The organism is Actinacidiphila sp. bgisy160 (assembly GCF_965342435.1).
Classification (GTDB): domain Bacteria; phylum Actinomycetota; class Actinomycetes; order Streptomycetales; family Streptomycetaceae; genus Actinacidiphila.
Genome location: NZ_CBDRCM010000024.1, coordinates 1 through 54,324 on the forward strand (window position 1 = coordinate 1; position 54,324 = coordinate 54,324).

General features: G+C 73.2%; 52 protein-coding genes, 2 tRNA genes and 1 pseudogene (1 of these 55 only partly in view). 31 read left to right on the forward strand and 24 right to left on the reverse strand.

Features of this window, described 5'->3' with window-relative positions; all coding sequences use genetic code 11:
* Positions 1–197 precede the first annotated feature (197 nt).
* From ACRWNP_RS19765 to metH, 3 genes are all read right to left on the reverse strand, one after another.
* Positions 198–1,793 (reverse strand): ABC transporter substrate-binding protein, encoded by a 1,596-nt coding sequence (locus tag ACRWNP_RS19765; protein ID WP_431963113.1) that lies wholly within the window; start codon positions 1,791–1,793, stop codon positions 198–200.
* Between the two features lie 384 nt (positions 1,794–2,177).
* Positions 2,178–2,879, reverse strand: coding sequence for an HAD family hydrolase (locus ACRWNP_RS19770; protein ID WP_431963115.1), 702 nt, complete (start codon positions 2,877–2,879; stop codon positions 2,178–2,180).
* Positions 2,880–2,996: 117 nt separating this feature from the next.
* The gene (metH, locus tag ACRWNP_RS19775; protein WP_431963117.1) at positions 2,997–6,503 is read right to left on the reverse strand and encodes a methionine synthase; all 3,507 of its coding nucleotides are present in this window, start codon (positions 6,501–6,503) and stop codon (positions 2,997–2,999) included.
* 231 nt (positions 6,504–6,734) lie between these two features.
* Between metH and ACRWNP_RS19780 the strand changes: the two genes are divergently transcribed.
* The 4 genes from ACRWNP_RS19780 to ACRWNP_RS19795 all read left to right on the forward strand — a co-directional run bounded on the left by ACRWNP_RS19780 (position 6,735) and on the right by ACRWNP_RS19795 (position 11,698).
* Positions 6,735–7,499, forward strand: coding sequence for an IclR family transcriptional regulator (locus ACRWNP_RS19780; RefSeq protein ID WP_431963119.1), 765 nt, complete (start codon positions 6,735–6,737; stop codon positions 7,497–7,499).
* 231 nt (positions 7,500–7,730) lie between these two features.
* A complete protein-coding gene (locus ACRWNP_RS19785) occupies positions 7,731–8,513 on the forward strand; it encodes an MIP/aquaporin family protein (protein ID WP_431963121.1) in 783 nt (260 codons plus the stop codon).
* 40 nt (positions 8,514–8,553) lie between these two features.
* The gene (gene glpK / locus ACRWNP_RS19790; protein ID WP_431963123.1) at positions 8,554–10,080 is read left to right on the forward strand and encodes a glycerol kinase GlpK; all 1,527 of its coding nucleotides are present in this window, start codon (positions 8,554–8,556) and stop codon (positions 10,078–10,080) included.
* 7 nt (positions 10,081–10,087) lie between these two features.
* The gene (locus tag ACRWNP_RS19795) at positions 10,088–11,698 is read left to right on the forward strand and encodes an FAD-dependent oxidoreductase (RefSeq protein ID WP_431963125.1); all 1,611 of its coding nucleotides are present in this window, start codon (positions 10,088–10,090) and stop codon (positions 11,696–11,698) included.
* 54 nt (positions 11,699–11,752) lie between these two features.
* Here ACRWNP_RS19795 and ACRWNP_RS19800 read toward each other — a convergent pair whose 3' ends face one another.
* A complete protein-coding gene (locus ACRWNP_RS19800; RefSeq protein ID WP_431963127.1) occupies positions 11,753–12,595 on the reverse strand; it encodes an isocitrate lyase/PEP mutase family protein in 843 nt (280 codons plus the stop codon).
* Positions 12,592–13,317 (reverse strand): ArsR/SmtB family transcription factor, encoded by a 726-nt coding sequence (locus ACRWNP_RS19805; protein WP_431963129.1) that lies wholly within the window; start codon positions 13,315–13,317, stop codon positions 12,592–12,594. Before ACRWNP_RS19805 ends, ACRWNP_RS19800 begins: the two co-directional genes overlap by 4 nt.
* 136 nt (positions 13,318–13,453) lie before the next feature.
* Between ACRWNP_RS19805 and ACRWNP_RS19810 the strand changes: the two genes are divergently transcribed.
* The 11 genes from ACRWNP_RS19810 (at position 13,454) to ACRWNP_RS19860 (ending at position 22,340) form a co-directional block, all read left to right on the forward strand.
* The gene (locus tag ACRWNP_RS19810) at positions 13,454–13,840 is read left to right on the forward strand and encodes a GntR family transcriptional regulator (RefSeq protein WP_431963131.1); all 387 of its coding nucleotides are present in this window, start codon (positions 13,454–13,456) and stop codon (positions 13,838–13,840) included.
* Complete coding sequence (locus ACRWNP_RS19815; RefSeq protein ID WP_431963133.1) at positions 13,837–14,748, forward strand: ABC transporter ATP-binding protein; 912 nt, start codon at positions 13,837–13,839, stop codon at positions 14,746–14,748. The genes ACRWNP_RS19810 and ACRWNP_RS19815 overlap by 4 nt, the downstream gene beginning before the upstream one ends.
* Positions 14,745–15,620: a hypothetical protein gene (locus tag ACRWNP_RS19820; RefSeq protein ID WP_431963135.1), complete on the forward strand. Its 876-nt coding sequence runs from the start codon at positions 14,745–14,747 to the stop codon at positions 15,618–15,620. Before ACRWNP_RS19815 ends, ACRWNP_RS19820 begins: the two co-directional genes overlap by 4 nt.
* A 54-nt stretch (positions 15,621–15,674) precedes the next feature.
* The gene (locus tag ACRWNP_RS19825; protein ID WP_431963137.1) at positions 15,675–16,442 is read left to right on the forward strand and encodes a purine-nucleoside phosphorylase; all 768 of its coding nucleotides are present in this window, start codon (positions 15,675–15,677) and stop codon (positions 16,440–16,442) included.
* Positions 16,439–17,758, forward strand: a complete 1,320-nt coding sequence (locus tag ACRWNP_RS19830; protein WP_431963139.1) for an amidohydrolase — start codon at positions 16,439–16,441, stop codon at positions 17,756–17,758. Before ACRWNP_RS19825 ends, ACRWNP_RS19830 begins: the two co-directional genes overlap by 4 nt.
* Positions 17,755–18,378 (forward strand): sulfite oxidase-like oxidoreductase, encoded by a 624-nt coding sequence (locus tag ACRWNP_RS19835; RefSeq protein WP_431963141.1) that lies wholly within the window; start codon positions 17,755–17,757, stop codon positions 18,376–18,378. Before ACRWNP_RS19830 ends, ACRWNP_RS19835 begins: the two co-directional genes overlap by 4 nt.
* Complete coding sequence (locus ACRWNP_RS19840) at positions 18,371–19,132, forward strand: ferredoxin reductase (protein WP_431963143.1); 762 nt, start codon at positions 18,371–18,373, stop codon at positions 19,130–19,132. Before ACRWNP_RS19835 ends, ACRWNP_RS19840 begins: the two co-directional genes overlap by 8 nt.
* A 65-nt stretch (positions 19,133–19,197) precedes the next feature.
* Positions 19,198–19,271: transfer RNA gene (locus tag ACRWNP_RS19845), tRNA-Pro, on the forward strand.
* Positions 19,272–19,441: 170 nt separating this feature from the next.
* Positions 19,442–20,113, forward strand: coding sequence for a FadR/GntR family transcriptional regulator (locus tag ACRWNP_RS19850; RefSeq protein ID WP_431963145.1), 672 nt, complete (start codon positions 19,442–19,444; stop codon positions 20,111–20,113).
* A 97-nt stretch (positions 20,114–20,210) separates the two neighbouring features.
* Positions 20,211–21,251 (forward strand): hypothetical protein, encoded by a 1,041-nt coding sequence (locus tag ACRWNP_RS19855; RefSeq protein ID WP_431963147.1) that lies wholly within the window; start codon positions 20,211–20,213, stop codon positions 21,249–21,251.
* A gap of 150 nt (positions 21,252–21,401) precedes the next feature.
* Positions 21,402–22,340: a PAC2 family protein gene (locus tag ACRWNP_RS19860; protein WP_431963149.1), complete on the forward strand. Its 939-nt coding sequence runs from the start codon at positions 21,402–21,404 to the stop codon at positions 22,338–22,340.
* A gap of 124 nt (positions 22,341–22,464) precedes the next feature.
* Here the strand turns inward: ACRWNP_RS19860 and mshC are convergent, their stop codons facing one another.
* The 4 genes from mshC to ACRWNP_RS19880 form a co-directional block, all read right to left on the reverse strand.
* Complete coding sequence (mshC, locus tag ACRWNP_RS19865; protein WP_431963151.1) at positions 22,465–23,694, reverse strand: cysteine--1-D-myo-inosityl 2-amino-2-deoxy-alpha-D-glucopyranoside ligase; 1,230 nt, start codon at positions 23,692–23,694, stop codon at positions 22,465–22,467.
* Between the two features lie 71 nt (positions 23,695–23,765).
* The gene (locus ACRWNP_RS19870) at positions 23,766–24,602 is read right to left on the reverse strand and encodes an SCO1664 family protein (RefSeq protein WP_431963153.1); all 837 of its coding nucleotides are present in this window, start codon (positions 24,600–24,602) and stop codon (positions 23,766–23,768) included.
* Positions 24,560–25,156 (reverse strand): DUF3090 domain-containing protein, encoded by a 597-nt coding sequence (locus ACRWNP_RS19875; protein ID WP_431963155.1) that lies wholly within the window; start codon positions 25,154–25,156, stop codon positions 24,560–24,562. Before ACRWNP_RS19875 ends, ACRWNP_RS19870 begins: the two co-directional genes overlap by 43 nt.
* A gap of 58 nt (positions 25,157–25,214) precedes the next feature.
* Positions 25,215–25,913 carry a histidine phosphatase family protein gene (locus ACRWNP_RS19880; protein WP_431963157.1) on the reverse strand — a complete coding sequence of 233 codons (699 nt, stop codon included), beginning with the start codon at positions 25,911–25,913 and terminating at the stop codon, positions 25,215–25,217.
* Positions 25,914–25,977: 64 nt separating this feature from the next.
* Between ACRWNP_RS19880 and ACRWNP_RS19885 the strand changes: the two genes are divergently transcribed.
* Positions 25,978–27,099, forward strand: coding sequence for a magnesium and cobalt transport protein CorA (locus tag ACRWNP_RS19885; protein WP_431963159.1), 1,122 nt, complete (start codon positions 25,978–25,980; stop codon positions 27,097–27,099).
* Here ACRWNP_RS19885 and ACRWNP_RS19890 read toward each other — a convergent pair.
* Entirely contained in the window at positions 27,029–27,817 is a 789-nt protein-coding gene (locus ACRWNP_RS19890; RefSeq protein WP_431963161.1) for a ferritin-like domain-containing protein, read from the reverse strand. The genes ACRWNP_RS19885 and ACRWNP_RS19890 overlap by 71 nt on opposite strands.
* A 273-nt stretch (positions 27,818–28,090) precedes the next feature.
* On the opposite strand from ACRWNP_RS19890, the gene ACRWNP_RS19895 reads away from it, so the two are divergent.
* Complete coding sequence (locus ACRWNP_RS19895; protein WP_431963163.1) at positions 28,091–28,696, forward strand: hypothetical protein; 606 nt, start codon at positions 28,091–28,093, stop codon at positions 28,694–28,696.
* Between the two features lie 30 nt (positions 28,697–28,726).
* On the opposite strand, the gene ACRWNP_RS19900 is transcribed toward ACRWNP_RS19895, so the two are convergent.
* Positions 28,727–29,779 (reverse strand): LLM class F420-dependent oxidoreductase, encoded by a 1,053-nt coding sequence (locus ACRWNP_RS19900; protein WP_431963165.1) that lies wholly within the window; start codon positions 29,777–29,779, stop codon positions 28,727–28,729.
* 126 nt (positions 29,780–29,905) lie between these two features.
* On the opposite strand from ACRWNP_RS19900, the gene ACRWNP_RS19905 reads away from it, so the two are divergent.
* Both ACRWNP_RS19905 and ACRWNP_RS19910 read left to right on the forward strand, forming a co-directional pair.
* Positions 29,906–30,886 (forward strand): aldo/keto reductase, encoded by a 981-nt coding sequence (locus ACRWNP_RS19905; RefSeq protein WP_431963167.1) that lies wholly within the window; start codon positions 29,906–29,908, stop codon positions 30,884–30,886.
* Positions 30,810–32,954: a helix-hairpin-helix domain-containing protein gene (locus ACRWNP_RS19910; protein WP_431963169.1), complete on the forward strand. Its 2,145-nt coding sequence runs from the start codon at positions 30,810–30,812 to the stop codon at positions 32,952–32,954. The genes ACRWNP_RS19905 and ACRWNP_RS19910 overlap by 77 nt, the downstream gene beginning before the upstream one ends.
* A gap of 59 nt (positions 32,955–33,013) precedes the next feature.
* On the opposite strand, the gene ACRWNP_RS19915 is transcribed toward ACRWNP_RS19910, so the two are convergent.
* A complete protein-coding gene (locus ACRWNP_RS19915) occupies positions 33,014–33,631 on the reverse strand; it encodes a hypothetical protein (RefSeq protein ID WP_431963171.1) in 618 nt (205 codons plus the stop codon).
* 47 nt (positions 33,632–33,678) lie between these two features.
* Between ACRWNP_RS19915 and ACRWNP_RS19920 the strand changes: the two genes are divergently transcribed.
* On the forward strand, positions 33,679–33,867 hold the full coding sequence (locus ACRWNP_RS19920) for a DUF5703 family protein (protein ID WP_319133625.1): 189 nt from the start codon (positions 33,679–33,681) through the stop codon (positions 33,865–33,867).
* Between the two features lie 69 nt (positions 33,868–33,936).
* On the opposite strand, the gene ACRWNP_RS19925 is transcribed toward ACRWNP_RS19920, so the two are convergent.
* The 3 genes from ACRWNP_RS19925 to ACRWNP_RS19935 all read right to left on the reverse strand — a co-directional run bounded on the left by ACRWNP_RS19925 (position 33,937) and on the right by ACRWNP_RS19935 (position 36,730).
* Complete coding sequence (locus ACRWNP_RS19925) at positions 33,937–34,836, reverse strand: chaplin (RefSeq protein ID WP_431963173.1); 900 nt, start codon at positions 34,834–34,836, stop codon at positions 33,937–33,939.
* 190 nt (positions 34,837–35,026) lie between these two features.
* Positions 35,027–35,260 carry a chaplin gene (locus ACRWNP_RS19930; RefSeq protein ID WP_431963175.1) on the reverse strand — a complete coding sequence of 78 codons (234 nt, stop codon included), beginning with the start codon at positions 35,258–35,260 and terminating at the stop codon, positions 35,027–35,029.
* 141 nt (positions 35,261–35,401) lie between these two features.
* Positions 35,402–36,730: a M20/M25/M40 family metallo-hydrolase gene (locus tag ACRWNP_RS19935; RefSeq protein WP_431963177.1), complete on the reverse strand. Its 1,329-nt coding sequence runs from the start codon at positions 36,728–36,730 to the stop codon at positions 35,402–35,404.
* A gap of 173 nt (positions 36,731–36,903) precedes the next feature.
* Here ACRWNP_RS19935 and ACRWNP_RS19940 point away from each other — a divergent pair.
* The 3 genes from ACRWNP_RS19940 (at position 36,904) to ACRWNP_RS19950 (ending at position 37,914) form a co-directional block, all read left to right on the forward strand.
* A tRNA-Leu gene (locus tag ACRWNP_RS19940) sits at positions 36,904–36,991 on the forward strand.
* Between the two features lie 269 nt (positions 36,992–37,260).
* Positions 37,261–37,404 carry a hypothetical protein gene (locus ACRWNP_RS19945; protein WP_431963179.1) on the forward strand — a complete coding sequence of 48 codons (144 nt, stop codon included), beginning with the start codon at positions 37,261–37,263 and terminating at the stop codon, positions 37,402–37,404.
* 156 nt (positions 37,405–37,560) lie between these two features.
* Entirely contained in the window at positions 37,561–37,914 is a 354-nt protein-coding gene (locus ACRWNP_RS19950; protein ID WP_431963181.1) for a hypothetical protein, read from the forward strand.
* Between the two features lie 351 nt (positions 37,915–38,265).
* On the opposite strand, the gene ACRWNP_RS19955 is transcribed toward ACRWNP_RS19950, so the two are convergent.
* A complete protein-coding gene (locus ACRWNP_RS19955; RefSeq protein ID WP_431963183.1) occupies positions 38,266–39,555 on the reverse strand; it encodes a chloride channel protein in 1,290 nt (429 codons plus the stop codon).
* 229 nt (positions 39,556–39,784) lie between these two features.
* On the opposite strand from ACRWNP_RS19955, the gene fahA reads away from it, so the two are divergent.
* The 3 genes from fahA (at position 39,785) to ACRWNP_RS19970 (ending at position 44,086) form a co-directional block, all read left to right on the forward strand.
* Complete coding sequence (gene fahA, locus ACRWNP_RS19960; RefSeq protein WP_431963185.1) at positions 39,785–41,038, forward strand: fumarylacetoacetase; 1,254 nt, start codon at positions 39,785–39,787, stop codon at positions 41,036–41,038.
* Between the two features lie 146 nt (positions 41,039–41,184).
* Positions 41,185–42,618: an MFS transporter gene (locus ACRWNP_RS19965; protein WP_431963187.1), complete on the forward strand. Its 1,434-nt coding sequence runs from the start codon at positions 41,185–41,187 to the stop codon at positions 42,616–42,618.
* On the forward strand, positions 42,608–44,086 hold the full coding sequence (locus ACRWNP_RS19970) for a pyridoxal phosphate-dependent decarboxylase family protein (RefSeq protein ID WP_431963189.1): 1,479 nt from the start codon (positions 42,608–42,610) through the stop codon (positions 44,084–44,086). The genes ACRWNP_RS19965 and ACRWNP_RS19970 overlap by 11 nt, the downstream gene beginning before the upstream one ends.
* Here the strand turns inward: ACRWNP_RS19970 and ACRWNP_RS19975 are convergent.
* The 4 genes from ACRWNP_RS19975 to ACRWNP_RS19990 form a co-directional block, all read right to left on the reverse strand.
* Positions 44,037–44,885, reverse strand: a complete 849-nt coding sequence (locus tag ACRWNP_RS19975; RefSeq protein ID WP_431963191.1) for a pirin family protein — start codon at positions 44,883–44,885, stop codon at positions 44,037–44,039. The genes ACRWNP_RS19970 and ACRWNP_RS19975 overlap by 50 nt on opposite strands.
* A gap of 7 nt (positions 44,886–44,892) precedes the next feature.
* The gene (locus tag ACRWNP_RS19980) at positions 44,893–46,650 is read right to left on the reverse strand and encodes an acyclic terpene utilization AtuA family protein (RefSeq protein ID WP_431963193.1); all 1,758 of its coding nucleotides are present in this window, start codon (positions 46,648–46,650) and stop codon (positions 44,893–44,895) included.
* A 57-nt stretch (positions 46,651–46,707) separates the two neighbouring features.
* Entirely contained in the window at positions 46,708–48,069 is a 1,362-nt protein-coding gene (locus tag ACRWNP_RS19985) for an NAD(P)/FAD-dependent oxidoreductase (RefSeq protein WP_431963195.1), read from the reverse strand.
* Between the two features lie 193 nt (positions 48,070–48,262).
* Positions 48,263–48,409: a hypothetical protein gene (locus ACRWNP_RS19990; RefSeq protein WP_431963197.1), complete on the reverse strand. Its 147-nt coding sequence runs from the start codon at positions 48,407–48,409 to the stop codon at positions 48,263–48,265.
* Positions 48,410–48,723: 314 nt separating this feature from the next.
* Here ACRWNP_RS19990 and ACRWNP_RS19995 point away from each other — a divergent pair, with 314 nt between their 5' ends.
* A complete protein-coding gene (locus ACRWNP_RS19995) occupies positions 48,724–49,260 on the forward strand; it encodes an NUDIX hydrolase (protein WP_431963199.1) in 537 nt (178 codons plus the stop codon).
* 52 nt (positions 49,261–49,312) lie between these two features.
* Here the strand turns inward: ACRWNP_RS19995 and ACRWNP_RS20000 are convergent.
* Together ACRWNP_RS20000 and ACRWNP_RS20005 are read right to left on the reverse strand one after the other, a co-directional pair.
* Positions 49,313–49,981 (reverse strand): annotated as a pseudogene (locus ACRWNP_RS20000) (DUF817 domain-containing protein); the annotation flags it as partial.
* A gap of 74 nt (positions 49,982–50,055) precedes the next feature.
* Positions 50,056–50,631, reverse strand: coding sequence for a TetR/AcrR family transcriptional regulator (locus tag ACRWNP_RS20005; RefSeq protein ID WP_431963201.1), 576 nt, complete (start codon positions 50,629–50,631; stop codon positions 50,056–50,058).
* Positions 50,632–50,742: 111 nt separating this feature from the next.
* On the opposite strand from ACRWNP_RS20005, the gene ACRWNP_RS20010 reads away from it, so the two are divergent.
* From ACRWNP_RS20010 to ACRWNP_RS20020, 3 genes are all read left to right on the forward strand, one after another.
* A complete protein-coding gene (locus ACRWNP_RS20010; protein WP_431963294.1) occupies positions 50,743–51,135 on the forward strand; it encodes a YidH family protein in 393 nt (130 codons plus the stop codon).
* Positions 51,135–51,470: a DUF202 domain-containing protein gene (locus ACRWNP_RS20015; RefSeq protein WP_431963203.1), complete on the forward strand. Its 336-nt coding sequence runs from the start codon at positions 51,135–51,137 to the stop codon at positions 51,468–51,470. The genes ACRWNP_RS20010 and ACRWNP_RS20015 overlap by 1 nt, the downstream gene beginning before the upstream one ends.
* Positions 51,471–51,576: 106 nt before the next feature.
* The gene (locus ACRWNP_RS20020; RefSeq protein WP_431963205.1) at positions 51,577–52,035 is read left to right on the forward strand and encodes a MarR family winged helix-turn-helix transcriptional regulator; all 459 of its coding nucleotides are present in this window, start codon (positions 51,577–51,579) and stop codon (positions 52,033–52,035) included.
* Here the strand turns inward: ACRWNP_RS20020 and ACRWNP_RS20025 are convergent.
* The gene (locus tag ACRWNP_RS20025; protein ID WP_431963207.1) at positions 52,032–52,991 is read right to left on the reverse strand and encodes a hypothetical protein; all 960 of its coding nucleotides are present in this window, start codon (positions 52,989–52,991) and stop codon (positions 52,032–52,034) included. The genes ACRWNP_RS20020 and ACRWNP_RS20025 overlap by 4 nt on opposite strands.
* Positions 52,992–53,146: 155 nt before the next feature.
* On the opposite strand from ACRWNP_RS20025, the gene ACRWNP_RS20030 reads away from it, so the two are divergent.
* Positions 53,147–53,683 (forward strand): AAA family ATPase, encoded by a 537-nt coding sequence (locus ACRWNP_RS20030; RefSeq protein ID WP_431963209.1) that lies wholly within the window; start codon positions 53,147–53,149, stop codon positions 53,681–53,683.
* Between the two features lie 53 nt (positions 53,684–53,736).
* Here ACRWNP_RS20030 and ACRWNP_RS20035 read toward each other — a convergent pair whose 3' ends face one another.
* Positions 53,737–54,324, reverse strand: the 3' portion of a protein-coding gene (locus ACRWNP_RS20035) for a FadR/GntR family transcriptional regulator (protein WP_431963211.1). The gene runs 120 nt beyond the window's last position; the window shows 588 of its 708 coding nt (coding positions 121–708); its start codon lies beyond the right edge, outside the window — the gene reads right to left on this strand; the stop codon is at positions 53,737–53,739.

The window sequence follows — 54,324 nt, forward strand, 5'->3', positions numbered from 1 at the left end:
TGGGCTCTCCGGTGGATTCGCCGTCGGTCCCTCCCGTACCGCAGCCGGCGACCACGACCGCCGTCACGGTCGCGGAGAGCGGGAGCGCCAGTCGCTGGACTCGGTTCCTCACGAGACTTCCCTCACAGCTTCGTCGTACGGGCGGGCCGGGCTGGCCGGGCCCCGGGGTGATGTCCCGGGTTCGGCCGGCCGGCGGCTCATCCTGTCACACCGCGGCCAATCTCCCAGAACTGAGCGGTTGAAGAGGAATTGAGGAACCATTCGGCTCCCGTGATGCCGTCGCGGCTGGCGACGAACTGCTTGTCCTGGTACAGCGGGATCATCGGGAGCTCACGCGACAGGATCTCCTGCATCTGCCCGAAGTCCTTGTCCGTCTTGCTGCGGTTCGCGGACTGGCGGGTGGCCGGCAGGAGCTGGTTCTTGATGGCAGACCCCTTGTAGTTGAGGTCGAGGAATCCGTCGTCCGCGAAGAACGGCGCGATGTAGGTCTCGGCGTCCGGGAAGTCGGGGAGCCAGCTGAGCGAGTAGGCGGCGAACTGGCCCTTGGCGGCGCCCTTCAGGAACTTCTTCCAGGTGATCGGCTGAAGGTCCAGCTTGAACAGCCCGGTGGCCTCGAGCTGCTTCTTCAGCAGCTCCGCCTCCTCCTTGTCCGGGGTGGAGGGGTGCTCGGTCGGGTAGGTCCAAGTGAACTTGACCGGGGTGCTGATGCCGGCGGAGGACAGGACCTGGGCGGCCTTGTCGCGGTCGGGCTCGCCATAGGCGTTGAAGTACGAGTTGGCGTGGCCGGTGATGCCGGTCGGGACGGCGCCGAACAGCGGGGAAGCGGTGCGGCCGGTCACGTCGCGGGTGAGACTGTCGCGGTCGATGACGCGGGCGATGGCCTCACGGACGGCCTCGGGCTTCACCGACGGGTCGTCGACGTTGAAGAACATGAAGCGGACCGAGGCACCCTGGGTCTCGGTCAGCTTGACGTCCTGGACCGTTCCCTGCTCGAGCTCGTTGATCTGGTCCGCCGTGAGCGTGCGGTTCACCAGGTCGACCTCGCCGGCCTTGAGCGCCTTCAGCATCTCGGGGGCCGCGGGGTAGAAGCGGACCTCGACCTTGTCGTTGGCACGCTTGCCGATCAGGCCCTTGTAGTTCGGGTTGGCGCTGAGGACCGCCTTCCCGTCCTCCCACGAGTCCAGCTTGTACGGGCCGGAGCCCTCCATCTTCAGGCCCTTGAGCGGCTCGGTGGCGCTGTAGACCTCGCTGTCGACGATGGCCGCGGCCGGGGTCGCCAGCTTGGAGGGGAAGGTGGCGTCGGAGGCCTTGAGGTGGAAGACGACGGTCTTCGGGTCCGGGGCTTCGACACTGTCGATGCCCACCAGGAGGCTCGCCGGGCCGATGTCGCTGTTGATCTTCAGCACGCGGTCGACCGAGAACTTGACGTCCTCGGAGGTGAGCTCGTGGCCGTTGGCGAACTTCAGGCCGTCGCGCAGCGTGCAGCGGTACGTCTCCGACTTGGTGTCGGAGAACCCGCAGGACTTGGCGGCGTCGGGCTCGGGGGTGGTGGAGCTGCGCGAGTAACCGAGCAGCATCTGGAAGGTGTTGTTGAAGAAGCTGTACGTGCCGCCGTCGTAGGCCGTGGCCGGGTCAAGGGGGGAAGGCTGGTCCGCGGACACCTCGATGAGGTCCGTGGTGCCGATGACGACCGCGTCACCGCCACCGCCACCGCCGGTCGAGTCACCGCACCCGGCGAGTACGGGCGCGGCGAGACCCAGCAGGGCCGGCAGCACCAGTAGCTTGCGATTCATCCTCGTTGTTCTCCCTCTTCCGGCCCTCGGCCGTGCAGTGTTGAGCGGGGCGACGATACCCGTAATTGCCGGGGACCGGCATTCGGCTGGACCGCCCCCGAACACGGAGAAGTTGAGCCCGCGTCACAGGCGCATAACAGGGAGTGCCGTACCGATATCCGGACAGCGGAACGAACAGCCCGGGGCTCCCCAATCCGGACACAACCACCTGACCGCACCGCGTTTTGACGGGCTGAGGCACGCCCTGCGCGCGCTGTCGACACCGGCGGATGTGAAAAGTATCACGTCCCGCGGTACTGGCCGGTAAACAATTCGGCGCTCCGAATCGTCACGGAAAATAGCCGGGCAAGCGCCCAGAGTTTCCGCCTCAATTCACGACGACGCTCAGTGAACGGCTGTAATCAGAGAGCTCAGAAAAGGCACGTCGACCCGCTCCAGGGAGGCCACCACGGTCCGTCCCGGGGCCGGCGCGATGGCGGCGATGGACGGTACGGCCACCACCCGGCAGCCGGCCGCCTCGGCGGCCGCGACACCGGTGGGGGTGTCCTCCACGACCACGCACCGTGCCGGGTCCGCGCCGAGCCGCGCGGCGGCCGTCAGGTAGGGGTCGGGGTGTGGCTTGGTCCGCTCGATCTCGTCCCCGCCAAGGGAGAAGGCGAAGTGGTGGGAGCCGAGGGAGAGCATGACGGCGTCGATGATGCGCCGGTGGGAGGCGGAGACCAGGGCGGTGGGCACCCCGTGCGCGGCCAGTTCGGTGAGCAGCCGCTGGGCGCCCGGCATCAGCGGCACACCGCGGCCGATGAGCTCGACGAATCGCAGGTTGATCAGCGTGGACAGCTCGGCGAGCGTGGCGTCCGTCCCGGTGACCGAGATGAGGTGGCCCAGGCTGCGGGTCATGGGGCCGCCGACGACGACTTCGCGGTGGGTGTCGTCCAGGACGTGGCCGAGCTCGGCGAAGACCTCGACCTCCGCGTTCCACCAGAAGCCCTCGGTGTCGACCAGCGTGCCGTCCATGTCCAGGAGCACGGCCTGCAGGCCTGCCCCCCGGGCCGGCCGGATCTCGGTAGCGGGAATACCGCTCGTCATGCGCCCCACTCCTCTGCGTCCAGGGGGCACAAAGGCCGGTCGCCTCGCGCCCGGGTGGTGGGGCGTGCGACCGGCCAGGTGCCGTATCGGACCGTCCAGTGTACGACGTATGTCCGACTACCGCGCGTTGAAGTACTTGGCCTCCGGGTGATGGACGACGATCGCGTCGGTGGACTGCTCCGGATGGAGCTGGAACTCCTCCGAGAGCAGGACCCCGATCCGCCCGGGCTCCAGCAGCTCCGCGATCTTGGCGCGGTCCTCCAGGTCGGGGCAGGCGCCGTAGCCCAGCGAGAAGCGGGCGCCCCGGTACTTCAGGGCGAACATGTCCTCCATGGCGGCCGGGTCCTCCCCGGCGAAGCCGAGCTCGGCGCGGACCCGGGCGTGCCAGTACTCGGCCAGGGCCTCGGCGAGTTGGACGGACAGGCCGTGCAGCTCGAGGTAGTCGCGGTAGGCGTCGGCGGCGAAGAGCTCGTTGGCCGCCTCGGAGATCCGGTTGCCGACGGTGACGACCTGCAGGCCGACCACGTCGGTCTCACCGGACTCCTCGGGGCGGAAGAAGTCCGCCAGGCACAGCCGGCGGCCGCGGCGCTGGCGCGGGAAGGTGAAGCGGGTCCGCTCGGTGCCGTCCTCGTGGAGGATGATCAGATCGTCGCCCTTGGAGACGCAGGGGAAGTAGCCCTGGACGACGGCGGCCTCCAGCAGCCCCTCGCTCTGCAGGCGGTCCAGCAGCCCGCGCAGCCGCGGACGGCCCTCTGCCTCCACCAGTTCCTCGTACGTGGGGCCGCCGGTCCTGGACTGCCTCAGTCCCCACTGGCCCTTGAAGAGGGCGCCCTCGTCCAGCCAGGACGCGTAGTCCTTGAGCGGGATGCCCTTGACGACGCGGGAGCCCCAGAACGGCGGCGTGGGCACCGGGTTGTCGACGGCGACGTCGGAGCGGATCTGGCCCCGGTTCTCCTCGGGCTCGGGCACGACGCTCTGACGGGCGGCCACTCGGCGCTGCTTCAGCTCGGGGAGCGTGGCGCCGGGCACGCCGCGCTTGACGGCGATGAGGGCGTCCATCAGGCGCAGTCCCTCGAAGGCGTCGCGGGCGTAGCGGACCTCGCCCTCGTAGAGCTCGTGGAGGTCCTGCTCGACGTAGGCCCGGGTGAGCGCGGCGCCGCCGAGAATAACCGGGTAGCGGGCGGCGAGGCCGCGCTGGTTCAGCTCCTCCAGGTTCTCCTTCATGATCACCGTGGACTTCACCAGCAGGCCGGACATGCCGATGACGTCCGCCGCGTGCTCGTGCGCGGCGTCCAGGATCGCCGAGACGGGCTGCTTGATGCCGAGGTTGACGACGTTGTAGCCGTTGTTGGACAGGATGATGTCCACGAGGTTCTTGCCGATGTCGTGGACGTCGCCGCGGACGGTGGCCAGCACGATGGTGCCCTTGCCGGAGGCGTCGGACTTCTCCATGTGCGGTTCGAGGTGGGCGACGGCGGACTTCATCACCTCGGCCGACTGCAGGACGAACGGCAGCTGCATCTGGCCCGAGCCGAACAGCTCGCCGACGACCTTCATGCCCTCCAGGAGGGTGTCGTTGACGATGTCGAGGGCGCGACGGGCCTTCAGGGCCTCGTCCAGGTCCGCCTCCAGGCCGTTCTTCTCGCCGTCGATGATGCGCCGCCGCAGGCGCTCCTCCAGCGGCAGCGCGGCCAGTTCCTCGGCGCGGCTCGCCCTGACGGACTTGGTGTCGACGCCTTCGAAGAGCTCCAGGAAGCGCTGCAGCGGGTCGTATCCCTCGCGGCGCCGGTCGTACACGAGGTCGAGGGCGACCGCGCGCTGCTCCTCGGGGATGCGGGCGATCGGCAGGATCTTGGAGGCGTGCACGATCGCCGAGTCCAGGCCGGCCTCGACGCACTCGTGGAGGAAGACCGAGTTGAGCACCATGCGGGCGGCCGGGTTGAGGCCGAAGGAGATGTTGGACAGGCCGAGCGTGGTCTGCACGTCCGGATGTCGGCGCTTGAGCTCGCGGATCGCCTCGATGGTGGCGAGGCCGTCCTTGCGGGACTCCTCCTGCCCGGTGGCGATGGTGAAGGTCAGGCAGTCGACGATGATGTCGGTCTCGGCGACGCCCCAGTTGCCGGTCAGGTCCGCGATGAGCCGCTCGGCCACGGCCACCTTGGCCTCGGGGGTGCGGGCCTGGCCCTCCTCGTCGATGGTGAGGGCGATCAGTGCGGCGCCGTGCTCCGCCGCGAGGCGGGTGGTGCGGGCGAAGCGGGAGTCGGGGCCGTCGCCGTCCTCGTAGTTGACGGAGTTGATCACGGCGCGGCCACCGAGCTTCTCCAGGCCGGCGCGGAGCACCTCGGGCTCGGTGGAGTCGAGCACGATCGGCAGGGTGGAGGCGGTGGCCAGGCGTCCGGCGATCTCGTTCATGTCGGCGACGCCGTCGCGGCCGACGTAGTCGACGCACAGGTCGAGCAGGTGGGCGCCCTCGCGGATCTGCTCGCGGGCCATCTCCACGCAGTCGTCCCAGCGGCCGTCCAGCATCGCCTCGCGGAACTTCTTGGAGCCGTTGGCGTTGGTGCGCTCGCCGATGGCGAGGTACGAGGTGTCCTGGCGGAAGGGGACGGTCTGGTAGAGCGAGGAGGCGCCCGGTTCGGGGCGCGGCGTCCTGGCGGTGACCTCCTGGCCGCGGACGCGCTCGACGACCTGGCGCAGGTGCTCGGGGGTGGTGCCGCAGCAGCCGCCGACCAGGGACAGCCCGTACTCGCGGACGAAGGCCTCCTGGGCGTCGGCGAGTTCGCCGGGGGTCAGCGGGTAGTGCGCACCGTCCTTGCCGAGGACGGGAAGGCCCGCGTTGGGCATGCACGAGAGCTGGATGCCGGCGTGCCGGGCCAGGTAGCGCAGGTGTTCGCTCATCTCGGCGGGGCCGGTGGCGCAGTTGAGGCCGATCATGTCGATGCCCAGCGGTTCCAGCGCGGTGAGGGCGGCGCCGATCTCGGAGCCCAGCAGCATGGTGCCGGTGGTCTCCACGGTGACCGAGCAGATCAGGGGCGCGTCGAGACCGGCCGCTTCCAGGGCCCGGCGGGCGCCGATGACCGCGGCCTTGGTCTGCAGCAGGTCCTGGGTGGTCTCCACGACCAGCGCGTCGGCGCCGCCGGTGAGGAGCCCGGTGGCGTTCTGCTCGTACGCGTCGCGCAGCGCGCCGTAGCCGATGTGGCCGAGGGTGGGCAGCTTGGTACCGGGGCCCATGGAACCCAGGACCCAGCGCGTGCGGCCGTCGCGGGCGGTGAACTCGTCGGCGACCTCGCGGGCGATGCCGGCGCCGGACTCGGACAGCTCGAGGATGCGGTCGGCGATGTCGTACTCGCCGAGGGCGGAGAAGTTGGCGCCGAAGGTGTTGGTCTCCACGCAGTCCACGCCGACGGCGAAGTACTCGCGGTGCACGGAGGCGACGATGTCGGGGCGGGAGAGGTTGAGGACCTCGTTGCAGCCCTCGTGTCCCTGGAAGTCGTCCAGGGTGGGATTCTGCGCCTGGAGCATCGTGCCCATCGCCCCGTCTGCGACGACCACCCGGGTCGCCAGGGCCTCTCGCAGTGCTGCGGCTCGGGCACTGCTCGTGGACGGAAGGGACGACTGGGCCATGGGTGTGCTCCCTGGAGTGCGACGGCTGTCGGCTTGGTGTGTGCCGGTCCTGCTGGTACACACCAGGCCAGCGTAGCCAAGACCCCGGATTCCGCCGCGGGGCATTCCGAGGGGCGGACGGCGGTGCCACACTCTTCTCTGGGATGATGACGGTCGGCATCGTCTGACATCGTTCAGCATTGTCGAATCAGTTGTATCGGAGCGTGGTCGTTCCTAACGGAGGGGTTGTTCATGCCAGGTCCCATCCAGTCGCTCGCCAGGGCGGCCGCGATCCTGCGCCTGCTGGCCGGCGGCGAGCGCAGGCTCGGCCTGTCGGACGTGGCCTCGTCCCTGGGCCTGGCGAAGGGCACCGCGCACGGCATCCTGCGCACGCTGCAGCAGGAGGGCTTCGTCGAGCAGGACCCGGTCTCCGGCCGCTACCAGCTGGGGGCGGAGCTGCTGCGGCTGGGCAACAGCTACCTGGACGTGCACGAGCTGCGGGCCCGCGCCCTGGTGTGGACCGACGACCTGGCCCGCTCCAGTGGCGAGGCCGTCTACCTGGGCGTGCTGCACCAGCAGGGGGTGCTCATCGTCCACCACGTCTTCCGCCCCGACGACAGCCGGCAGGTGCTGGAGGTCGGCGCCATGCACCCGCTCCACAGCAGCGCGCTGGGCAAGGTGCTGTCGGCCTACGACCCGGTCGCGCACAGCGAGGCGGTCGAGATGAAGCGCGAGCCGCTGACCGCGCGCACCGTCACCGAGGACGCGGCCTTCGAGGGTGTGCTGGACCTCACACGCGCCCGCGGCTGGAGCTCCGACCTGGAGGAGACCTGGGACGGCGTGGCCTCCATCGCCGCCCCCGTCCACGACCGGCACCGGATGACCGTGGGGGCGGTGGCCGTCACCGGCGCGGTCGAACGGGTCTGCGCGGACGGCGACATCCGGCCGCAACTGGTCGCGGCGGTTCGGGACTGCGCCAGGGCGGTCTCCCGAGACCTGGGCGCCGGCCGCTTCTGACGCCTGGCCCGGACTCGGCTCGGAGACCGTTCCGCAACCTGACGAACCCTTGACGCGCGTGGTTGCGCAGGAGAACACTCTCGTTCGACGGTCGACATTGTCGAACACCAGCCGACGAATTCGGTAAGGTGTACGTAACCGTGGGACCGCCGAAGGGCCTGGTGACAGGCCCACGGACTCCGGAACGGGACCGGGGTCCGCCTTCCCCTGGACGAAGGACAAAGGAGTCGCATGTCCAGCGACCACATCTTCATCGGCGAGACCATCGGTACCGCTGTTCTGATCCTCCTCGGCGGCGGCGTCTGCGCGGCTGTCACCCTCAAGAGCTCCAAGGCCCGTAACGCCGGCTGGGTGGCCATCACCTTCGGTTGGGGCTTCGCGGTCCTGGCCGGCGCCTACATCTCCGGTTCCCTCTCCGGCGCCCACCTGAACCCCGCCGTCACGATCGGTCTCGCGATCGACAGCGGCGAGTGGAGCAAGGTCCCGGTCTACCTGGCCGGCCAGATGCTCGGCGCGATGATCGGCGCCACCTTGGTGTGGATCACCTACTACGGCCAGTTCCAGGCCCACCTGACCGACGCCGAGATCACCGGCGGCCCCGGGGCGCAGGCCACCGCGGCGGCCGAGAAGCAGACCACGGGCCCCGGCCCGGTGCTGGGCGTATTCTCCACCGGCCCCGAGATCCGCAACGTGGCGCAGAACCTCGCCACGGAGATCATCGGCACCTTCGTCCTGGTGCTCTTCATCCTGACCCTCGGCCTCACCAAGGGTCTCGCGGTCTCCGGTACCGGCACCCTGATGGTCGCACTGGTCGTCGTCGGCATCGGCCTCTCGCTGGGCGGGCCGACCGGCTACGCCATCAACCCCGCACGCGACCTCGGTCCGCGCATCGTGCACGCCTTGCTGCCGCTGCCGAACAAGGGCGGCTCCGACTGGCGCTACGCCTGGATACCCGTCGTCGGCCCGATCGTCGGTTCGGCCCTCGCGGCCGGTCTCTACAAGATCGCATTCTGAGAAGCAGCCCCCGACACCCCAAGGACCTGAGGAGCACACCGTGACCGACGCCCACACCACAGGCCCGTTCATCGCGGCCATCGACCAGGGCACCACGTCCTCGCGCTGCATCATCTTCGACAAGGACGGCCGGATCGTCTCGGTCGGCCAGAAGGAGCACGAGCAGATCTTCCCCAAGCCGGGGTGGGTCGAGCACGACGCGGCCGAGATCTGGACCAACGTGCAGGAGGTCATCGAGGAGGCGGTCAGCAAGGCCGGCATCACCTCCGCCGACGTCAAGGCGATCGGCATCACCAACCAGCGCGAGACCACCGTCCTGTGGGACAAGAACACCGGCGAGCCGGTGCACAACGCCCTGGTCTGGCAGGACACCCGTACCGACGCCCTGTGCAAGGAGCTCGGCCGCAACGTCGGGCAGGACCGTTTCCGCCGGGAGACCGGCCTGCCGCTGGCCTCGTACTTCGCCGGACCGAAGATCCGCTGGCTGCTCGACAACGTCGAGGGCCTGCGCGAGCGCGCCGAGGCCGGCGAGATCCTCTTCGGCACCATGGACAGCTGGGTGATCTGGAACCTCACCGGCGGTGCCGAGGGCGGGCACCACGTCACCGACGTGACCAACGCCTCCCGCACGCTGCTGATGAACCTGCACACCCTGGACTGGGACCAGAAGATCCTGGAGTCGATCGGCGTCCCCGCCGCGGTGCTGCCGGAGATCCGCTCCTCCGCCGAGGTGTACGGCACCGCCGCCTCCGGGGCCCTGGCCGGAGTGCCGGTCGCCTCCGCGCTCGGCGACCAGCAGGCGGCCCTGTTCGGCCAGACCTGCTTCTCCGAGGGCGAGGCCAAGTCCACCTACGGCACCGGCACCTTCCTGCTGATGAACACCGGCGAGAAGCCGATCAACAGCTACAACGGCCTGATCACCACCGTCGGCTACCGCATCGGCGACCAGAAGCCGGTGTACGCCCTGGAGGGCTCGATCGCGGTCACCGGTTCGCTGGTGCAGTGGATGCGCGACCAGATGGGCCTGATCAAGACCGCGGCCGAGATCGAGACCCTCGCCCTGTCGGTGGAGGACAACGGCGGCGCGTACTTCGTGCCCGCCTTCTCCGGCCTGTTCGCCCCGTACTGGCGCTCCGACGCCCGCGGTGTGATCGCCGGCCTCACCCGGTACGTCACCAAGGCCCACATCGCCCGCGCCGTGCTGGAGGCGACCGCCTGGCAGACCCGGGAGATCGTCGACGCCATGACCAAGGACTCGGGCGTGGAGCTCACCGCGCTCAAGGTCGACGGCGGCATGACCGCGAACAACCTGCTGATGCAGACCCTCGCCGACTTCCTGGACGCCCCGGTCGTGCGCCCGCTGGTCGCCGAGACCACCTGCCTGGGCGCCGCCTACGCGGCCGGCCTCGCGGTGGGCTTCTGGCAGGACACCGACGAGCTGCGCGCCAACTGGCGCCGTGCCGCCGAATGGACCCCCCGCATGGACGCCGAGGTCCGCGACCGCGAGTACAAGGACTGGCTGAAGGCCGTCGAGCGGACCATGGGCTGGATCGAAGAGGAGAAGTGAACCGATCATGAGCACCCCGCAGCACGTCCCGGCTCTCGGGACGCATCCGACCGCCGGCCGCAACCCGGGCCGCGCGCAGACCAGGGAACTGCTGAGCCGCGCCACCTACGACCTGCTGGTCATCGGCGGCGGCATCCTGGGCACCTCCGTGGCATGGCACGCCGCGCAGTCGGGGCTGCGGGTCGCGATGGTGGACGCCGGCGACTTCGCCGGCGCCACCAGCTCCGCCTCCTCCAAGCTCGTCCACGGCGGTCTGCGCTACCTGCAGACCGGCGCGGTCAAGCTGGTGGCGGAGAACCACATGGAACGGCGGGTCCTGGCCAGGGACGTGGCTCCGCACCTGGTCAACCCGCTCACCTTCCACCTGCCGGTCTACCGGGGCGGCCCGGTCGGCGCCGCCAAGCTCGGGGCGGGCGTCTTCGCCTACTCGGCGCTGTCGGCCTTCGGCGACGGGGTCGGCCGGATCATCTCCCCGGCCAGGGCGGCGGCGGCCAACCCCGCCCTGCGCACGGAGAACCTCAAGGCCGTCGCCGTCTACTACGACCACCAGATGAACGACTCGCGGATGGCGGTCATGACGGTCCGCGCCGCCGTCGAGGCGGGCGCCGTCGTCCTCAACCACGCCGAGGTCACCGGTCTGCGCTTCACTCACGGCCGGGTCACCGGAGCCGAGCTCAAGGACCGGCTGGACGGCGCCGAGTTCGGCGTCGACGCGCGGCTGGTGCTCAACGCCACCGGCCCGTGGGTCGACCATCTGCGGCGGATGGAGGACAAGGGCGCCGCCCCCAGCATCCGGCTGTCCAAGGGCGCCCACATCGTCCTCAAGCGCAAGGCCCCGTGGCGGGCGGCCATGGCGACCCCGATCGACAAGTACCGCATCACCTTCGCCCTGCCGTGGGAGGACCAGCTGCTGCTGGGCACCACCGACGAGGAGTACACCGGCGACCCGGCCGACGTGCGGGCCACCGAGGCCGACATAGCCCAGATCCTGGACGAGGCCGCCCACTCGGTGCGGGACGAGCACCTGTCCCGCGACCTGATCACCTACGCCTTCGCGGGCCTGCGGGTGCTGCCCGGCGGCCCCGGCGGCGTGGAGAAGGCCAGGCGCGAGACCGTCGTCACCGAGGGCAGCGGCGGCATGCTGTCGGTCGCGGGCGGCAAGTGGACGACGTACCGGCACATCGGGCGCACGGTCATGGCCAAGCTCGCCAAGCTGCCCGGCGGCCCGCTGAACGAGGACATGGAGCCGCTGGACCACCTGCCCAGGCGGGTCCCGCTGCCCGGCGTCGCCAACCCCAACGCGGTCGCCCACCGGCTGCTGGTGGACCGCGAGCCGGGCCGGCGCCTCGACCCGCTGACGGCCCGTCATCTCGCCACCCACTACGGCGCGCTGTCCTTCGACATCGCCCGGCTGGTCAACGAGGACCCGGCGCTCGGTGAGCGGATCCACCCGGACGGCCCGGAGATCTGGGCCCAGGTCGTGTACGCCCGCGACCACGAGTGGGCGCAGACGGCGGACGACGTGCTGCGTCGCCGCACCACCTTGACGGTGCGCGGCCTGGACACCTTGGACGTCCGGGAGCGGGTCGAGTCGCTGCTGGCGGGCCGGCGCGACTGACACCCCGACCCGTGGGCCCGGGCGCCCCGGCGTGAGCGCAACCGGCCTCCCCGCTCACCCCGGACGCCCGGGCCGCCGTGTTTCCCCGGGGGCGTAGGCGGCCGCGAGGCGCTGGGCGTCGGCGTACGAGGGCAGGCCGGCCGGGAGCGGTGTGCCGCGCAGGGCGCGCCCGGCGGTGTCCAGGGCGGCGTGGAGCGCGGCGCGGAAGAGCAGCGAACCGGTGCTGACCCGGCTCACCCCGAGTGCGGCGAGGCGGGAGAGCCCCGGGCCGTCCGGCGGCAGCAGGACGTTGAGCGGGGCGTCGAGGCCGGCCGCGAGCGCGGCTGTGGCGCTCGCGTCCGCGAGGCCCGGCACGAAGATCCCGTCGGCGCCCGCGGCGAGGTAGGCGGCGGCACGGCGGCGGGTCTCCTCCGCCCGGTCCGCCGCCCGGTTGTCCTCGGCGGTGCCGAGCCAGTAGGTGTCGGTGCGGGCGTTGACGAAGAGCCCCGGGGCGGTGCGCTTCATCGCGCTGATCAGCTCGCACTGCAGCGCGGCGTCGGTCAGACCCGCTCCCCCGGGGCGGCCGTCCTCGATGTTGACCCCGGCGACACCCAGCCGTTCGAGGTCGGTGGCGAGTTCGGCGACGTCCTCGGGCGTGGCGCCGAAGCCCCCCTCGATGTCGACGCTGACCAGGACGGGCAGCGCGGCCAGGTCGCGGGCCAGCCACAGGGTCGTCTCGCGGGTGGCACCGGCCGCGTCCGGCAGGCCCGCCGCGGCGGCGACACCCAGGCTGGTGGTGCCGATCGCCGGAAAGCCCCGGGCGGCCAGGGCGGCCGCGGAGGCGCGGTCCCAGGCATTGGGCAGGAACAGGGGGCGCCCGGCCCGGTGCAGGGCGCGAAAGGCCTCGAAGCGGTTCATGCGGTGGGTGCCTCCAGGGCGTCGGGCGCGATGCCCAGGTGGGTGTGGAGGGCCGCACGGCCCTGTGCGGTGAGCTTCAGGGCCCGGCCGCTGCCGATGCGCGCGCACCAGCCGGACGCGAGGGCGTGTCCGCACAGCGCGGCCCCGGCGACGCCCGCCAGGTGCGGGCGGCGTTCCGTCCAGTCCAGGCACGGCCGGGCGAGGGGACGGCGGCCCGTGCGGGCGGCGGCCAGGTCGACGCCGAGCCCGGCGAACCACTCCACGCCCTCGTCGGTGAGGGCGAAGCCGGTGCTCTGTGCCAGCAGTCCGCGGTCGGTCATGGCGTCCGTGACGAGGATGCCCAGGCGTCCCGCGAGGTGGTCGTAGCAGGTCCGGGCGCGGGCCATGGCGCTGCGGGCGCCCGCCTGCCCGAGGGTGCGCGGCCCGGTGGGCGGCGGCCCGGCGTGTGCGGCGAGGTCCTCGACGAGCTGCGCGGTACGGGCGTCCGCGAGGCGTACGTAACGGTGGCGGCCCTGGCGTTCCTCGGCGAGCAGGCCGCCCGCGACGAGCCGGCCGAGGTGCTCGCTGGCGGTCGAGGCCGCCACTCCCGCGTACCGGGCCAGCTCCCCCGCGGTCCAGGCCCGGCCGTCGAGCAGCGCCAGGCACATCGCCGCCCGCGTCTCGTCGGCGAGCAGCGCCGCGAGGGCGGCGAGGGCGCTTCCCGCGTGGTCGTCTCTCTCCATGCCCTCAGCCTGCCCCCTGAACGTTTCGGCGCACGCCGAAGCGTCACGGCCGGTGCCGCCGCGGACCGCGGCTTGACAGGACGTCAGTCGAGGCCCCACCCTTTCACCACTTGCTTAGTGAAAGGGTGTTTCGCGCATGGTCGAGTTCCGCATCGACCGCCGCAGCGGTGTCGCCACATACCTCCAGATCGTCCAGCAGACCAAACAGGCCCTGCGGCTGGGGCTGCTGGAACCCGGCGACCGGCTGCCGACGGCCCGCGAGGTCGTCGAGGCGACCGCCGTCAACCCCAACACCGTCCTCAAGGCGTACCGCGAACTGGAGCGCGAGGGGCTGGTGGAGGCGCGGCGCGGCCTCGGGACCTTCGTGCAGAAGTCGCTGGGCGCCGACCCGGCCGGCTCCCCTCTCGCGGGAGAGCTCACCGACTGGATGCGCCGGGCGCGCGTCGCGGGCCTCGACCGCGAGGACGCGGCCGCGCTGTTCCACTCCGTACTGGACCAGGAATTCTCCGAGGGAGAGAGATGAATCAGGAAGCGGCCGCCGTCGAGGCGGCCGGGCTCGGCATGCGCTACGCGTGGGGCCGGGACCCCGTCCTGCGGGACTGTTCCTTCCGGCTGCCGGCCGGGCGCATCTGCGCGCTCGTCGGGCCCAACGGCGCGGGCAAGTCGACACTGCTCGCGCTCGCCGCGGGGCTGCTGCGCCCCAGCGAGGGGGAACTGCGCGTGTGCGGCACGACGCCCGGCGCGGCCCGAGCGCGGCTAGCCTACGTCGCCCAGGACAAGCCGCTCCACCCGCAGCTCACCGTGGCGGCGACACTGCGGCTCGGCGCCGAACTCAACCCCGGCCACTGGGACCGGGAGGCCGCCGAACGCGTCGCCTACGGCAGCGGCTTGGCGCCCGGTGCACGGGTCCGCGCCCTTTCCGGCGGCCAGCGCACCCGCGTGGCGCTCGCCCTGGCCCTGGGCAAGCGGGCCGAACTGCTGCTCCTGGACGAGCCGATGGCCGACCTCGACCCGCTCTCCCGTCACGAGCTGACCGGCGCCCTCATGGCCACGGCGGCCGAGCGCGGTACGACCATCGTGATCTCCTCGCACGTCGTCGCCGAACTGGACGGCGTCTGCGACCACCTGCTGCTCCTCGGCGAGGGCCGGGTCCGGCTGGCCGGCGACACCGACGACCTGCTGGCCGCGCACCGCCGCATCACCGGCACCGGCTCGGACTTCGCCCCTCACACGGTCGTCGAGGGGCACGCCAACGGGCGCGGGCACACCGCGCTGGTCCGCCCCGTCGGAGCGCTGGAGGGGTGCGGCGACTGGCTGGTGGAGGAGCCCACCCTCGAGGAACTGGTCCTCGCCCATCTGCGCAACCCCGGGGCACCCGCCCTGCTCACCACCGACGCCACGCCCGCAACCCGCCCGGAGGCCGTCGTATGACCGCCGTCGCCCCCACCCCGCGCCCGTCCGTCCTGCACGGCCTGACCTGGTCGGTGGTGCGCCTGCACCGTACGGCCCTGTGGCTGTGGATCGCCTTCGTCGCGGCCGGGACGGCCTGGCTCCTGCGCGCCCTGTGGCTGACCGCGGGCGACGAGCGGTACGACCCCGCCTGCGTTCCGCGCTGCATCGACCCGGAGCCCTTCGACGCCTATGTCCCCCTCCAGCTGCAGGGCCGCGCGATGACGCTCCTTCCGCTCGCGGTCGCGGTGTTCGCCGGGGGCGCCCTCGTCGGCCGGGAACTGGAGCGGGGCACCGCCGCGCTCGCGTGGGCCCAGTCGGTCACTCCCGCCCGCTGGCTCGCCGCCAAGCTCGCCGTACCGGCCCTGCTGCTGACCGTCGGCACGGCCGGCCTGACGCTGCTCTTCCGGTGGGTGTGGAGCACGGGCCACCCGGAGGATCGCCCCGGGTGGTACGAGAACGACATCTTCCTGTCCACCGGCCTGGCCCTGGTCGCCCACGTGCTGCTGGCCCTGGCCCTGGGCGCGCTGGCCGGCATGCTGACGCGGCGCGCGCTGAGCGGACTGGGACTGGCCTTCTTCGCCACCTCTTCGGTGCTCGTCACGGCGGGGTTCTACCGCTCTGCGCTGTGGCCGAAGGTCGAAACCGGGCTCTCGCACGTCGGTGCCGCGGACTGGTCGGCGGAACGCGTGGCCAAGCCCGCGGACGGCGCGGGCTTCGGCGATCCCGTGGCGCTGGTCCATCCCGCCTCCCACTACTGGCCGTTGCAGCTCGTCGAGACCGGCATCGTGCTGGCCCTGGCCGCTCTCGCCTGCTGGGCATGCTTCGCGCTGCTCCGCCGTCGGACCGCCTGAGACGGGGCCATAGGGTGATCCGCACAGCATCGTCCCGCCCGGCCCGGAGGCCCGATGACCACGGATCAGCTGCCCATCTCCCGCATCCCGCGCACCGGTCTGCCACCGCACGCGGTCGTCGTGGGCGACCCGGTGCGCGCGGCGGAGGTCGCCTCCCTGCTCACCGGCCCGCGGGAGGTCGCGCACCACCGCGAGTACCGCACCTTCACCGGCACCTGGAAGGGCACCCCGGTCGTGGTGTCCTCGCACGGGGTCGGCGGGCCGGGCGCGATGTGCCTGTTCCAGGAGCTCGCGGAGGCGGGCGTCGGCACGATCCTGCGGCTCGGCACGGCCGGCGCCATCCGCGCCGGGATAGGCGACGGCGACCTGGTGATCGCCGAGGCCGCCGTGCGGGACGACGGGGTGACGCAGCTGCTGCTGCCGCCGGAGTACCCGGCGTACGCGGCGCCGGAGGCGGTGCTGGCGCTGCAGCGGGCTGCGCGGGCGGCGGGGGCGCCGCACCACCGGGGCGTGGTGTGGACGCGGGCGGCGTTCCAGCCGGGCTTCCTGCCACTGCCCGGCGCGGCGTACGCGGCGGCCGGGATCGCCGCCATCGAGATGGAGCTGTCGGCGCTCCTGGTGCTGGCCTCGACGCGCGGGCTGGTGGCCGGCGGCGCCCTCGTCGTCGACGGCGCCAACGCCGACGACCTGGTCGACGTGGAGGCCACCGGCGGCTACGACCCGCACCGGGCGGTGGTCGCCGAGGGAGTCGCCCGCGGCGGCCGGGTAACGTTGGACGCCTTGCATCTGCTGGCCACCGAGTACGGAAGCGACGAGAAGTGAGCGCTCAGGACGCCGATCTGCTGGTGCACGGCGGCGATGTGCTGACCGTCGACGCGGCGGGCACCGTCGTCCCCGGCGGCGCGATCGCCGTACGGGACGGCGAGATCCTCGTCGTGGGCCCCGCCGCGGAGGTACGCGCGACGTACCGCGCCGCGGAGGAGATCGACGCCTCGGGGTGCCTGGTGCTCCCCGGGCTGATCAACACCCACACCCACCTGGCGATGACCCTGCTGCGGGGCTGCGCCGACGACGTCGGCCTGCAGGAGTTCCTGGCCCGGGTGATCCCCCGCGAGGCCGAACTGCTGTCGCCGCGGGCCGTGGCCGCGGGCGTGCGGGTGGCCGTGGCGGAGAGCGTACGGGCCGGGGTCACCACGGGCCTGGACATGTACTGGTTCCACGAGGCCGCCGATGAGGCGGCGCGGGCGGCGGGCTGGCGGCTGCTGGCCGGCCCGACCTTCATGGACGTGCCCGGGCCGCCGGACGGCCGCCCCTACGGCGACCGCATGGCCTGGGCAGCGGCCGGCCTGGCCGCGTGGACCGGCCGGGCGCCGGGCACCCGCCCGGTGGTCTTCGCGCACAGCGCCTACACCCTCGGCCCCGAGCAGCTCGTCGCGATCTCCGCGCTCGCCCGTGAGCACGGCGCGCTGCTGCACGTCCACGCGGCGGAGAACGCCGCCGAGGTGGCGATGGTGGTCCAGGCGCACGGCAAGCGGCCGGTCGAGCTGCTGGACTCCCTCGGTGTCCTCGGGCCCGACGTGTTGCTGGCGCACGCCGTGGACCTGACCGACGGCGAGATAGCCGCCCTGGCCAGGACCGGCACGTCCGTGGCGCACTGCCCGGTCTCCAACCTGAAGCTGGGCTGCGGCATCGCCCGCGTCCCGGAGCTGCTGGCCGCGGGCGTCACCGTCGGCCTCGGCACCGACGGTGTGGTGAGTTCCAACACCCTCGACGTCCTGGGCGCGGTGCGGGCGGCCGCGCTGGTGCACAAGGCCGGCGGCGACCCGACCGCCGTCGGCGCGGAGCAGGCGGTGCGGATGGCGACGATCGAGGCCGCCCGCGCGCTGGGGCTGGGCGACCACCTCGGCTCCCTGGAGCCGGGCAAGCGGGCCGACCTGGCCGTACTGGACCTCGGCGGCCCGCACCTCGCGCCGCGCCACGACCCCTGGTCGATGCTGGCGTACGCGGCCGCGGCCGCGGACGTACGGGACACGGTCGTCGACGGCCGGATCCTCATGCGCGACCGGGTGCTGCTCACCCTCGACGAAGCCGCCGCGCTGCGCGAGCTGGAGAAGCTGGAGCGGGAGCACCCCGCATGAGCTCCGCCGTCGAACCCACCCGGGGCTTCACCGGGCGCGGCCGCGCCGCCGACCGCGACCCGCGGCTGCCGCCCGGCCAGTACGACGCCCGCGACACATGGCCGGTCCTCTCCGCCGAGGTCACGCCGGCGATCGCGGCCGAGGACTGGACGCTGCGGGTGGACGGGCTGGTGGACCGCCCGCGCACCTGGGACTGGGAGCAGGCGCACGCCCTGCCGGGCTCGGAGTACCGGGGCGACATCCACTGCGTGACCGGCTGGTCCAAGTTCGGCGTGCGCTTCGGCGGGGTGTCGGTCGACGCCTTCCTGGATGCCGTGCGCCCCTCCCGAGCCGCCACCCACGTCGTGGCCTGGTCGCACACCGGCTACGCCGCCGACCTGCCGCTCACGGACGTCACCGGAGGCCGCGCCTGGATCGTCTGGGAGTACGACGGCGCGCCGCTCGCCCCCGAGCACGGCGGCCCGGCCCGGCTGATCGTCCCGCACCTGTATTTCTGGAAGAGCACCAAGTGGATCGCGGGCCTGCGCCTGCTCGACCACGACGAGTCGGGCTTCTGGGAGCAGAACGGCTACCACCACCGGGGCGACCCCTGGCAGGAGCAGCGCTACGCCCATGACTGACCTCATCACCCCCGCTCCCGTACCGGCGTTCGTCCCGCCGGCCCGGTTCGCCGTGCCCGGCCGGATCGCCGTCCCCGAGGCCGCTTCCTCGGTCTGGCGGCGCGCGGTGATCGCGGAGATCCGCCGCGAGACGCCGCGTGCGTCCACCTTCCGCCTCGCGGTGCCCGGCTGGGCGGGCCATCTGCCCGGCCAGTACCTGACGCTGCGCCTCACCGCCCCCGACGGCTACACGGCGCAGCGCAACTACTCGGTCGCCTCCGCCCCGGACGACTCCGGCCACATCGAGCTGACCCTCGACCACGTGGCCGGCGGCGAGGTCTCCGGGCACCTGCATACCGTCGCCCGGCCGGGCGACACCGTCGAGGTCCGCGGCCCGCACAGCGGCTTCTTCGCCTGGACCGGGGACCACCCGGCGCTGCTGCTGGGTGCCGGATCGGGGGTCGTCCCCCTGATGTCGATGGTGCGCCACCGCCGGCTGCGCGGCCTGGACGTGCCGCTGCGGCTGATCGTCTCGGCCCGCACCCGCGAGGACCTGATCTACGCCGCCGAGTACGGGCCGGAGACGACCGTGCTGCTCACCCGCGCCGAGGGCCGCCTCACCGCCGCCCACCTGGCCCCGTACCTCGCGGATCCGCCGCCCGGCGGCTGGGAGGCGTACGTGTGCGGCGGCAACGGTTTCGCCGAGCACGCGTCGCGTCTGCTGGCGGACGGCGGGCAGCCGCTCGACCGGATCCGCATCGAGCGATTCGGCTGATCAGCGAGGTTCGGGTATCCTCCTCTGTACGTGATCTTCCGGGGCGGCGCCCCGGGGTACGTCACCGGGACGTGGCGCAGCTTGGTAGCGCACTTGACTGGGGGTCAAGGGGTCGCAGGTTCAAATCCTGTCGTCCCGACGGTGATTTCACAGGCCGAAGGCCGTGTCCGCGACAGCGGGCACGGCCTTCGGCGTTCCGCGGGGCGGGGTGGCGCGGGGCGGTGATCAGACTCCCCGAGAGGGCTCCGGGCTCCCGGTGGTGCGGGCATAATGGCCCGATACATCGGATGTCCGGGGAGGCGAGGGCTGATGGCGGTCACCGACGAGGCGATCGAGAAGATCAAGGGGATGATCGTCTCCGGCGCGCTGCGCCCCGGCGACCGGCTCCCCAAGGAGAGCGAACTCGCCGCGGAGCTCGGGCTGTCGCGCAATTCCCTGCGCGAGGCGGTCCGCGCGCTGTCCCTGATCAGGATCCTGGACGTACGGCAGGGCGACGGCACGTACGTCACCAGCCTGGACCCGCAGCTGCTGCTGGAGGCGCTGAGCTTCGTGGTGGACTTCCACCGCGACGACACCGTCCTGGAGTTCCTCGCCGTGCGCCGCATCCTGGAGCCCGCGGCCACGGCGATGGCGGCCGCGCGCATCGGAGAGTCCCAGCTGGAGGCGCTGACCGGGCAACTGGAGGCCCTGGGGACGCAGCCGTCGGTGGAGGAACTGGTCGCGTGCGACCTGGAGTTCCACCGCGGCATCGTCCAGGCCTCGGGAAACTCGGTGCTGTGCTCGCTGCTGGACGGGCTGTCCGGGCCGACCACGCGGGCCCGGATCTGGCGTGGGCTGACCCAGGAGGACGCGGTCAGCCGCACCCTGCACGAGCACCGCGCGATCCTGGCGGCCCTGCGGGACCGGGACGCGGAGGCCGCGCGGTCCTGGGCGACGGTGCACATCGCGAGCGTGGAGCAGTGGCTTCGGTCCACGCTCTGAGACCCGGCTGTTCCCCGCCGCATCCCGCCGGCGGGTGAACCGCCCGGTGCCGGGATGCGTCCGGTCCTTCGTAAGAGTGATCGAAAAGAGGGATCGGATGAATCCACGCCTCAGGCTGCGCCTGCGCCGCCCCTCGGCCCGTACGCTGCGCCGTGGCGCGCTGCCGGCCGTCCTCGTCGTCCTGCTCCCGGCGCTCGTCGCGGGGGTCGCCCTGCGCCTGGAGTACACCGGCGACCCCTCCGGCGCGGGCGCGAACCGTGACCGGAACGCGGTGTGGCTCGGGCACGCCTGGGTCGACGGGGAACGCGACGGGGCCGACCTCGAAGCGCTGGCCCGGGAGTTGCGCGGCAGCGGCACCCGGGACCTGTACGTGCACACCGGGCCCCTGGAGTTCGACGGCCGCCTCGACGCCGGCCTCTACCCGCGAGCACGGGACATGATCCGCCGGATGCACGCCGAGCTGCCGGGGGTGCGCGTCCAGGCGTGGCTCGGCCAGGTCCTCTCGCACGACGGTTCGAAGGGCCTGCACCTGGACGACCCGTCGACCCGCGCCCGGGTGCGGGACAGCGCCGCCCAGGTCCTGGCGGCCGGTTTCGACGGCGTCCACCTGGACCTGGAGCCGATGTACTCCGGCGACCGCGGTTTCCTCGCGCTGCTGGACTCGGTGCACCCGCTCACCGCCGCCCGCGGCGTTCCGCTGTCGGTCGCGACCCACCAGATCGACCCGCTGCCCTCCCTGCACTCGGTGAGCGGCACCCTGTTCAACCACCCCAAGTGGTGGTCGCAGCGGTACTTCGGGGAGGTGGCCAGGCGCGTCGACCAGGTCGCGATGATGACCTACGACACCGCCCTCCCTCTGGAGGGCCTCTACGGCGGCTACGTGGCCCAGCAGACCGCGCTCGCCCTGGAGGTGACACCGTCCGGCACGGACCTGCTCGTCGGCCTGCCCGGCTACCACACGAACAACCTGGGCCGCCACGCCTGGGCGGAGACCGTCACGGCCGCCGTGCGCGGCGCCCGGCTCGGCCTGGCCCGAAAGGCGCCCACCCGTGAACGCTTCGGTCTCGCCCTGTACGTCGACTTCGCCGCGACGCCGGCGGACTGGGCCGCGTACCGCTCGGCCTGGAGCGGTGGCTGACCGGACGCGTACGTCCGATGACTGTGGGGATCATCCCCCTACGAAGGCGGCGGCACCTGCCTCACGAAGCCGTAGGCTGGTGCCGCACGCGAAGGAACGGCAGCCGGCGGGGGTGGCACCCTCCCCCTACCGGCCGGAAGGAGGCGCTGGGTGATCGAGCTCGAGGGGGTTCCCGAGCTGATCGACCCGGTCATGGTGGCCGCGTTCGAGGGCTGGAACGACGCCGGGGACGCCGCCTCCGCCGCGGTCGGGCATCTGGACCGGGAGTTCAAGGGCGAGGTGTTCGCCGCGCTGGACGCCGAGGACTACTACGACTTCCAGGTCAACCGCCCCACGGTCTGGATGGACGGCAGCACACGGCGGATCACCTGGCCCACCACGCGGCTGTCCGTCATCCGCATCGAGACCCCCAAGCCACGCGACCTCGTCCTCGTACGGGGCATCGAGCCCAGCATGCGCTGGCGCTCGTTCTGCAACGAGATCCTGGGCTTCGCCCATGAGCTCGGCATCGAGATGGTGGTGGTGATGGGCGCCCTCCTGGGCGACACCCCGCACACCCGTCCGGTGCCCGTCACGGCCGTCACCTCCGACCCGGACCTGGCGACCGCGCTCAGCCTGGAGGAGTCCCGCTACGAGGGCCCCACCGGCATCGTCGGCATCCTCCAGGAGGCCTGCACCCACGCCGGCATCCCGGCGGTCAGCCTGTGGGCGGCCGTGCCGCACTACGTGTCGCAGCCGCCGAACCCGAAGGCGACGCTGGCGCTGCTCAATCGTCTGGAGGACCTGCTGGACCTGCGCATCCCGCTCGGCGAGCTGCCGGAGGACGCGCGTGCCTGGCAGGTCGGCGTGGACCAGCTCGCCGCCGAGGACAGCGAGGTCGCCGAGTACGTCCAGACGCTGGAGGAGGCCCGCGACACGGCGGAGCTGCCGGAGGCCTCGGGGGAGGCCATCGCCCGCGAGTTCGAGCGCTACCTGCGGCGCCGTGACCCGCAGGCGGGCGAGTCCGACGCGGGTCCCTACCTGCGGGACATGTCGCAGAAGCCCAAGGACGACCGGGACGAGAAGGAGGACGGCTCCGACGGGGAATGACCCGCGCGGTGCCGCCCCGGGAGAACCCGAAGCACCTGAAGAACCCGAGGCACCTGGAACACCGGAAAACGGCCCGGCCGCCGTCCCCGCGCGGGGGCGGCGGCCGGGCCGTCGCTCGGGAGCGTCAGAGCGCGACGCCGAGCAGGGCGTCCACCGCGCGGGAGACCAGGCCGGGGGCGCCGGTGTCCGTGCCGCCCTCGGTTTCCTGCCGGACGGCCCAGCGGTCCACGGCCGCGAGCGCGGCGGGGGCGTCCAGGTCGTCGGCGAGCGCCTCGCGGATCTCCTCCAGCAGCGCCTCGGCGGGCGGGCCGTCCGGCCGTGAGACGGCGGCCCGCCAGCGGGCCAGCCGCTCCACCGCGTCGGCGAGCACGGCGTCGGTCCACTCCCAGTCCTCGCGGTAGTGGTGGGCCAGCAGGCTGAGCCGTATGGCCGCCGCGTCCACCCCGTCACGGCGCAACTGGGAGACGAAGACGAGGTTGCCCTTGGACTTGGACATCTTCTCGCCGTGCAGCGCGACCATGCCGGCGTGCACATAGGCCTTCGCCATGGGGAACTCGCCGGTGAGCACCTGGGCGTGCGAGGCGCCCATCTCGTGGTGCGGGAAGGCCAGGTCGGAGCCGCCGCCCTGCACGTCGAAGCCCATGCCGAGGTGGTCCAGGGCGATGGCGACGCACTCGATGTGCCAGCCGGGACGGCCCTGACCCAGGCTGCCGCCGTCCCAGCTGGGCTCCCCCTCGCGGGCGGCGAGCCACAGGACCGGGTCGACGGGGTTCTTCTTGCCGGGGCGGTCCGGGTCACCGCCGCGCTCGGCCGACAGGGCGCGCATGGCGGCCGCGTCGAGGTGGGAGACGCTGCCGAAGTGCGGGTCGGAGTCGACGTGGAAGTAGATGTCGCCGTCCAGTTCGTACGCCGCGCCGGCCCCGCGCAGCCGCTCGACCAGCGGGACGATCCCCGGGATGGCCTCGACGGCGCCGATGTAGTGGGCGGGCGGCAGCATCCGCAGGGCCGTCATGTCCTCGCGGAACAGGGTCGTCTCGCGCTCGGCGAGGGCCGTCCAGTCCTCGCCGGTCTTGTCGGCCCGCTCCAGCAGCGGATCGTCGACGTCGGTGACGTTCTGGACGTACTGGACCTGGCGCTTCGTGTCGAGCCACACGCGCTGCACGAGGTCGAACGCGTTGTAGGTGGCCGCGTGACCCATGTGGGTGGCGTCGTAGGGGGTGATCCCGCACACGTAGATGCGGGCGACCGGACCGGGGCTCAGGGTTACCGGGCCACCGGTCGCGGTGTCGTGGAGACGGAGGTCGCGCCCGGTGCCCGGGAGGGCAGGGACGTCGGAAGCGGGCCAGGCATGCATGTCATGAGATTAACCGCCCGCCTGATCCACAAACGACCCGTGGGTCCGCACGGGACGTCCGGCCCGGGGGTTCAGATGGGCGGCCAGGGGATGGCGGGCCATTCCCCGGAGGGCTCGGGATGATGTCCGGAGCCGAGCAGCGCGGCCACGCGGGCCCGCAGGGCGTCGAGCTCCGCGGGCGTGATGAGCTCGGCCAGCCGTGCGCCGAGGCCCCCGTCGGCGAGCTCCACGGAGAGCTTGCCGAGGACCTCGGCGATCTCCTCGGTGAGCGGTTCGCCGGCCCAGCCCCACAGGAGGGTGCGCAGTTTGTTCTCCGTGTTGAAGGTCACGCCGTGGTCGATGGCGTAGAGCTGCCCGTCGGCGGCCGGCAGCAGGTGGCCACCCTTGCGATCGGCGTTGTTGATCACGGCGTCCAGGACGGCCAGCCGGCGCAGCCGGGTGTCGTCGGCGTGCACGAGCAGCGCGGTGCGGCCCTCGCCCACCTCGGCGAAGCCGACGGCCTTCCAGCCGTCGCCCGGTTCGTCACCCTCCACGAGGGCCAGCAGCCCTTCGCCGCCCTCCTGCTGGGTCTCGATCCACAGCTGCACCATGCCCTCGCCGTACGGCCCGTCACGCAGCACGGTCGGCGGCACAAGGCCCCAGCCGGTGGCCTCGGAGACCAGGTACGCGGCGACTTCGCGCTGGGCGAGCGTCCCGTCGGGGAAGTCCCACAGCGGCCGCTCCCCGGCCACCGGCTTGTACACGCAGTGGGCGCGCACGCCCTCGTGCTCGACCGTGCAGTAGAGCACCGCGTTGGAGGCGTCGCGCAGCCGCCCACGCACGGTCAGTTCGCCGCGCGCGAGCAGCTCGGTGGCTATGTCCCCGTTCAGGCCGTCGCCGACCGCCGGTACCCGTTCTGACGCGGGCATACGTGTCCTTCCGGATCCAGGGGCAGGCTGCACAGCGGGCAGGGCGGGCGGCCGGCCGCGACGACGTCGAGGGCGCGCTTGGCGAAGGAGCGGGCCTGGGCGCCGGTCAGGCGCACCCGCAGCAGCGGCGGGCCGTTCTCGTCGTCCTGCAGGAGCATCTCCTCGGCCGCCTCGAGGTCGTCCTCGTCCTCGGCCTCGATCTCGACCAGCGCCTGGGCTTCCAGGATCATCCGTTCCTCGGCGCCGTCCCAGGCCAGGGCCATGGTGCCGACCCGGAACTCCTCCTCCACGGGGACCTCGAGCGGCCTGTTGTCGAGCAGTTCCGTGGGGGCGACGGCGGGCACGGGGGCGGCGCCGCCGGTGCGGCGCACGACCTCGTCCAGCAGTTCGTCGATGCGCTCGGCGAGTGCCTCGACCTGGGTCTTCTCCAGCGCGACGCTGGTCGTCCGGCCGGCGGCGCTCGCCTGCAGGAAGAAGGTGCGTTGGCCCGGTTGGCCCACGGTGCCGGCGACGAAGCGTTCGGGCTTGTCGTAGAGGAACACCTGACGAGGCACGTCCTGCTCCGTTAGTTCGGTGTCTTCGCGGTTCGGTCCACCCTACTGCGGAAGCTGATCACGGTGCGCCCGCACCGCCTCCGACCTCCGCGTCGCCCGGGGCCGCGGTGGGCCGCTCCCTCGGGCGCAGGCTTTCCAGGCTGCCGGTGTCGCCGAGCCGGAGCAGGAAGGGCCGCTCCGGGGTGTAGCGGATCGCGGTGACCGAGCAGGGGTCGACGGCGACGCGCTGGAAGAGGTCAAGGTGCATGCCGAGGGCGTCGGCGACGATGGACTTGATGATGTCGCCGTGGGAGCACATCACGTAGAGGGCGTCGGGTCCGTGGGTCTCCTCGACACGGGCGTTCCACTCGCGCACCGCGTCGACCGCGCGGGCCTGCATGGCGCGCACCGACTCGCCCCCCTCGCCGGGGAAGACGGCGGCCGAGGGGTAGCGCTGCACCACGCCCCACAGCGGTTCGTCGGCCAGCTCGGCGATCTTGCGGCCGCTCCAGTCGCCGTAGGCGCACTCCGAGATCCGCTCCTCGACGTGGAGCGGCACGTCGGGAAGCGCGTCCATGAGCGGCTGCAGCGTCTCCCGGCACCGCTGCAGCGGGCTGGTGACGACGGCGGCCGGCGGCAGTCCGGCCAACCGGGCGGCCAGGGCCGCGGCCTGGTCGCGCCCTGTCTCGTCGAGGGCGACTCCGGGGAGTCGTCCGGCCAGCACTTTCTCCGCGTTGGCGGTGGACCGGCCGTGCCGGACCAGGATCACGGTGGGCATGACCGCCACCATACGACCCCGGGTTGTCCGGTGTGGCGCCGACGTAGCGCGGAAGAAGACTGGTGTGATCGTCGACTGTGCCATTTACCGCGACGGGGAGCGCACCGCCGCCCCCGACGACCTGTCCGACGCGCTGCAGGCGGCGCGGTCGACGGACGGGGCGTTCGTGTGGATCGGCCTGTACGAGCCGACGCAGAAGGAGTTCGACCTCGTCAGCCGCGAGTTCGCGCTGCACCCGCTGGCCGTGGAGGACGCGCTCTGCGCCCACCAGCGGCCCAAACTGGAGGTGTACGAGGGCTCGCTGTTCCTGGTGCTCAAGCCGGTCTCGTACGACGACGAGCGGGACACGGTCACCGCGGGCGAGCTGATGATCTTCGTCGGGGAGGGCTTCGTCGTCACCGTGCGCCACGGCGAGGCGATCGCACCGGGTGAGATCCGGCACCGCCTGGAGGCGGAGCACGAGGTCCTCAAGCACGGGCCGACCGCGGTGATGTACGCCATCAGCGACACCGTGGTGGACGACTACATGGTCGTCGCGGCCGATCTCCAGGCCGGTCTGGAGGACCTGGAGACGGAGGTCTTCGCCCCGGAGAGCCGCAGGTCCGTCGCGCGCCGGGGCGCCGAGAGCACGGCGAGCCGGATCTACGGCTTCAAGCGCCAGCTGCTAGAGTTCCGGCGGGCGACCGCGCCCCTGATGCAGCCCATGATCAGGCTCTCGGCGGGCACGCTGCCGCATGTGGCGGCCGGCACCCAGCCCTTCTTCCGCGACGTGGCCGACCACCTGACCCGGGCCAACGAGCAGGTGGACAGCCTCGACCGGCTGCTCAGCGACGTCCTGAGCTCCCATCTGACCCAGGTGGGGGTGCGGCAGAACGACGACATGCGCAAGATCTCGGCGTGGGCGGCCATGGCGGCGGTGCCCACCATGATCGCGGGCATCTACGGCATGAACTTCCTGTACATGCCGGAGCTCCACCAGGTGTGGGGCTATCCGGCGGTCCTGTCGGTGATCGCCGTGTCGGAGATCCTGCTGTACCGGATGTTCAAAAGGCACGGCTGGCTCGGAGCGGTCTCCCGGCCCCGCGCCCGACGGGGGCGAGCGGCCGGGGGGCGGCTCAGAGGGCCGGTTCGGCCGCGGGCTCGGGGCCGCCGAGGGCGTCGCGGCGCTGGGGCATGGCGAGCCTGACCATCCGCCGCCAGCCGCCCAGGCGTTCGTACGCGTACGCCCCGTGGATCCCGGCCCGCAGCACCGCGGCCTTCGCCCGGGACCAGCCGAGGATCCGGCCCATGTGGTCCATGACGGCGAGGCTGACGTCGCGGTGGATGCGGATCTCGGCGTGGGCGCACTCACTCAGGACGCGCTCGATGACCGCGCCGTGGCCGGCCTCGGCGAAGCGCAGCAGCTCCTCGTGGCAGTAGGCGAGGTGGTTGTCCTCGTCGGCGGAGATCATGCGGACCGCCCTGCCGATGTCGGGGTGGTCCGCGAAGTACTTGGTGAGCAGGGCCATCTGTTCGGAGGCGCGCTGTTCCGTGACCCGGCTGTGGGCGAGGTAGGTGACGATGTCCTGCACGGTCAGGGCCTCGTCGCGGCGCAGTTTGTCGTGGGCGAGGCCGATGCCGCTGTGCTCGAGGAGCATGGTGTAGTCGGTGTCCGGGGGGACGGGGACGGGTTCGAGGCCGCGCTTGCGCATCAGGGCGTTGAAGATCCGGCCGTGCTTGTCCTCGTCGGCGCCGTGCCGGGCGATCTTGGGGGCCAGTTCACGCTGGGACTCGGGAACCAGGGCGGCGATCCTGCCGTTCTCCCAGCCGCCCTGCGACTCACCGCTGGCGGCGATCGAGCAGAACAGCCGGAAGGAGTCGTCGTTGTCGACGATCTCCTGGAACAGACTCCGGGCGGAGAGCATGACGTACCTCCTGCGCGAATCGGGCATACGCAAAAGACGAGTCAAGTCGCCCGCAAAGCATGAGGCAACAGGCCCGGGCGTCAACTCGGCCGAACGGATGAGGGCCGACCCGCCCCGGGCACGTAACCCCTGGCGCTTTCGGGCGTTGTGTTTGGTGACGGCCGTGGCGGGGAAGACCCCCGAGCCCCCACCACGGCCGCGGAAACCGAGGGGCCCCGCCGCCGGCCGAGTGCCCGTGATTTCATAGCCCCTCGGAGGGGTCACGACCAAGACATGTTCAGCAAGGCGACGCGCAGCCGGACGACGGCACGCCCCGGAGGCCCGGCGGGCTCGGACTGGGCCCCTTACGCACGCCTTGACGACGCGGCACGCGCCTACTTCCTCCACGCCGACGTGGCCCTCGACGCGATCGACGGCGTCCTGGGCCGGCGGCGGGTCCGCGGTTTCACCCTGGAACGCGTCGTCGACCTGACGGAGGCCGGCACCTCGGTGTGGCAGGAGGCCGCGGTCTGCGACGGCCGGCGGCTCATCCTGTGGCACAGCGAGGAGGTCGCCGACGAGGACGCGCCGGGCGGGCGGGTACTGGACTCCTCCGTGCAGGTGCTGCCCCTGGAGGCGATCGGCCACGTCGGCATGCGCACCCTGGTGGGCCGCGACGAGCAGGGCCGTCGGATCGACCGCGGGGTGTACGTGGTGCTGGCCACCGCCATGCCGCACGAACTGAGCGCGGTGCGCGGGGACGCCGACGGCGGGGTCGCCGCCGCCCGCTTCCGGCCGGAGTCCTTCCGGTTCAGCAAGTCCCTCGACGACGGCGGGGCCGGCCAGATAGCGCGCCTGATCGCCTTCGGGCGGATGATGGGGCGCCTGGTCCCGGGCTGAGCCGGGACCGGCGCCGGGGGTCCGCCGCCCCTACCCGGCGACTCCGGCGCGCTCCAGCGCCTCGACGCCCGCGCGCAGCGCCGCGACCCGCTCGTCCAGGGTGAACCCGGCCGGGGCCAGGGTCAGCGTGGTGACACCGGCGGCCGCGTAGGCCCGCATCCGGTCGGCGATCCGCTCCACGGAGCCCAGCAGGGTGGTGGAGTCGATGAGTTCGCGCGGGACCGCGGCGGCGGCGCCGGCCTTGTCGCCGGACAGGTACTTGTCCTGGATCTCGGCGGCCTCCTTCTCGTACCCCATGCGCTGCGCGAGCCGGTTGTAGAAGTTCTGCTTGCGGCTGCCCATGCCGCCCACGTACAGGGCGGTGTAGGGGCGGAAGAGGTCGGCCAGCGCGTCCACGTCCTCGCCGACGGCCAGCGGCACGGTCGGGCAGACGTCGAAGCCCTCCATGGTCTTCCCGGCCTTCTCCCGGCCCGCCCGGAGGTGGCGGATCGCGGTGTCCTCCAGGTGGGCGGCCGAGGGGAAGATGAGCAGCGCGCCGTCGGCGATCTCGCCGGCCTGCTCCAGGTTCTTCGGGCCGATGGCGGCGATGTACAGCGGGATGTGCTCGCGCACCGGGTGCACGGTCAGCTTCAGCGCCTTGCCGGGGCCGCCGGGCAGCGGCAGCGTCCAGTGCTCGCCCTCGTGGCTCAGCCGCTCCCGGGACATCGCCTTGCGGACGATCTCGACGTACTCGCGGGTGCGCGCCAGCGGCTTGTCGAACGTGACGCCGTACCAGCCCTCGGAGACCTGCGGGCCGGAGACGCCCAGGCCCAGCCGGAAGCGGCCGCCGGACAGGGAGTCCAGGGTGGCGGCGGTCATCGCCGTCATCGCGGGCGTACGGGCCGGGATCTGGAAGATGGCCGAACCGACGTCGATGCGCTCGGTCTGCGCGGCGACCCAGGACAGCACAGTGGGCGCGTCCGAGCCGTAGGCCTCGGCCGCCCAGCACACGGAGTAGCCGAGGCGGTCCGCCTCCTGCGCCACGGCGAGGTTGTCGGCGTCCATCCCGGCGCCCCAGTAGCCGAGGTTGATCCCGAGCCGCATGGCGATCCCCTTACCGATGAGTAACGTCCTTGTTCCCCGGACCTTATCGCTCCGGGCGCGCGCCGGCGCCTGTCGGGTACGTCACTCCTGCCCAAAGGTCCCGGACGACCAGTAATCTCACCCCTCATGGAGCAAAGGCACCTCGGCCGTACGGGACTGCGCGTGTCCAGGCTCGGGCTCGGCACGCTGACCTGGGGGCGCGACACCGGCGAACTGGACGCCGCCGACCAGCTCAAGGCCTTCTGGGAGGCCGGGGGCACGCTCGTGGACACCGCCGACGTGTACGGGGACGGCGGCGCCGAGTACCTCCTCGGCCGGCTGGTCGAGGACCTGGTGCCACGCTCGGACCTGGTGATCGCCACCAAGGCCGGCAGCGTGCCCGACCTCTACCGCCGCTTCGACGCCTCGCGCGGCCATCTGCTCGCCGCCCTGGACGCCTCCTTGCAGCGGCTCGGCACGGACTACGTCGACCTGTGGCAGGTGCACGCGTACGACGCGAGCACCCCGCTGGACGAGACGCTGCAGGCCCTCGACCTCGCCGTGAGCTCCGGCCGGGCCCGCTACGTCGGCGTGTCCAACTTCTGCGGCTGGCAACTGGCCAAGGCGGCCACCTGGCAGCAGGCCGTGCCGGCGCGCACACCGCTGGCCAGCACGCAGATGGAGTACTCGCTGCTGCAGCGCGGCATCGAGCGCGAGGTGCTGCCCGCCGCACTGGACCTGGGGGTGGGGCTGCTGCCCTCCTCGCCGCTGGGACGCGGGGTGCTGACCGGCAAGTACCGGCACGGGACCCCGCAGGACTCCCGCGGCGGCTCCGAGGAGATGGCGCCCTTCGTCGCGCCCTACCTCGACGACACGGCCCGGCTCATCGTGGACGCGCTGGCCATAGCGGCCGACGGACTGGCCGCCAGCCCGCTGCAGGTGGCCCTCGCCTGGGTGCGGGACCGCCCCGGCGTGACCGCGCCGATCGTCGGGGCGCGCAACGCCCGGCAGCTCGCCGCGGCGTTGTCGGTGGAGACCCTTAGTCTTCCCGATGAGATCTGCCAGGCGCTGGACGACGTCTCTGCGCCGGTGCACCGCTATCCGGACCACGACTGGAGCACGCTGTGATCGGGCCCCGACCGTAGTCCGCCGTACAACGGAGGCCACCGTGACCGAGGACCGCGACGACCGCGACAGCGAGGACCGCGCCGAGCCGGGTGAGGCTGCCGGCGAGGAGACCGCGGCTCCCCGGCGGCCCCGGCCGTCGACCGAGGGCGTCGGCTCGCAGCTCCCCGCCGAACTCACGGACCTGGCCGCCGCGGTCCGGGCGATCGAGCGCGGCGAGCGCCCCGCGGCGCCCGCGAGGACCGCTCCCACACGTCCCGCGGCCTCACGGCCCGCGGCAGCCCCCTCCCCCGCCCCGGCGCAGGCGCCGGCCCCTGGGGCGCGGCCCGTGCTGCCCGCGCAGCTCAGCGGGGACGCGGTGGCGGCCGCGCGGACGGTGCTCGCGGCGGGCGGGGCTCCGGAGAGCCTGGCCGAGGCCGCCGTGCTGGCGCTGGGCGAGCGTGCCGGCGAGGCGCTGCGCGAGGACCCGTGGCAGGTGCTGGCGCTCTCCGGGGTCCGCGTGGGCCAGGCCGACGGCTTCGCCAAGACGCTGCTCGGCGGCGAGGCCGGCCCCGACGACGAGCGGCGGGTGCGCGCGCTGGTCGTCTGGCTGCTGGAGCGGGCGGCGGAGCTGGGCCACACCGCGCTCGAGTGGGGCACGCTCGGCGCGGCCCTCGGGCGGAACGGGGTCACCGACGCCGAGGAGACCCTGAAGGCGGCCGTCGCGGACGGCCTGGTGCTGGTCTTCCACGTCCCGGACGAGAGCGCCGGTGCGCGTCCGGCGACCGGCGAGGAGGACGAGGAGGCGCCGGTGCGGCTGCTCCTCGGCCTGGACCGCTACGCGCTCGCCGAGGAGAGCCTCGCGGACGGCCTGAGCAGGCTCCTCAACACCTTCGAGGCGGACGAGTCGCAGGACTGGGAGGGCGCGGTCGGCGCGGCCCCGTCCCCGTCCGCCGCGGCGCTGGTCCGGGCGGTCGCCGGGAGCGGGCTGGTCGCCCACACCGGAGCGGAGGCGGCCCGGGCGGAACCGGCGGCCCTGGTGGCGGCCGCCAGGTCGCTGGGGCTGCGGGCCTGGGCCGTCGCGGCCACCGAGGACGGCAGGCGGCGGCTGGCCGAGCACGTGGACGCGGAGGCGACCGCCACCCTCGCCGGGCTGCTCGCGGGCCACGAGGGTCCCGGCCGGGACGAGGACGGCGCGCTGGCGCTGGACCTGCTGGCGGTGCTGGACGCACCCCAGCTCGACGTGGAGACGGCCGCGACCCTGGTCGAGTCCGTGCCCGACGGGGCGCGCCTGGTGCTCTCCGGGGATCCGGCGGTGCTGTGGTCCGCGGGGCCCGGCCGAGTCCTGGCCGACCTGCTGGCGGCGAAGGTGTGCCCCCAGGTCGCCTCGCGCACGCCCGACCCGGGTCCGGTCGGCGAGCTGGTCTCCGGGATCGGCTTCGGCGAGCTGGCCACCGTCGACGCCCCCGGGAAGGAAGTCGTGATCGTCCCCGTGCGGGACGCCGCCGAGGCCGTGCACCGCACGGTCCAGCTCGTCGTGGACTCCGTTCCCCGGGTCATCGGCGTGCCCCCGGAGCACACCCAAGTGATCACCGCGGGCCACGGTGGCGCCGCCGGCACCCGGGTGCTCAACGCCGCACTCAAGGAGCGTCTCAACCCCGGTCCCGGCCGCTTCGGCGGCTTCGACCCGGGTGACCGGATCGTCCACGCCCCGGCCACCGGGACGGCCGTGCCGGGCACCGTGGTCTCCGCCGACGCGGAAGGGCTGCGGCTGGACTGCGGAGGCAGGCCCTTGGTGGTCGCGCCCGACGCGGTGCCCACGGAGGTCCGGCACGGCTGGGCGGTCACGGCGAACCAGGCGGCGGGCCGCCGCTGGCCGGCCGTCGTCGTGGTCCTGCCGGGAGACACCGCGAAGACCCTGACCCGGGCCTGGGTCTACACCGCCTTCAGCCGCGGGGAACGCCATCTGTCCGTGGTGCAGGGCGTCGAGCAGGCGCTCGCCCACGCCGTGGCCGAGGTCCCCGCCCGGGAGCGGACCACGCGCCTGCGCGACATCCTGCGCGAGCAGGCGGCCGCCGCCGCGGCACAGTGATCCACGGCGCGGGCCCGGGGCGGCTCCCCGGGCTCGCGCAGGATCCGCGCCCCGCCGGATCAGGCCATCCGGTCGAGCCGGTCCGCGTCGGCCTCGTCGTCATAGACCGCGCTGACGTCGAAGCGGCAGAGCAGAAGCCGCGGGTCCGCCTGGTCGAAGGGCGCGGCGAGCCACTCGCCCGGCTCTGCGGGCTGCGCCGCGGTGACCCAGAGCGTGGAGTCGCCCTCCTCCAGACCGAACTCCTTGTGGCGCTCGGCGATCTCGTCGGGCTCGAACTCCCCGAAGAGGGCGCCCACCGCCGCGCCGATGCCGCCGCCGCTCTCGTCGGCGGCGGATTCGGAGACGCGTTCCGCCTGCCGGGTCAGCCGCTGGGGGTCGGCCACGGTGTAGTCCCGGCGGATCAGGACACTGATCGCGCCGGGTTCCCCGGGGCCGGAGTAGTCGGGGAGGGTGTCCCCGATCGGCACCTCGAAGGGGGTGACCTCGTCGTAGGTGTCGTAGAGCAGCTCGTCGTAGGCCTCGGCGGCCGAGGCGAGGGCCTCGAAGGCCCGGTGGACCGCGGGATCGTCCTCCCCGGTGCGGTTCTCGACCGCGTCCAGGTGGCGGTCCAGTGCGGCCTTCACCGCCTCGACGGCGGCTCGTACCTCGGCAACGGTGGGCTGCGCGGCATCAGACATGCAGAAGACGCTATCCGTACCGAGGCGTTCCCCGCACAATAGATGCGATGCCCGAATACGAATTCAGAGATGTGTACGTGCCGCGGGGAGTCTCCCGCAAGGAGGCTCATCGCCTGCTGACCGATCACGCCGAGTACGGTCACTGGGAGCTCGACCGGCTCCGCCTCTACCCGGACGGCAGCCGCAGGGTGCGGCTGCGCCGCCGTATCATCCGGCAGATACGCGCCACCTGGTGAGGTCGCCGGCATGCGGAACGGGGCCCCGCGAACCGCGGGGCCCCGCTCGAAGGGGTGAGACCGTGAGGCTCAGTTCCTGACCGCGCGGGCGCGGCGGAAGAGCACCGCGCCGCCCAGCAGGAGACCGGCGCTGGTCAGCAGGCCCGTGGCGATGTCGCCGGCACCGGTGCGGGCCAGGGACGGACCGCCGTGGCCCATCGACTGCGGCTGGTTGCCACGGCCGCCGCCACCGCCACCACCCTTGTTGTTGTTCTTGTTGTTGTTCTTGTTGTTCTCCTTGCCCGGCTTGTGGCGGTTGCCGTGGTTCTCGGGCTTGTGCGGGTGACCCTTGCCACCCTTGTGGTGGTGGTAGCCACCGGTGTTGGCGCAGGTGTTGCCCACCGCCGGGTTCAGGATCCCGACGATGTCGATCGTGTTGCCGCAGACGTTGACCGGGATGTTGACCGGCGCCTGGATCACGTTCCCGGACAGGACACCCGGGGAACCGACCGCCGCTGCACGCGCCGTGGCGCCGCCACCGTGACCGTGGCCGTAGCCGTCGTCACCGTAGCCGCCGTGGCTCTTGCCGCCGCCGTAGCTCTTGCTGCCGCCCTGGCCGTAGCCCTTGCCGCCGTAGCCGCCCTTGCCGCCACCCTGGCCATAGCCCTTGCCGCCGCCGTAGCCGCCGCTCTCCTTCTTCCCGTAGCCCTTGCCCTGGCCGTAGCCCTGGCCCTCGCCGCGGTCGATGGAGCCGTTGACGCAGGTGTTGCCCGCCGCCGAGTTGAGGAGCCCGATGACGTTGACGGTGTTGCCACAGGCGTTGATCGGAATGTTCACCGGCGCCTGGATGGTGTTGCCGGACAGTACGCCCGGAGAGCCGGCGGCGACCCCGGACGCGTGGGAGTCCGCGTAGGCCATACCGCCGGTGACGGCGAGCACGCCGCCTGTCGCGACTGCCGTGAGCAGCCCCTTTTTCGCGACTTGTCGCATTGAATGTCCCTGCCTCTTGCTTTTTCCGATACGGAAACCGGCGGACTGTCGCCCGCCGGGGGAATGAATGACCCCCCGGGGCCGGATGACCGGTGTCCCACCCCTAGCCGGTGCGGCGGCCCCGGAACGCGGAGATGGCGTATCCGGGGCCGCCGGGATCAGGCCTGCAGCAGTGCGGCCCGCCGCGACGTCAGTTGTTGAAGCAGGCGTTGCCCAGGGCCGGGTTCAGCAGCCCCACGATGTTGACCGTGTTGCCGCACAGGTTGACCGGGATGTTGACGGGCACCTGGATCACATTGCCGGAGAGGACCCCCGGGGAACCGACGGCGGCGGCCTGAGCGCCGGAGTCGGCGACGGCCACGCCGGCACCCGCAGCCACGAGCCCTCCGGTGACAGCGGCAGCAGCGACGACCTTCTTGATCATTTTTCCTCCTTGTTGGCAAAACGGCCCCAACCTCGGACCGCACACGAACCAACGACCAGGGAGGAGGCGCGCTACTGCCGCCAGGATTCATTCACTCTTTTCGGCTAAGCGGCAAGAAATGTCGATAATGCGAGCGTCGTTTCAGCAGTTCGCGAGGAAACGGTCGAGAACGCGCACGCCGAACTTCAGTCCGTCGACCGGCACCCGCTCGTCAACGCCGTGGAACATTCCGGCGAAATCGAGCTCCGGCGGCAGCTGCAGCGGCGCGAATCCGAAGCAGCGGATCCCCAGGTCGTCGAAGGACTTGGCGTCGGTCCCGCCGGACAGGCAGTACGGGACCGCGCGGGCGATCGGGTCCTCGGCCTTCAGCGCCGCCTGCATGGCCTCGACCAGGGCGCCGTCGAAGCTGGTCTCCAGCGCCTTGTCGGAGTGCACGTCCTCGCGCTTCACCCGGGGGCCGAGGATCCGGTCCACGTCGGCCAGGAACTCCTGCTCGTGCCCGGGCAGGAAGCGGCCGTCGACGTGCGCGGTGGCCTGTCCGGGGATGACGTTCACCTTGTAGCCGGCGCCCAGCATCGTGGGGGCCGCGGTGTTGCGCAGCGTGGCCCCGATGATCTTGGCGATGCCGCCCAGCTTGGCGAGCGTCGCGTCCATGTCCTCCGGGTCGAGCTCGGTACCGAGGGCGTCGCCCAACTCGTCCAGGAAACCGCGCACGGACTTGGTCACCCGCACCGGGAACTCGTGCCGGCCGAGCCGGCCGACCGCCTCGCACAGCTCCGTGATGGCGTTGTCGGTGTTGGTCATGGACCCGTGGCCGGCGGTGCCGTCCACGGTGAGCCGCATCCAGTGCATGCCCTTCTGGGCGGTCTCGATCAGGTACAGGCGGACGTCCTCGTTGACGGTGAAGGAGAAGCCGCCGACCTCGCCGATGGCCTCGGTCACACCCTCGAAGAGCCCGGGGTGCCGGTCGACCAGATGCCGCGCCCCGTAGACGCCGCCCGCCTCCTCGTCGGCGAGGAAGGCCAGCACGATGTCGCGGGGCGGCCGGCGGCCGCTGCGCAGCATGTCGCGTACGACGGCCAGGGTCATCGCGTCCATGTCCTTCATGTCGACCGCGCCGCGGCCCCACACGCACCCGTCGGCGATCTCGCCGGAGAAGGGGTGGTGGGTCCAGTCGTCCGCGTTCGCGGGCACGACGTCGGTGTGGCCGTGGATCAGCAGGGCCGGACGGGAGGGGTCCGCGCCGGCGATGCGGGCGACGGTGGAGGCGCGCCCCTTGTGCGACTCGAAGATCTGCGGCTCCAGGCCGACCTCGGCAAGCTTCTCCGCCACGTACTCGGCGGCGGCCCGCTCACCCGGCCCGGAGTGGTCGCCGTAGTTGCTGGTGTCGATCCGGATCAGGTCCCGGCAGAGGTCGACGACCTCGTCCTCTCCGGTGGTCGTACGGGCGGCCGAGCTCGACTCACTCACGGTGTCTCCTTCGTTCGTCGGTCCCGGCCATCCTCCCGCGCGGCCTCCGCGGCCCGCGAGGGCCCCTGGGCGGCCGGCGCGCTCCCGTCCCAGGAAGCGCGTGATCGGGGACCTCCGGATGTTTGCTATTGTTTTCCACGTCGCCGGGCCAAGTGCCGGGCGGCCGACACCTTGTCCGGGTGGCGGAATGGCAGACGCGCTAGCTTGAGGTGCTAGTGCCCTTTATCGGGCGTGGGGGTTCAAGTCCCCCCTCGGACACCACGCAAAAACCTGTGGGCGGCATGGCCGGGAGACCGGCGGTGCCGCCCACAGGCTTTTGCGGCGTGCTGCCGGTGGGCCGTCCCCGCGCCCGGGACGTCAGCCGCTCCTTCGGTTCGCCGGGCTGCTCGGGCCGCTGCGGCTTGCCCGCCCTGGCGCCCCGGGGCGGGCGGCGGCGGAGCGGCCGGGGACGAGGCGGGGCACGGGCTCCTGGACCTGATCCTGGACCGGGCGACGGCGCGCCGGCGCGTCGCCCGCCGCGGGGCCACTTCATGCCGGCGACGCTGGTGGAGTCCCAGTTCGCGGTCCTCGAACCCCTCGCGGCGGACGAGCCGGGCCTGCGGGTCGACGCGACGGCCGACCCCGCCGCCAACGCCGCCCGGCTCCTCGACGCGCTCGCCGAGCGGCGGCCCTGACGCAGCGGCGCACGCACACCGGACGACACCTGCTCCGCCGTCCCCGCCAGGGGGTGACGGGCGTTCGGCCGACTGGTCGCGCCCGGCATGACAGCACCGGCACTCCGGGGCAGCGTTGCCTTGGCACCGCTCTCCGCACAGACGAGGACGCTCACCATGGCAGATCTCCGGCGGCACGGCATTCGCGCCGGCGCCCTGTTCCTTCTGCTCGGCGCCGCGGGCTGCTCGGGCGTGACCCCCAAAGCGGTGGGCTCGGTGGTGTACACCACCCCCGACAACAAGGTGGTGCAGCTGAACAACCCGTCGGTGGACGGCTGCCACCAACTGCCGCCCACGGGTGCCAGGTCCATCGCGAACAACACGCTCAACGACGTGATCCTGCACACCGGTCCCGGCTGCGAGAACCTGGAGGGCACGGAGAGCTACTACCTGGCGACGAAGACCAGCAACCCGGGCATGCCCGACGCGGAGCCGTGGATGAGCTTCACCGTGGTCGGCGGGAACGCCTGACCGGCGGTCATCAGGGGCCGGACTCGGCGGCGTCCAGGGAGACGGGCACGGCCCGGACCGGTATCCGGCCGCCGGCAGGGCGTCCAGCCGTACGGACGGAATCCGGGGCGCCCCCGTCGCGGGCCGGGGGCAGGGGGTCGGGGCAGGGGCACGGGGGCCGCCCTCACGGGCACATCCACGGCCCGCACCCGACTCGCCGGGCCCTTGGGCCGGGCTGTTTGAGTCGCTCGGCGTATGCGCTGATGCCGGGAATCCGAGGGACCCGCAGGACGGTGACGGCGATGACCGTGGACGACCGGTGGAGATCCCCCGGCGAGCAGGCCTCGCGGCACGCGGCCCGCGAGATGCCCGTCACGGCCGCGACGACGCCGGACGTGGCGCTCGTCCGGCCGGAGGCTGCCCGCCGCCGAGCGGCGGCAAGGGCGGGATGTCCGGCCCCTGCGGTAGCAGTTCGGCCACCGCGAAGGCGACGACGACCGCGAGCACCACGACGGGCACCGACTCGATGTTGCCGAGCAGGAGCACCACGAGGACCACGCTGCTCACCGGCAGGCGCATCGCGGCGGCGGTGGCCGCCGCCATGCCCGCCGCCATCGCCGGGACGACCCCGAAACCCGGTAGCGGGGCGGCCAGGAGACCGGCGGCGCCGCCGAGGAAGAGCGAGGGGAAGACCGGGCCGCCGCGCAGGCTGCCCAGGCAGAGCGCGTAGCCGGCGCCCTTGCAGAGCAGCACCGCGACCAGGGCGCCGGCCGGCCAGGCGTGCGGGTCGGCGGCCATCTGCGACAGCACCGCCTGCCCGGAGGAGGCGACCTCCTCCGGTGTCCGGCCGGTGGCCAGCGCGTACACGGCGGCGCAGGCGCCGACGGCGAGTGCGCAGAGCACGATGTGCGGCAGCGGCCGCCGGGAGACGAACGCCGCGGTGGCCTTGCCGCCGGTGACCGTCTGGTGCACGGCCGTCCCGACCACCAGGGCGAGCAGCACGCCCCACACCACATCGCCCGCGTCGAGCGTGGGCGCGCGGGGCAGGCCGATGTCGAGATGAGACGTCTTCAGCCCCGTCCAGCGGCCGAAGCCGGTGAACACGATGCCGCCCACGCCGCAGGCGAGCAGGGCCGGCAGCATCACCGCGAACAGCTGGGGCCCGCCGACCCCGGCCACCTCCATCAGGAGCACCGCGGCCACCACCGGGTTGCCGAAGATCGTGGCGATCGCCGCCGCGGAACCGGCCGCGCCGAGCAGCGCGCTGCTCTGCGGGGTCGCCGGCGAGCGGACCATGTCGCGGAAGAGCAGCGCCAGTCCGCCGCCGAAGGCGATGAGCGGGGCCTCGGGGCCGAGCACCGCGCCCAGCGGCAGGCCCGCCAGGGCGGCGAGGACCACGCCGGGCAGGGCGGACGGGGTGAGCCCGCCGGTGTGCAGGCCGCCGGCCGGGATGTGGCCGCCGCGGCCCGGCATACGGGTGACGACCAGGCCCACGATCGCACCGGCGAGGGTGAGCAGCGGCAGCGGCCACCACCACGCAGGGGCCTGCAGGCCGAACCGCCCGGGCAGCACCTCCCACAGCAGCCGCTCGAGTTGGTCGAGCGCGACCAGGAACCAGAAGGCCAGGACGGACACCGGGATGCCGATCACCGCGGAGAACACGAGCGTCCTGCGGTACTCCGGACGGCGCAGTAGTTCGCGCAGCTGGTCGGCTTCCTGAGGCTGGTTCCCGGAATGGCTGATCGCCGGCCTCCTCGCTCGCGAATGGGGCGGAACGGGTGATGTCCGGCGAGACTACCGACGCGGGGCCGCACAGCGGCGCAGGCCACGCTGGACGTTAGGGTGAGCCGACCGCGCGAGGAAGCGCGGCCCCGACGTATCTGGAGGTGCCATGGCCGCCCCCACCTGGGTCGCCGTGCCGGACGACTCCCCCTTCGGCGTCCACAATCTGCCGTACGGGGTGTTCACCACGGCGGACCGTCCGCGGGAACGCCGGATCGGCGTCGCGATCGGAGACCACGTGCTCGACGCGGGCGCCGCCGCGCGCGCCGCCGGAGCCGGAACGGCCGGGCCGGAGGCCGGGCTGCTGACGGCGCCCACGCTCAACCCGCTGCTGGCGGCCGGGCGTTCGTCCTGGACGGCGGTTCGGTCGATGATCAGCGCCTGGCTGACGGACGAGGCCCACCGGGCGGCCGTCGAACCGCATCTGCTGCCGCGCGACTCCGTCACGCTCCATCTCGCCTTCGACGTCGCGGACTACGTCGACTTCTACGCCTCCGAGCACCACGCCACGAACGTCGGCCGGATCTTCCGCCCGGACGGGGAGCCGTTGCCCCCCAACTGGAAGCACCTGCCCATCGGTTACCACGGCCGCAGCGGCACGGTCGTCGTCTCGGGGACGCCGGTGGTGCGTCCCCACGGGCAGCGCAGGGGCGCCGGCCTGTCCGCTCCGTCCTTCGGGCCGTGCGAGCGGCTGGACTTCGAGGCCGAACTCGGCTTCGTCGTCGGCGGCCCGACGGCGCAGGGCGAGCCGGTGCCGCTGGCGGCGGCCGAGGAGCACGTCTTCGGGGTCTGCCTGCTCAACGACTGGTCGGCCCGGGACATCCAGGCCTGGGAGACCGTGCCGCTCGGGCCGTTCCTCGGGAAGTCCTTCGCGACCTCCGTCTCGCCGTGGATCGTCCCCCTCGACGCGCTGTCGGCGGCCCGCGTCGACCCGCCACCGCACGACGTGGGAATCCTGCCCTACCTGGACGACCGGGGCGCGGGGACGCCGCCGCGCGGGCTCGACATCGCCGTGGAGGTCCGGCTGCGGGGCGAGGTCGTCTCCCGTCCGCCGTTCTCCACCATGTACTGGACGTACGCCCAGATGCTCACCCACATGACCGTGAACGGCGCCTCGTTGCGAGCGGGCGACCTCTTCGGCTCGGGTACCGTCAGCGGCCCGCGGCGCGAGCAGCGGGGCGCGCTGATCGAGCTGACGTGGAACGGCGAGGAGCCGCTGGTGCTGGCGGACGGCACGAAGCGGACGTTCCTGGAGGACGGTGACGAGCTCGTCATCTCGGCGACCGCCCCCGGTCCCGGCGGCACCCGCATCGGCTTCGGCGAGGTCGCGGGCCGCGTGGTGGCGGGACCGGTACCCGTGTGAATTGACCTGCTCAGGGGTCTGTCCGAGTCCCGGCTCGGCGTGATCTCCTACGCCTGACGGCGCGGCGTCCGGCCACGGCACGCCGCGCCGTCGCGTACGCGAGCACGCCCGTCCGCCCCGAAACGACCCGGACCCGCAGGGGAGCCATGTCCGAGACGCTGCCCTCCGCACCCGCCGAGGACGCCGGCCGCGCGTCCGCCCCACCGCTGCCCCGGCGGGTGCGGATCGGTTACGGCCTGGGCTCGCTGGGCACCGGCACCTTCGGCACGGTGCCGGGCCTGATCCTGCTCTACTACCTCACCAATGTGCTGGCCGTCCCGGCGGCGGTGGCGGGCGCGGCCGTCTTCCTGCCCAAGGCGTGGGACGTACTGATCAACCCCCTGGTGGGCGCGGCCGCCGACCGCAGCCGCCTGCAGGGCGGTTCGCGGCGGCCGTTCCTGCTGGCCGGGGCGCTCACGCTGCCGCCGCTGTTCGCGCTGGTCTTCGCGGCGCCGCCGTTGCGCGGGGCCGCCGCCGCGGGCTACGTGGCGGCGCTCTTCCTGCTGGCCGCCACCGCCTATGCCGTCTTCCAGGTGCCGTACGTGACGATGCCCGCCGAGATGACGGAGGACCCGCACGAGCGCGCCCGGGTGCTGGGCTGGCGCGTGGGCTTCCTCGGCGTGGCGATCCTGCTGTCGGGGGCGCTGGCCCCGGCGGTCGCCCACGAGCGGGGCGACACCCCCGCGAGCTACCGGCTGATGGGGGTGCTGGTGGCGGTGCTGCTGCTGGCGGGGACGCTCGGCGCCTGGCATTTCACCCGGCACGCCCCGTCGGTCGCCCGCAGCGAGTCGGAGCCGTCGCTGTGGGCGCAGTTGGCGGCTGCCCGGGACAACCGGCCGTTCCTCTTCCTGGTGGGGATGTGGACGCTGCAGGCCCTCGCCGTGGGGATCATGCTGGCCGGGGTCCAGTACTTCGCGACGTACACCCTCGGCGCGGCGAAGGCCGTCACCCCGCTGTTCGTCTGCATGATCGGCCCGCTGGTGCTGGTGATGCCGCTGTGGAGCCGGCTGGCCCGGGCGCGCGGAGTGAAGTACGCGCAGTGGTGCGCCTCGCTGCTCTTCGTCGTCGCCGCCGCCCTGCTCGCCCTCACCCCTTACGCGGGGCCGGAGCTCGGCTACCCGGCGGTCTCGGCCGTCGGGATCGCCTACGCCGGACTGCAGTTGCTGCCGCTGACCATGCTCGCCGACACCCTCGCCGCGGACGCGGTCCGCACGGGGCGGCGCCGGGCTGCCACCTTCACCGGGCTGTGGACGGCCGCCGAAACCCTGGCGTTCGCGCTGGGCGCCGGGGCCTTCGCACTGGTGCTGGCGGTGAGCGGGTTCCGTTCCTCGGACGCCGCGCACCACGCCGACCAGCCGGACTCGGCGCTGACCGGCATCACCGCAGGCATGAGCGTGCTGCCCGCGGTGCTCGCCGCCACCAGCCTGTGGCTGCTCCACCGCTACCGGGAGGACACGGCCGGCCCCGGCCCGCACACCACCGGCCCGCACACCACCGCCCGCACCGACCCGCCCGAGGACGCCGACGACCATGCCCACTGAGCCCGCTCCCTCACCCGCCCTCCCCCAGGGCCGCCCCGCCGACGAGGTGCTGGCGCGGCTGCGCGAGCTGCGCGCGCAGGACGCCCCCACCCGCGGCGGCCGCACCTTCGCGTACGTCTACGACTCCGGGCTGTCCGGCGTGGACGAGCTGGCCGCATCGGCGTACGCGGCGTTCGCCACCGTCAACGGGCTGGACATGACGGTCTTCCCCAGCGTCGCACGGCTGGAGAACGACCTGGTCGCCGCCGCCGTGGCGCTGCTCGGCGCGCCCGGCGCCCAGGGCACCTTCACCAGCGGCGGCACCGAGTCGATCCTGCTGGCCGTCAAGACCGCCCGCGACCACGCACGTGCGGTGCGCGGGGTGACCGCGCCCCAGCTGGTCCTGCCCTCCACCGCGCACGCCGCCTTCCACAAGGCCGCCGCCTACCTGGGTCTGGATACCGTGGTGGTGCCGGTGGACCGGGACACGCTGCGGGCCGACGCGGCGGCCGTGGCGGCCGCGATCACCGACCGCACGGCGCTGGTCGTCGCCTCGGCCCCCTCGTACGCCCATGGGGTGGTCGACCCGGTGACGGAGATCGCCGCCGCGGCCGCAGGGCGCGGCGTGCTCTGCCACGTCGACGCGTGCATCGGCGGCTGGCTGCTGCCCTACCTGCGGCGCACCGGGCGGGACGTGCCGGCCTTCGACCTGTCGGTGCCCGGGGTGACCTCGCTCTCGGTGGACCTGCACAAGTACGGCTACGCCGACAAGGGCGCCTCCGTGGTGCTCTACCGGGACGCCGAGCTGCGCCGCCACCAGTACTTCGCGCACGCGGGCTGGCCGGGGTACCCCGTGGTCAACCCGACGGTGCAGGGCACCAAGTCGGCCGGGCTGCTCGCCCAGGCGTGGGCCGTGCAGCGGCACATCGGGGAGGACGGCTACCGCGCACTGGCCGAGCGCACCGCCGCGGCCGCCGACCGGCTGCTGCCGGGGCTGCGCGCCGTCGAGGGGGTGCGGGTGCTCGGCGATCCCCAGGCCGGGCTCGTCGCGTTCACCCTGCTCGGCGCCGACGGCACGCCGGACCTGAGCCTGCTGCTCCACCTCGCCGACGAGATGCGCGAACGCGGCTGGTACCTGCAGCCGCAGCTGTCCTTCGACGGGCTGCCGCCCAACCTGCACCTGACCCTGACCCCCGCGTCGGCCGGTCTGGTCGACGCGCTCCTCACCGATCTGGACGCGGCGCTGAGGGCGGCGCGCGCCCTGGAGCCGGTGGGCGTGGACCCGGTGGTCGCCGAGTTCGCGGCGGGGCTCGACCCGGACACCCTGGGTCCTGAGGAGGTGGAGGCGGTACTGGCCTTCGCCGGCATGGGCGGGGACACCGGCCTGCCGCGCCGGATGGCCCCGGTGCTGGCGCTGCTGGACGCACTGCCCGTACCGCTCAAGGAGCGGTTGCTGACGGAATTCGTCGGCGCGGTCTTCCGCGTCTGACGACGCGCGCGGCCTGGGTCGGCCGGGGGCGGCACGTACGCCTCGGCGGGGTCCGCGAGACCGGCCAGGCCGAGCCGGCCGCGGCGGCGGCACGGAAAGCGACGCGGACGCCGAGGCGTGCAGGCCTCTCGGAACCGGCCGGACCAGCCACCACCGCGTACGCGAAGTCCGGCTGCAACGGCAGCGTGACGTCGGTGCCCCCCGCGAGGGCGAGGTCGGCGCCGACGATGGGCGTGTGCACGGTGCCGGGCGAGGCGGCGCCGTCCAGCTCGCCGAGGACCACCGTGGCGGTGAGACCGCCACCGCCGTGGAGCACCGGCAGGTCGGCGTGGTGCTCGAAGGCGGGCTCGCGGTGCCGGGCCGCGTCCGGGAGGGCGACCCACAGTTGGGCGCCGTGCAGGAGGCGGGCGTGCTCGCGCGGGGATTCCTCCGAGTGGGCGATGCCCCGGCCGGAGGTCATCAGGCCCAGTTCCCTCGGCCGCACGGTCTGCAGGCTGCCGAGGGTGTCGCGGTGCAGCACCTCGCCCTCGTGGAGCCAGCTGACGGTCTGCAGCCCGATGTGCGGGTGCGGGGGCACCTGCATGCCGGGCTGGTCGGCGATGTCGTCGGGGCCGTAGTGGTCGACGAAGCACCAGGCGCCGACCATGCGGCGCCCGAGGTTGGGCAGCAGACGGCGTACGACGCTGCTCTCGCCGAGCGGGACGAGGCGTCCGGTGAGGAGGTCGTGGACGGGCCGCGCGGACACGTCCTCGCGCCCGCCGCACGTGGCGGGCACGGGATGGACATCGAGGTTGCTCATGGCGCGATCATGCCTCGCGGCGCTGCCCGGGGACGAGCACCGCGGGGATGTCGGCCTCCAGCCCGCGCAGGTACTCGCCCAGCCCCTTGGCCTGGGGGTCGGGGCGGGTGGAGGCGGCGACGCCGTCGCCGAGCAGGCCGTGGACGACGAAGTTCAGGGCGCGCAGGTTGGGCAGTTCGTAGCGGCTGACGGGGAGCTTGGTGGTCTCCGGCAGCAGGGCACGCAGCCGTTCGACGTCCAGCCACGCGCGCAGCCAGGTGTAGGCGGCGTCGTCGCGGGTCCACAATCCGACGTTGGCGTCGCCGCCCTTGTCGCCGGAGCGGGCGCCGACGAGCAGGCCCAGCGGTGCGCGCACGGTGGGGCCGCCCGCGGGGCGGGCGGGCGGGGCCGGGGACTGCGCGGGGACGCGCACCGACGTGACGGGCGGGCGCGGGACGGGGATGCGGGTGCCGTCGTGCAGCACGACCTCGGGGTGGACGACCGCGGCGGGGACGAGGGCCGGCCAGTGGACGCCGTACTCCGTCGGCCGTGGCGAGAAGTGCTCCATGTGCAGCCCGGGTGCGGTGGACAGGCCCGTGCCGACGACGGCGCCGAACAGGGAGCGGCCGACCTTGTCCTTGTCGGGGTCCTTGACCGTGAGGGTGAGCCGGGCGCCGGTGGCGGTGGGCTCGGTGCGGACGTCGTACGTCTCGAAGCCGGACGGGCCGCCGGTCGCGTCGAGCAGGGACGCCTCGGCGAACCGGGCCTTGGCCTCGATGTCGGGCCCGGTGAGCACGAAGGTGGCCGAATTCCGGTAGCCGCCGAAGTGGTTGAGGCAGACCTTGAGGGTGTCGGGGGCGGGCTCGCCGCGGGCGCCGCTGACCAGGACCCGGTCGGGCCCCTCCTGCTCCAGGGTCACGGTGTCGAAGCGGGCGACGACGTCGGGGTTGAGGTAGGAGGGGCGGTCGATCTCGTACAGCAGCTGGGCGGTGACGGTGTCGACGGTGACCGCTCCCCCGGTGTCCTGGTGCTTGGTGATGACGGCGGAGCCGTCGGGCCGCAGCTCGGCGATGGGGAAGCCGGGGCGCACGGGCCGTTGGATCTCGGTGAAGAAGGAGTAGTTGCCGCCCGTGGCCTGGGCCCCGCACTCGATGATGTGCCCGGCGGTGACCGCGCCGGCGAGCCGGTCCCAGGCGTCGGTGGCCCAGTCGAAGGCCCAGGCGGCGGGACCGACCACCAGGGAGGCGTCGGTGACGCGGCCGCAGATGACGACGTCGGCCCCGGCGCGCAGGGCCTCGGTGATGCCCCAGGCGCCGAGGTAGGCGTTGGCGGTGAGCGGGCGCACGCCGGCGTCGGCGAGCGGGAGACCGCCGGCCAGGTGGGCGAACGGGTGGCCCTCACGCTGGAGTTCGGGCAGCCGGTCGAGCAGGTCGTCGCCCTCCAGGTGGGCGACGGAGGGGTTCAGACCCGCCAGGGCGGCCAGCTCGCGGAGCTTGCCGGCCAGCCCGGCGGGGTTGAGTCCGCCCGCGTTGACGACGATCTTGATGCCGCGGTCCAGGCAGGTGGCCAGGACGTCGCCCATCTGGGCGAGGAAGGACAGGGCGTAGCCGGCCTCGGGGTCGCGCTGCCGGGCCTTCCAGAGCAGCAGCATCGTCAGCTCGGCGAGGTAGTCGCCGGTCAGTACGTCGATCGGGCCGCCCTCGACCATCTCGCGGGCGGCCGACAGGCGGTCGCCGTAGAAGCCGGAGCAGTTGGCGATGCGCAGGGTCTCACGTCGCTGGGTCATGTCCCTCGCCGTCAGCGGTGTCGGTGTTCAGATGTGGGTGGGGATGGTGCGCGGGGTTCAGGCGGCCGTCGCGCGCAGCGACTCGACGTGGCGGCGGATCTCCCCCGGTGAGAGGTAGATGTCGGTGACCTCGAAGTCCTTCAGCGCGGCCGGCCTGCGGGCCTGGAACCCGGTGCGGACGAAGTCGTCGCCGGCGACGGCGTTGAGGAACCAGCCCGCGGCGGCGCGGAAGCGCGCGGGGAAGGTGCGCAGCGCGCCGAGGTGGTAGCCGCGGGCGACGACCTGGGCGGGGAGGCCGCTGAGCGGGACGCCGAGGGGCTTGGAGACCGCCTCGATCCCGCCGAGGTCCACCACGAGCCCGAGGTCCCGGTGCCGGTAGGGCTGCGGGGGGCGGCCGTGCAGCGTGGCGACCACGTTCTCGGCGACGGTCTTGCCCTGCCGGAGGGCGTGCTGGGCGGTGGGCGGGCAGACCGCGTCGCCGCCCACCGCGAGGTCGGGGACCGCGGCCGAGTCGCCGAGGGCGAATACCCCGTCGGCGCCGGGGACGCGCATCTCGGCGTCGGTGACGAGCCGGCCCTGGGCGATCTCGGTGCCGAGGGTGTTCACCAGCGGGCTGGACACGACGCCGGCGGTCCAGATCAGGGTGCGGCACGGCAGCTTGCGGCCGTCGGTGAAGGTGACGGTGTCGGGGGTGACCTCGGCGACGGAGACGCCGAGCGAGACCTCCACGCCGCGCTCGCGGACGATCTGCAGCGCCTTCAGGCCGAGCTTCTCGCCGAGTTCCGGCATCAGGCGGGGCGCGATGTCGATCAGGTGCCACTTGATCATGGCCGGGTCGAGGCGCGGGTAGCGCTTGACCGCCGCGGTCGTCAGCCGCTGCAGCACGGCGGCCGTCTCGGTGCCCGCGTAGCCGCCGCCGACCACCACGAACTGCAGGCGGGACTCCCGCTCGGCCTGGTCCGTGGTGGCGGACGCCAGGTCCAGTTGCGCGATGACGTGGTCGCGGATGTACGCGGCCTCCGCGAGGGTCTTCATGCCGCGGCCGTGCTTGGTGAGGCCCGGGATGTCGAAGGTGCGGGTCACGCTGCCGGGGGCCAGCACGAGGTAGTCGTACGGCTCCACGAGCTCCTCGTCGGTGATCTTCTTGATCACGACGGCCTTGGCGGCCGGGTCGACCCCGATCGCCCGGCCGGGTATGACGGTGGTGCGGTGCAGCATCCGGCGCAGCGGGACCGCGACCGCCTGCGGGGTGAGCACCCCGGCGGCGACGTGCGGCAGCAGGGGCAGGTAGAGCTGGTGGCTCCAGGGCGTGACCAGGTGGATCTCGGCCTCGTCGTGGTTCAGCCGCCGTTCCAGCCGGTGCGCGCACTCCATGCCCGCGAAGCCGCCGCCGACGACCAGGATCCTGGGTCGCTTCATCACTCGCCTCCCGTAGGACCGTTCGGGGCCCGATTCCCTACCCGCGGCGTGTGCGGATACGCCTTCGGCCACGCTCGCACACGCCTCGTCGCGGCGCGAACGGAGCGGCGGCGGCCGCGTGCGGCACGCTACCGGCCCCGGCGTGCGGAAATGAAGGGGCACGGAGGGCGGGCCCCGGCTGTCCGGGCGCGGGTCAGCCCGCCGGTCGCGCCGCCGCCCGGGACGTGACGCGGCAGCGGGCCGGTCCGCGGGCCTGGAGGGTGATGCCGGCGCCGAGCGGGACGTCCTGGTCGAGGGCGGTCAGTGCGTGGCCGCGCAGCAGCACGGCGAGGGCGAGCACGCACTCCGGCCACCTGCCGGGCGCTCGGGGGGGGCGCGCAGACCCGGTAAGCCGGCGCTGAAGCGGACGAGGTCCCCGTGGTCGTGCCGCGCGCGCTCGTACGTGTCGAGGGGCTCGCGCAGCAGTTCGATCACCGACCCGGGCGGCGGCATCCCGCCGGGCCCGGCACCTTCGTGTGAGCGGTCGTCACGCGTCGCTTCCGTGCGCGGTCCGCCGGCGCCGGGAGCGGTGCCGGGGAGCTTGGCCGGAACCCGCCGCGGGGCCGATCATGTGCCCACGGACACCATGGGCACCAGGACGGACGGGGAGGCACCATGCAGGACGCTCCGCGCTCGGCGGACGAGCTGCTGGACATCGTGGACGAGCAGGACCGGGTGGTCGGCCGGACGACGCGCGGCGAGGCCACCGCGCGCGGCCTGCGGCACCGCTGCGTCTTCGTCCTGGCCAGGGACGGCGAGGGGCGCGTTTTCGTGCACCGCCGCACCGCGGGGAAGCTGGTCTTCCCCTCCCTCCACGACATGTTCGTCGGCGGTGTGGTGGGCGCGGGCGAGCGGTACGACGACGCGGCACTGCGCGAGGCGGAGGAGGAACTGGGGGTGTGCGGTCTGCCGCGCCCGACGCCGCTGTTCAGCTTCCTGTACGAGGGCACGGGGGCGGCGGCCGGTCACACCTGGTGGTCCCGGGTGTACGAGGTGCGCTGCGATCCGCCGGTGTCGCCGCAGGCCGAGGAGGTCGCCTGGCACGGCTTCGTGACGGAGGAGGAACTGGAACGCCTCCTGCCGGAGCGGGAATGGGTGCCCGACGGCCTGGAGGCGTGGCAGCGGCTGCGCGACTGGCGACGACGAAGGTGACGCTGATCAGCAGCGCCCAGGCGCCGAACTTGGCGAGGGAGACCGGCACCCAGCCGTGCTGCTGGTCGGGGTAGCGCCAGGCGCCGACGTAGGTGGCGGCGTTCTCCGCGACCCAGAGGAAGAAGCCGATGAGGACGAAGGAGAGCGCCAGTGGCATCCGCAGGCGCGCCCCGTCGACCGTGAAGTGCACCCAGGTGCCCGCCGTGGCCCACAGCAGAGCGACGGCCAGCAGCCACCGCGCGTCGGGCAGCCAGTGGTGGGTGAAGAAGTTGAGGTACACCGCCGCGGCCAGGATCGTCATGGCCCGGCGGCGGTAACCGGTCAGGCCCAGTTCGAACAGCCGCCAGGCGGCGCACACGTAGCTGCCGACGGCGGCGTAGAGGAAGCCTCCGTACAGCGGGACGCCGCCGAACTTGGTCAGCGCGGGTTCGGGGTAGCTCCAGGAGCCCAGGTGCACCTTGACGAATTCGAAGAGCAGCCCGACGGCGTGGCACACCGCGATGACCGCGACGTCACTGCCGCGTTCCCAGCCGCAGGCCCAGAACAGCGCGCTGAGCGCCACCCCGTAGCACAGCAGCAGGTCGTAGCGGGCGACGGGCAGCGGTGGCAGCAGCCGTGAGCCGGCCACGCCCGCCAGGAGCGCGACGGCGAAGGCGCAGCAGCGCGCCTCCGTCCAGCCGAAGAGCACGAGCCTGCGGATGCCGGTGACGATCGGTCCCATGGGGAGGGGGACATCGCCGCCCGCCGCCCCGGTTCCGCGCGCGAGGCGGCGGGAGGCGGCGGGAGGCGGCGGGATCAGTCGAGGGAGCGCAGGGCGGTCCCGACGGCGTCCTCGACGAACGCCCGGCCGAGGCGGGCCCGGCCCACGACGCGCAGGCCCTGCACGAAGGTGGTGAGGAAGCGGGCGAGCTCCACCGGGTCCTTGCCGGCGGAGATCTCCCCCCTGGCCTTCGCCTTCTCCAGGGCCGCCGCGAGGGCGGACTCCAGCAGGCGCAGGGTGACCGTGACACGGTCCACGGTGCCGGGGTCGTCGCCGCGCTCCGTGGCGGCGTTGACCAGCAGGCAGCCCCGTTCCGGGTCCGCCAGGTCGTCCTCGACCATCTGCGTCAGGGCGGTGCGGACGGCGGGGCGGATCTCGTCGGCGTTCTCCAGGAGTTCGACGAGTCCGCCGGCGTACCGGGAGCAGTAACGCTCCAGGGCGCGGGCGTACAGCTTGTCCTTGGAGCCGAAGGCGGCGTAGAGGCTGCCGCTGCCGATGGAGAGCTCGGCCAGCAGGTCCTGGAGCGACGTCGCCGCGTAGCCGCGGCGCCAGAACAGGTCCATCGCACGGTCGAGCGCCTGGTCGATGTCGAACTCCCTGGTGCGCGCCATGGCGCGAGCCTACCATTTCTGGATCAATTGATACACTACGGCTCCCCCGGGACCCACCCAAGGCGCGCCCGGCCGGACCGCGCTCGATACTGTGGGGCCGTGATCAAGCATGTGCGGGCCGCGGTCGGGGCGGTCGCCCTGTGGTTCACCCCGGCACGGGTGCGGGCCGAGGGGACGACGCCCGACTACCGCTTCTCGCTCGCCAACGAGCGGACCTTCCTCGCGTGGCTGCGCACCGCGCTCGCACTGGTGGGCGGCGGCTTCGCGGTCGACCAGTTCCTCCGGGACCTGCGCCGGCCGGTCCGGGTGACACTCGCGGTGGTGCTGGTGGTCGGCGGCGCGATGTGCGCGGTCCGCGCGGTGAACCACTGGGTGCGCTGCGAGCGGGCGATGCGACGCGGGGAGGATCTGCCCGTGTCCCGCTTCCCCGCCGTGCTGGCGGTGCTGGTGGCCCTGATGGCGGTGGCGATGCTGCTCACGGCGACGCTGGGGTGGGCGGGCTGATGACCGCCCCGGGCGGGGACACACCGCGGGACCCGGGCCTGCAACCGGAGCGGACCCGGCTGGCCTGGCGGCGCACCACGCTGGCCTTCTCGGTCGCGGCACTGCTGGCGGGACGCGAGGCGGTGCTGCGCGGGGTGTCGCCGGCCGGGTTGCTGGGGCTCTCGCTGTGCGCGCTGGTGTGGCTCGCGTTCACCGTCACCACCCACCGGCGGATCACCGCCCTGGGCTCGGCACGGCCCGCCGTGATGACGTCCAGGACGGCGGCCTGGGCGGTGCTGTACGTACTGGTCCTGGCCGCCGCGGGAGCGCTGCTGGTCTTCCTCGGGCCCCGCTGAGGGCCGGCCACGGAGGCGAAGTCCGGAGGCGCCCCGCGAGGGGCCGACGCTTGAAGTCGTCAAGCTAATGATTTACCATCTCAAGCTTTTGAGTACACTCGAAGACATGAGCGCCCCGACCGCCGCGACGACCGCGCAGCCCACCAAGATCGAGCTGCTGGAACTGCTCGCCGCCATCGGCACCGCGCAGTGGCAGGACTTCGCCGCCGCGGCCGCCCGGCACGGGCTGACTTCCATGCAGGCCAAGGTGCTCGCCCAGCTGGGCGGCCCGGTGCCCATGCGGGGCCTCGCCGAGCGGCTGGTGTGCGATGCGTCCAACGTCACCGGCATCGTCGACCGCCTCGAGGCGCACGGCTTCGTCCGCCGCGAGGTGAGCGCCACCGACCGCCGGGTCAAGAACGTCGTCGCCACCGGCCTCGGGCGTGAGACGATCCGCCGCGTCCGCGACGAGATGCAGGCCACCCATGGGGCGCTGGACAGCCTGGACGAGACGGAGCAGGCGGCCCTGTACACGCTGCTGGAGCGGCTCCGCCCGGTCATGGAGGCCCGCGGCAAGGACCGCTAGCGCGAAGGCCGGCCCGGCAGGGCGCGGGAACCGGAGCGCCGGCGGGAGCGGGACGTCGGCCGCGACGGCGACCGGCCGCGCAGCGGGGCGACGAGGGCGCGGACCTCGCGGTCCGCGAAACCGGGTTCCCGCGCGATCACCCGCACCAGCTCCTCGCGCACCGGCCGTCCGCGCCCCGCCCGGACCAGTGCCAGCGACTCGGCCAGCGCCGCGGGGAGGTCCGGGCCGTGCCAGGGCTCCGCGGCGTACGCGTCGAACCAGCGCGGCGGCGGGAAGGACGGCTGCAGCTTGGCCTGCTCGTTCCCGAAGTACGACCACACCCACGGGTGCAGGGACACCCCGACGACGTGCCCGGCCGGCAGGGCGCGGGCCCAGCCGCCCGTCGTGTGCTGCTGCCAGCGCCAGGTGTGGGGGCTGGTCCGCCGGCGGGCCGTCACTCCGACGAAGCGCAGTTTGCGGCGGATCACCGGCCACGGCTCGCGGCTCTCGCGCACCCATGCGGCGAGGGCGGCGAACAGCGTGTCATAGGTGCCGCCCTCGGAGACCAGGTCGACCAGGGCCACCGGGCGGCTACGACGGGCCAGGGCGTGCGGCGCGAGCCCGGCCGCGGCGAGGTGCTCGCGCAGCCGGGCGGTGTGGGCGGGCTCCGGCTCCGGGCGCAGGCGCAGCGACAGCGGCAGGCGCAGCAGGCCGCCCTCCCGGGACGAGCCCTCGAAGGCACCGGTCAGAAGGTCGTACATGCTGTCCAGGGAGCGTCCGACGAAGCAGAGGTCGGCGCCGCCCGAGCGGGCGAGCACCAACCCCGTGCACGCGGTCAGTTCGGGCAGGTACCACAGGTCTGGGCGCGCGGCGCCCTCGGTCAGGGTGCCGAGCCGGTCCGGCGGCGCACCGCCGCGGGCACGCGTCAGCGCCCAGCGGTACGGCTGGGGAGGCGGGGCGTCCGGCGCGGCGGTCATGACCCCCAGTGCACCACCCCAACTCCGCAGCGGTCACCTGGATTTCGGTCCGCCGAAACGTTCCGCTCGACGTGTCTCGAACATAGAGTCGCCCTGGGTGCCACGCGGCACCCGGCGGGGTGAGGGAAAGGGCACACGGCGGTGAGGTGCGAGCGATGTTCCTGATCACCGGGATCCCCGCGTCGGGGAAGTCGACCGTGGCGCAGGCGCTGGCCGAGCGGCTGCCCCGCTCGGCGCACGTCCGGGGCGACACGTTCCGGCGGATGATCGTCGGCGGGCGGGCCGAGGCACTGCCCGGCGACGGCTCGGGGGACGTCGCGGGCCTGACCGAGGAGGCTCTGCGGCAACTGCGGCTCCGGCACACCCTGGCGGCGGCCAGCGCGGACGCGTACGCGGCGTCCGGGTTCACCCCCGTTCTGCAGGACGTCATCCTCGGCGACGAACTGCCGCGCACGATCGCCCTGTTGCGCACCCGACCGCTGCACGTCGTGGTCCTCGTCCCCTCCCCGGAGACGATCGCCGCCCGCGAGGCGGGCCGGACCAAGCGGGCCTACGGCGCGTGGACCCCCGCCGACCTCGACCGGGCTCTGCGCGCGGGCACCCCGCGGATCGGCCTCTGGCTGGACACCTCCCGCCAGACCCCGCAGGAGACCGTGGACGTGATTCTCCGCCACGCCGGCCCCACCGGCTGACCCCGTGACCCCCGCCCCCGCACCCGGTACGGCGCGGCCGCACGGCAGGGGGGTCAGGGGGCCAGGACGTCCAGTTCGCGCAGCGCGCCGACGCAGATCTCGCGCATCAGGCGCTCCGCGGCCTCCGCGTCGCGGGCACGGACGGCCTCGGCGACGCGGACGTGGAGGGTGACCGCCTCCGGGTCGGGGGCGCTGAACATGACGTGGTGCTCGGTGCGCCCGGTGAGCACCTCCGCGACGACGTCGCCGAGGCGGGCGAACATCTCGTTGCCGGACGCGGCGAGCATCACGCGGTGGAAGGCCACGTCGTGCACCAGGTACTCGTCGAGGTCGGCGGCCCGTCCGGCCGCGGCCATCTCGGCGGCGAGGACGGTCAGTTCGCGGCACTGCCCGGGGGTCGCGGCGGCCGCCGCCAGACCGGCGGCGACGGGCTCGACCGCGGTGCGGAGCATGGTGAGCGAGCGCAGCTGCCGGGGCCGGTCCGCGCCGGCGAGCCGCCAGCGGATGACGGCCGGGTCGAAGACGTTCCACTCCTCGGTGCGGCGCACCGTGATGCCGACCCGGCGCCGCGACTCGACGAGGTGCATGGCCTCCAGGACGCGTACGGCCTCGCGGACGACGGTGCGCGAGACACCGTACTG

Coding starts and splice junctions, on each gene's coding strand:
- ACRWNP_RS19765 (WP_431963113.1), bottom strand. CDS start 1,793: ATGAATCGCAAGCTACTGGTGCTGCCGGCCCTGCTGGGTCTCGCCGCG.
- ACRWNP_RS19770 (WP_431963115.1), bottom strand. CDS start 2,879: ATGACGAGCGGTATTCCCGCTACCGAGATCCGGCCGGCCCGGGGGGCA.
- metH (WP_431963117.1), bottom strand. CDS start 6,503: ATGGCCCAGTCGTCCCTTCCGTCCACGAGCAGTGCCCGAGCCGCAGCA.
- ACRWNP_RS19780 (WP_431963119.1), top strand. CDS start 6,735: ATGCCAGGTCCCATCCAGTCGCTCGCCAGGGCGGCCGCGATCCTGCGC.
- ACRWNP_RS19785 (WP_431963121.1), top strand. CDS start 7,731: ATGTCCAGCGACCACATCTTCATCGGCGAGACCATCGGTACCGCTGTT.
- ACRWNP_RS19795 (WP_431963125.1), top strand. CDS start 10,088: ATGAGCACCCCGCAGCACGTCCCGGCTCTCGGGACGCATCCGACCGCC.
- ACRWNP_RS19800 (WP_431963127.1), bottom strand. CDS start 12,595: ATGAACCGCTTCGAGGCCTTTCGCGCCCTGCACCGGGCCGGGCGCCCC.
- ACRWNP_RS19805 (WP_431963129.1), bottom strand. CDS start 13,317: ATGGAGAGAGACGACCACGCGGGAAGCGCCCTCGCCGCCCTCGCGGCG.
- ACRWNP_RS19810 (WP_431963131.1), top strand. CDS start 13,454: ATGGTCGAGTTCCGCATCGACCGCCGCAGCGGTGTCGCCACATACCTC.
- ACRWNP_RS19815 (WP_431963133.1), top strand. CDS start 13,837: ATGAATCAGGAAGCGGCCGCCGTCGAGGCGGCCGGGCTCGGCATGCGC.
- ACRWNP_RS19820 (WP_431963135.1), top strand. CDS start 14,745: ATGACCGCCGTCGCCCCCACCCCGCGCCCGTCCGTCCTGCACGGCCTG.
- ACRWNP_RS19825 (WP_431963137.1), top strand. CDS start 15,675: ATGACCACGGATCAGCTGCCCATCTCCCGCATCCCGCGCACCGGTCTG.
- ACRWNP_RS19835 (WP_431963141.1), top strand. CDS start 17,755: ATGAGCTCCGCCGTCGAACCCACCCGGGGCTTCACCGGGCGCGGCCGC.
- ACRWNP_RS19840 (WP_431963143.1), top strand. CDS start 18,371: ATGACTGACCTCATCACCCCCGCTCCCGTACCGGCGTTCGTCCCGCCG.
- ACRWNP_RS19850 (WP_431963145.1), top strand. CDS start 19,442: ATGGCGGTCACCGACGAGGCGATCGAGAAGATCAAGGGGATGATCGTC.
- ACRWNP_RS19855 (WP_431963147.1), top strand. CDS start 20,211: ATGAATCCACGCCTCAGGCTGCGCCTGCGCCGCCCCTCGGCCCGTACG.
- mshC (WP_431963151.1), bottom strand. CDS start 23,694: ATGCATGCCTGGCCCGCTTCCGACGTCCCTGCCCTCCCGGGCACCGGG.
- ACRWNP_RS19870 (WP_431963153.1), bottom strand. CDS start 24,602: ATGCCCGCGTCAGAACGGGTACCGGCGGTCGGCGACGGCCTGAACGGG.
- ACRWNP_RS19880 (WP_431963157.1), bottom strand. CDS start 25,913: ATGCCCACCGTGATCCTGGTCCGGCACGGCCGGTCCACCGCCAACGCG.
- ACRWNP_RS19890 (WP_431963161.1), bottom strand. CDS start 27,817: ATGCTCTCCGCCCGGAGTCTGTTCCAGGAGATCGTCGACAACGACGAC.
- ACRWNP_RS19895 (WP_431963163.1), top strand. CDS start 28,091: ATGTTCAGCAAGGCGACGCGCAGCCGGACGACGGCACGCCCCGGAGGC.
- ACRWNP_RS19900 (WP_431963165.1), bottom strand. CDS start 29,779: ATGCGGCTCGGGATCAACCTCGGCTACTGGGGCGCCGGGATGGACGCC.
- ACRWNP_RS19905 (WP_431963167.1), top strand. CDS start 29,906: ATGGAGCAAAGGCACCTCGGCCGTACGGGACTGCGCGTGTCCAGGCTC.
- ACRWNP_RS19910 (WP_431963169.1), top strand. CDS start 30,810: ATGAGATCTGCCAGGCGCTGGACGACGTCTCTGCGCCGGTGCACCGCT.
- ACRWNP_RS19915 (WP_431963171.1), bottom strand. CDS start 33,631: ATGTCTGATGCCGCGCAGCCCACCGTTGCCGAGGTACGAGCCGCCGTC.
- ACRWNP_RS19920 (WP_319133625.1), top strand. CDS start 33,679: ATGCCCGAATACGAATTCAGAGATGTGTACGTGCCGCGGGGAGTCTCC.
- ACRWNP_RS19925 (WP_431963173.1), bottom strand. CDS start 34,836: ATGCGACAAGTCGCGAAAAAGGGGCTGCTCACGGCAGTCGCGACAGGC.
- ACRWNP_RS19930 (WP_431963175.1), bottom strand. CDS start 35,260: ATGATCAAGAAGGTCGTCGCTGCTGCCGCTGTCACCGGAGGGCTCGTG.
- ACRWNP_RS19945 (WP_431963179.1), top strand. CDS start 37,261: ATGCCGGCGACGCTGGTGGAGTCCCAGTTCGCGGTCCTCGAACCCCTC.
- ACRWNP_RS19950 (WP_431963181.1), top strand. CDS start 37,561: ATGGCAGATCTCCGGCGGCACGGCATTCGCGCCGGCGCCCTGTTCCTT.
- fahA (WP_431963185.1), top strand. CDS start 39,785: ATGGCCGCCCCCACCTGGGTCGCCGTGCCGGACGACTCCCCCTTCGGC.
- ACRWNP_RS19965 (WP_431963187.1), top strand. CDS start 41,185: ATGTCCGAGACGCTGCCCTCCGCACCCGCCGAGGACGCCGGCCGCGCG.
- ACRWNP_RS19970 (WP_431963189.1), top strand. CDS start 42,608: ATGCCCACTGAGCCCGCTCCCTCACCCGCCCTCCCCCAGGGCCGCCCC.
- ACRWNP_RS19975 (WP_431963191.1), bottom strand. CDS start 44,885: ATGAGCAACCTCGATGTCCATCCCGTGCCCGCCACGTGCGGCGGGCGC.
- ACRWNP_RS19980 (WP_431963193.1), bottom strand. CDS start 46,650: ATGACCCAGCGACGTGAGACCCTGCGCATCGCCAACTGCTCCGGCTTC.
- ACRWNP_RS19985 (WP_431963195.1), bottom strand. CDS start 48,069: ATGAAGCGACCCAGGATCCTGGTCGTCGGCGGCGGCTTCGCGGGCATG.
- ACRWNP_RS19995 (WP_431963199.1), top strand. CDS start 48,724: ATGCAGGACGCTCCGCGCTCGGCGGACGAGCTGCTGGACATCGTGGAC.
- ACRWNP_RS20005 (WP_431963201.1), bottom strand. CDS start 50,631: ATGGCGCGCACCAGGGAGTTCGACATCGACCAGGCGCTCGACCGTGCG.
- ACRWNP_RS20015 (WP_431963203.1), top strand. CDS start 51,135: ATGACCGCCCCGGGCGGGGACACACCGCGGGACCCGGGCCTGCAACCG.
- ACRWNP_RS20020 (WP_431963205.1), top strand. CDS start 51,577: ATGAGCGCCCCGACCGCCGCGACGACCGCGCAGCCCACCAAGATCGAG.
- ACRWNP_RS20025 (WP_431963207.1), bottom strand. CDS start 52,991: ATGACCGCCGCGCCGGACGCCCCGCCTCCCCAGCCGTACCGCTGGGCG.
- ACRWNP_RS20030 (WP_431963209.1), top strand. CDS start 53,147: ATGTTCCTGATCACCGGGATCCCCGCGTCGGGGAAGTCGACCGTGGCG.